This window comes from Amycolatopsis kentuckyensis, from assembly GCF_002155975.1.
In the GTDB taxonomy this organism is placed as follows: Bacteria; Actinomycetota; Actinomycetes; order Mycobacteriales; family Pseudonocardiaceae; genus Amycolatopsis; species Amycolatopsis kentuckyensis.
The window spans coordinates 1-46,709 of record NZ_MUMI01000333.1 but is presented as its reverse complement, the minus strand read 5'-3'; the positions used below and the strand labels follow the sequence as shown (position 1 = coordinate 46,709).

Annotated in this window: 46 protein-coding genes and 1 pseudogene; 20 read left to right on the top strand and 27 right to left on the bottom strand. The window is 71.9% G+C overall.

Going from position 1 to position 46,709, the window contains the following annotated elements:
• Positions 1–1,845 (top strand): tetratricopeptide repeat protein (locus CCN39_RS30005; RefSeq protein ID WP_143264204.1); only part of this gene is annotated, 1,845 nt, incomplete at its 5' end.
• Here CCN39_RS30005 and CCN39_RS30000 read toward each other — a convergent pair.
• Complete coding sequence (locus CCN39_RS30000; RefSeq protein WP_086847638.1) at positions 1,779–2,279, bottom strand: hypothetical protein; 501 nt, start codon at positions 2,277–2,279, stop codon at positions 1,779–1,781. The two genes, CCN39_RS30005 and CCN39_RS30000, sit on opposite strands and share 67 nt — an antisense overlap.
• Before the next feature lie 111 nt (positions 2,280–2,390).
• Between CCN39_RS30000 and CCN39_RS29995 the strand changes: the two genes are divergently transcribed.
• From CCN39_RS29995 to CCN39_RS29975, 6 genes are all read left to right on the top strand, one after another.
• Positions 2,391–2,777 (top strand): hypothetical protein, encoded by a 387-nt coding sequence (locus tag CCN39_RS29995; protein WP_086847636.1) that lies wholly within the window; start codon positions 2,391–2,393, stop codon positions 2,775–2,777.
• Between the two features lie 163 nt (positions 2,778–2,940).
• A complete protein-coding gene (locus CCN39_RS29990) occupies positions 2,941–5,388 on the top strand; it encodes a glycoside hydrolase family 3 N-terminal domain-containing protein (protein ID WP_086847634.1) in 2,448 nt (815 codons plus the stop codon).
• Between the two features lie 227 nt (positions 5,389–5,615).
• The gene (locus CCN39_RS29985; RefSeq protein ID WP_244211064.1) at positions 5,616–8,150 is read left to right on the top strand and encodes an RICIN domain-containing protein; all 2,535 of its coding nucleotides are present in this window, start codon (positions 5,616–5,618) and stop codon (positions 8,148–8,150) included.
• A 136-nt stretch (positions 8,151–8,286) separates the two neighbouring features.
• A complete protein-coding gene (locus tag CCN39_RS51975) occupies positions 8,287–8,571 on the top strand; it encodes an aldehyde dehydrogenase family protein (RefSeq protein ID WP_244211063.1) in 285 nt (94 codons plus the stop codon).
• Positions 8,572–8,598: 27 nt separating this feature from the next.
• Positions 8,599–9,600 carry an aldehyde dehydrogenase family protein gene (locus CCN39_RS29980; protein WP_244211062.1) on the top strand — a complete coding sequence of 334 codons (1,002 nt, stop codon included), beginning with the start codon at positions 8,599–8,601 and terminating at the stop codon, positions 9,598–9,600.
• Positions 9,601–9,631: 31 nt separating this feature from the next.
• Positions 9,632–10,321 carry a type 1 glutamine amidotransferase domain-containing protein gene (locus CCN39_RS29975; RefSeq protein WP_086847630.1) on the top strand — a complete coding sequence of 230 codons (690 nt, stop codon included), beginning with the start codon at positions 9,632–9,634 and terminating at the stop codon, positions 10,319–10,321.
• Here CCN39_RS29975 and CCN39_RS29970 read toward each other — a convergent pair whose 3' ends face one another.
• Genes CCN39_RS29970 through CCN39_RS29955 form a run of 4 tightly spaced genes read right to left on the bottom strand, consistent with a single transcriptional unit; the run spans position 10,322 to position 13,186 of the window.
• Positions 10,322–10,867 (bottom strand): nuclear transport factor 2-like protein, encoded by a 546-nt coding sequence (locus tag CCN39_RS29970; RefSeq protein WP_086847628.1) that lies wholly within the window; start codon positions 10,865–10,867, stop codon positions 10,322–10,324.
• Positions 10,864–11,061 carry a ferredoxin gene (locus tag CCN39_RS29965; RefSeq protein WP_086847626.1) on the bottom strand — a complete coding sequence of 66 codons (198 nt, stop codon included), beginning with the start codon at positions 11,059–11,061 and terminating at the stop codon, positions 10,864–10,866. Before CCN39_RS29965 ends, CCN39_RS29970 begins: the two co-directional genes overlap by 4 nt.
• Entirely contained in the window at positions 11,058–12,407 is a 1,350-nt protein-coding gene (locus CCN39_RS29960) for a cytochrome P450 (RefSeq protein ID WP_086847624.1), read from the bottom strand. The genes CCN39_RS29965 and CCN39_RS29960 overlap by 4 nt, the downstream gene beginning before the upstream one ends.
• Positions 12,407–13,186 (bottom strand): SDR family oxidoreductase, encoded by a 780-nt coding sequence (locus CCN39_RS29955; protein ID WP_086847622.1) that lies wholly within the window; start codon positions 13,184–13,186, stop codon positions 12,407–12,409. Before CCN39_RS29955 ends, CCN39_RS29960 begins: the two co-directional genes overlap by 1 nt.
• Positions 13,187–13,251: 65 nt before the next feature.
• On the opposite strand from CCN39_RS29955, the gene CCN39_RS29950 reads away from it, so the two are divergent.
• Positions 13,252–14,475, top strand: coding sequence for a hypothetical protein (locus CCN39_RS29950; RefSeq protein WP_086847620.1), 1,224 nt, complete (start codon positions 13,252–13,254; stop codon positions 14,473–14,475).
• On the opposite strand, the gene CCN39_RS29945 is transcribed toward CCN39_RS29950, so the two are convergent.
• From CCN39_RS29945 to CCN39_RS29935, 3 genes are read right to left on the bottom strand one after another with little or no spacing between them, the layout of a single operon-like run.
• On the bottom strand, positions 14,456–15,220 hold the full coding sequence (locus CCN39_RS29945; RefSeq protein ID WP_086847618.1) for a DinB family protein: 765 nt from the start codon (positions 15,218–15,220) through the stop codon (positions 14,456–14,458). The genes CCN39_RS29950 and CCN39_RS29945 overlap by 20 nt on opposite strands.
• Before the next feature lie 39 nt (positions 15,221–15,259).
• A complete protein-coding gene (locus tag CCN39_RS29940; protein WP_086847616.1) occupies positions 15,260–15,856 on the bottom strand; it encodes a TetR/AcrR family transcriptional regulator in 597 nt (198 codons plus the stop codon).
• Between the two features lie 51 nt (positions 15,857–15,907).
• Positions 15,908–16,765: an NAD(P)-dependent oxidoreductase gene (locus CCN39_RS29935; RefSeq protein ID WP_086847614.1), complete on the bottom strand. Its 858-nt coding sequence runs from the start codon at positions 16,763–16,765 to the stop codon at positions 15,908–15,910.
• A 110-nt stretch (positions 16,766–16,875) separates the two neighbouring features.
• Between CCN39_RS29935 and CCN39_RS29930 the strand changes: the two genes are divergently transcribed.
• Complete coding sequence (locus CCN39_RS29930; protein WP_244211061.1) at positions 16,876–18,063, top strand: cytochrome P450; 1,188 nt, start codon at positions 16,876–16,878, stop codon at positions 18,061–18,063.
• Here the strand turns inward: CCN39_RS29930 and CCN39_RS29925 are convergent.
• Together CCN39_RS29925 and CCN39_RS29920 are read right to left on the bottom strand one after the other, a co-directional pair.
• Positions 18,010–18,423: a carboxymuconolactone decarboxylase family protein gene (locus CCN39_RS29925; protein WP_086847610.1), complete on the bottom strand. Its 414-nt coding sequence runs from the start codon at positions 18,421–18,423 to the stop codon at positions 18,010–18,012. The genes CCN39_RS29930 and CCN39_RS29925 overlap by 54 nt on opposite strands.
• Before the next feature lie 24 nt (positions 18,424–18,447).
• Positions 18,448–19,920: an aldehyde dehydrogenase gene (locus CCN39_RS29920; RefSeq protein WP_086847608.1), complete on the bottom strand. Its 1,473-nt coding sequence runs from the start codon at positions 19,918–19,920 to the stop codon at positions 18,448–18,450.
• A 549-nt stretch (positions 19,921–20,469) separates the two neighbouring features.
• Here CCN39_RS29920 and CCN39_RS29915 point away from each other — a divergent pair.
• Entirely contained in the window at positions 20,470–21,414 is a 945-nt protein-coding gene (locus CCN39_RS29915) for an MEDS domain-containing protein (protein WP_086847606.1), read from the top strand.
• 41 nt (positions 21,415–21,455) lie between these two features.
• On the opposite strand, the gene CCN39_RS29910 is transcribed toward CCN39_RS29915, so the two are convergent.
• Positions 21,456–21,965: a helix-turn-helix domain-containing protein gene (locus tag CCN39_RS29910; protein WP_244211060.1), complete on the bottom strand. Its 510-nt coding sequence runs from the start codon at positions 21,963–21,965 to the stop codon at positions 21,456–21,458.
• Between the two features lie 262 nt (positions 21,966–22,227).
• Between CCN39_RS29910 and CCN39_RS29905 the strand changes: the two genes are divergently transcribed.
• The 4 genes from CCN39_RS29905 to hypF are packed head-to-tail and all read left to right on the top strand — an operon-like array spanning position 22,228 to position 26,536.
• Positions 22,228–23,247, top strand: coding sequence for an NADH-quinone oxidoreductase subunit B family protein (locus CCN39_RS29905; RefSeq protein ID WP_086847602.1), 1,020 nt, complete (start codon positions 22,228–22,230; stop codon positions 23,245–23,247).
• Positions 23,244–23,741 (top strand): NifU family protein, encoded by a 498-nt coding sequence (locus tag CCN39_RS29900; RefSeq protein ID WP_086847599.1) that lies wholly within the window; start codon positions 23,244–23,246, stop codon positions 23,739–23,741. The genes CCN39_RS29905 and CCN39_RS29900 overlap by 4 nt, the downstream gene beginning before the upstream one ends.
• Positions 23,738–24,352: a DUF5947 family protein gene (locus CCN39_RS29895; protein ID WP_086847597.1), complete on the top strand. Its 615-nt coding sequence runs from the start codon at positions 23,738–23,740 to the stop codon at positions 24,350–24,352. The genes CCN39_RS29900 and CCN39_RS29895 overlap by 4 nt, the downstream gene beginning before the upstream one ends.
• Positions 24,353–24,385: 33 nt before the next feature.
• Positions 24,386–26,536: a carbamoyltransferase HypF gene (gene hypF / locus CCN39_RS29890; RefSeq protein WP_086847595.1), complete on the top strand. Its 2,151-nt coding sequence runs from the start codon at positions 24,386–24,388 to the stop codon at positions 26,534–26,536.
• On the opposite strand, the gene hypB is transcribed toward hypF, so the two are convergent.
• The 15 genes and pseudogenes from hypB to CCN39_RS29815 form a co-directional block, all read right to left on the bottom strand.
• Entirely contained in the window at positions 26,493–27,188 is a 696-nt protein-coding gene (gene hypB / locus CCN39_RS29885; protein WP_086847594.1) for a hydrogenase nickel incorporation protein HypB, read from the bottom strand. The two genes, hypF and hypB, sit on opposite strands and share 44 nt — an antisense overlap.
• Positions 27,181–27,516, bottom strand: coding sequence for a hydrogenase maturation nickel metallochaperone HypA/HybF (locus CCN39_RS29880; RefSeq protein ID WP_086847592.1), 336 nt, complete (start codon positions 27,514–27,516; stop codon positions 27,181–27,183). The genes hypB and CCN39_RS29880 overlap by 8 nt, the downstream gene beginning before the upstream one ends.
• Positions 27,516–28,592 carry a hydrogenase expression/formation protein HypE gene (hypE, locus tag CCN39_RS29875; RefSeq protein ID WP_086847590.1) on the bottom strand — a complete coding sequence of 359 codons (1,077 nt, stop codon included), beginning with the start codon at positions 28,590–28,592 and terminating at the stop codon, positions 27,516–27,518. Before hypE ends, CCN39_RS29880 begins: the two co-directional genes overlap by 1 nt.
• On the bottom strand, positions 28,589–29,716 hold the full coding sequence (gene hypD, locus CCN39_RS29870) for a hydrogenase formation protein HypD (protein WP_086847588.1): 1,128 nt from the start codon (positions 29,714–29,716) through the stop codon (positions 28,589–28,591). Before hypD ends, hypE begins: the two co-directional genes overlap by 4 nt.
• Before the next feature lie 8 nt (positions 29,717–29,724).
• Positions 29,725–29,997, bottom strand: coding sequence for a HypC/HybG/HupF family hydrogenase formation chaperone (locus CCN39_RS29865; RefSeq protein WP_086847586.1), 273 nt, complete (start codon positions 29,995–29,997; stop codon positions 29,725–29,727).
• Positions 29,998–30,000: 3 nt separating this feature from the next.
• A pseudogene (locus CCN39_RS29860) lies at positions 30,001–30,523 on the bottom strand (hydrogenase maturation protease).
• On the bottom strand, positions 30,520–31,662 hold the full coding sequence (locus CCN39_RS29855) for a hypothetical protein (protein ID WP_086847584.1): 1,143 nt from the start codon (positions 31,660–31,662) through the stop codon (positions 30,520–30,522). Before CCN39_RS29855 ends, CCN39_RS29860 begins: the two are co-directional and overlap by 4 nt.
• The gene (locus CCN39_RS29850; protein ID WP_086847582.1) at positions 31,659–32,288 is read right to left on the bottom strand and encodes a DUF6084 family protein; all 630 of its coding nucleotides are present in this window, start codon (positions 32,286–32,288) and stop codon (positions 31,659–31,661) included. Before CCN39_RS29850 ends, CCN39_RS29855 begins: the two co-directional genes overlap by 4 nt.
• A complete protein-coding gene (locus CCN39_RS29845) occupies positions 32,281–32,898 on the bottom strand; it encodes a DUF5947 family protein (protein WP_167455217.1) in 618 nt (205 codons plus the stop codon). The genes CCN39_RS29850 and CCN39_RS29845 overlap by 8 nt, the downstream gene beginning before the upstream one ends.
• Positions 32,895–33,413 (bottom strand): NifU family protein, encoded by a 519-nt coding sequence (locus CCN39_RS29840; protein WP_086847580.1) that lies wholly within the window; start codon positions 33,411–33,413, stop codon positions 32,895–32,897. The genes CCN39_RS29845 and CCN39_RS29840 overlap by 4 nt, the downstream gene beginning before the upstream one ends.
• On the bottom strand, positions 33,413–35,209 hold the full coding sequence (locus tag CCN39_RS29835; protein ID WP_086847579.1) for a nickel-dependent hydrogenase large subunit: 1,797 nt from the start codon (positions 35,207–35,209) through the stop codon (positions 33,413–33,415). Before CCN39_RS29835 ends, CCN39_RS29840 begins: the two co-directional genes overlap by 1 nt.
• 13 nt (positions 35,210–35,222) lie before the next feature.
• The gene (locus tag CCN39_RS29830) at positions 35,223–36,272 is read right to left on the bottom strand and encodes an NADH-quinone oxidoreductase subunit B family protein (protein WP_086847577.1); all 1,050 of its coding nucleotides are present in this window, start codon (positions 36,270–36,272) and stop codon (positions 35,223–35,225) included.
• Entirely contained in the window at positions 36,269–36,958 is a 690-nt protein-coding gene (locus CCN39_RS29825) for a D-sedoheptulose-7-phosphate isomerase (protein ID WP_086847575.1), read from the bottom strand. Before CCN39_RS29825 ends, CCN39_RS29830 begins: the two co-directional genes overlap by 4 nt.
• Before the next feature lie 6 nt (positions 36,959–36,964).
• Complete coding sequence (locus tag CCN39_RS29820) at positions 36,965–37,213, bottom strand: HypC/HybG/HupF family hydrogenase formation chaperone (protein ID WP_244211059.1); 249 nt, start codon at positions 37,211–37,213, stop codon at positions 36,965–36,967.
• Entirely contained in the window at positions 37,210–37,830 is a 621-nt protein-coding gene (locus CCN39_RS29815) for a D-sedoheptulose-7-phosphate isomerase (RefSeq protein ID WP_086847573.1), read from the bottom strand. Before CCN39_RS29815 ends, CCN39_RS29820 begins: the two co-directional genes overlap by 4 nt.
• Positions 37,831–38,001: 171 nt before the next feature.
• On the opposite strand from CCN39_RS29815, the gene CCN39_RS29810 reads away from it, so the two are divergent.
• From CCN39_RS29810 to CCN39_RS29795, 4 genes are all read left to right on the top strand, one after another.
• Positions 38,002–39,237, top strand: a complete 1,236-nt coding sequence (locus tag CCN39_RS29810; RefSeq protein ID WP_086847572.1) for an acetyl-CoA hydrolase/transferase family protein — start codon at positions 38,002–38,004, stop codon at positions 39,235–39,237.
• A 70-nt stretch (positions 39,238–39,307) separates the two neighbouring features.
• Positions 39,308–40,933 carry a PAS domain-containing protein gene (locus tag CCN39_RS29805; protein ID WP_158104561.1) on the top strand — a complete coding sequence of 542 codons (1,626 nt, stop codon included), beginning with the start codon at positions 39,308–39,310 and terminating at the stop codon, positions 40,931–40,933.
• Between the two features lie 173 nt (positions 40,934–41,106).
• Positions 41,107–41,613 (top strand): flavodoxin family protein, encoded by a 507-nt coding sequence (locus CCN39_RS29800; RefSeq protein ID WP_086847568.1) that lies wholly within the window; start codon positions 41,107–41,109, stop codon positions 41,611–41,613.
• Positions 41,610–44,186, top strand: a complete 2,577-nt coding sequence (locus tag CCN39_RS29795) for a cation-translocating P-type ATPase (RefSeq protein WP_244211058.1) — start codon at positions 41,610–41,612, stop codon at positions 44,184–44,186. Before CCN39_RS29800 ends, CCN39_RS29795 begins: the two co-directional genes overlap by 4 nt.
• Positions 44,187–44,385: 199 nt before the next feature.
• Here CCN39_RS29795 and CCN39_RS29790 read toward each other — a convergent pair whose 3' ends face one another.
• Complete coding sequence (locus CCN39_RS29790) at positions 44,386–45,084, bottom strand: site-2 protease family protein (RefSeq protein WP_086847566.1); 699 nt, start codon at positions 45,082–45,084, stop codon at positions 44,386–44,388.
• A 229-nt stretch (positions 45,085–45,313) separates the two neighbouring features.
• Between CCN39_RS29790 and CCN39_RS29785 the strand changes: the two genes are divergently transcribed.
• Both CCN39_RS29785 and CCN39_RS29780 read left to right on the top strand, forming a co-directional pair.
• Positions 45,314–46,087 carry a universal stress protein gene (locus CCN39_RS29785; RefSeq protein WP_086847641.1) on the top strand — a complete coding sequence of 258 codons (774 nt, stop codon included), beginning with the start codon at positions 45,314–45,316 and terminating at the stop codon, positions 46,085–46,087.
• 21 nt (positions 46,088–46,108) lie between these two features.
• Positions 46,109–46,690: a CBS domain-containing protein gene (locus CCN39_RS29780; RefSeq protein WP_086847564.1), complete on the top strand. Its 582-nt coding sequence runs from the start codon at positions 46,109–46,111 to the stop codon at positions 46,688–46,690.
• The last annotated feature ends 19 nt before the right edge of the window (positions 46,691–46,709 follow it).

The window sequence follows — 46,709 nt, the reverse complement described above, 5'->3', positions numbered from 1 at the left end:
CGCCGCGTCGGGCTGGACGTGCTGGCCCCCGGCGAGGCGGTCGAGCTGCTCCGGGGGCTCATCGGCGAGCGGATCGCCGGGCCGGCGGAGCTCGAGGACCTGGCCGCGCACTGCGCCCGGCTTCCCCTCGCCCTGCGCGTCGCGGCCGAGCTCGTCGCCCGCCGCGGCCGGGTCGGGCTCGAGGACCTGGCCGACGAGCGGCACCGGCTGGACCTGCTGGACGCCGGTGCCGACGCCGAAACCGCCGTGCGGGCCGTGTTCTCCTGGTCCGAACGGCACCTGCCGGCCGCGGCGAACCGCCTGTTCTGGTTGCTGGGCCTGCATCCCGGCCAAGACACCGATGGTGCCGCGGTCGCCGCGCTCGCCGGTGTCGGCCCGCGCGAAGGGCGGCTGCTGCTCGGCGTGCTCGAAGGCGCCCACCTCGTGGAGCCTTCGGGTCCGGACCGCTGGACGATGCACGACCTGCTGCGGGCCTTCGCCCGCGAACGAGCACACCGGCTCGCCGGTCCCGACCGGCGAAGCGCGGTGAAGAACCTTTACGAGTTCTACCTTTCCCGCGCACTGGACGCGATGGACGTCCTGTTCCCGGAAACGGTCCGGTGGCGCCGCGACGACGCCGCGCCGGGCCGCCCGGGGACCCTGTCGGCGGTCGCGGCGAAGGCGTGGCTGGACACCGAGCGGCTCACCCTCGTCGCGATCACGCGCACCGCGGACGGCGAGCTCGCCGGGTACGCCGTCAAGCTGGCGCGGGCGATCGACCAGTACCTGAGCGTCGGCTACCACAACGCCGAGGCGTTCTCGGTCCACCAGCGTGCCCTCTGGGCGGCCGAGCGGCTCGGCGACCGCGCCGGGCAGGCGCGCGGGCTGCTGGAGCTCGGGCGGTCGCACGCCCGGTCCGGCGCCTACGGGGACGCCGACGAGCTCTACCGGCGCGCGCTCGGGCTGTTCCGGCAGCTCGGCGACCACGCGGGGGAGGTGCGCGCCCTGATCGCGCTGGGCCACAACGAAGGCCGGGTCCGCCGCTACCACGACGCGCTCGGCAGCTACGGCAAGGCACTCGCGCTCAGCCGGGAGATCGGCGACCGCGGCCAGGAGGCCGTCGGGCTGGCCAGCATCGGCCAGGTGCAGCACAGCCTGGGCCGGCACGAGGACGCGGTGTCGTGCTACCGGCAGGCCGCCGCGATCTACGCCGAAACGGGCCAGCGCGTCGGCCAGGGACGGATCCTCAACGACCTCGGCAACGCCCTGCAGAGCTACGGGCGGCTGCAGGAGGCGTACGACCACCACCAGCGCGCTCTGCTGATCCTGCACGACATCGGCGACCGCGCGGCCGAATCGATCGCGCACACCGACCTCGGCCGGATCCTTTCGCGGTGGGGGCGGCACGAGGAGGCCCTCGAGCACCACCGCCGGGCGCTCGCGGTGTTTTCGGAGATCGGCGACCCGGTGGGCGAAGCGGAGGTGCTCGTCAACCTCGGCAGCGCCTACGAGCGGATGGGCCGCCACCCCGAAGCGGGTGACGTGCACCAGCAGGCCCAGACCCTGGCCGCGAAGCTCGGCGACCGCAGGCTCGAAGGCACCGCGCTCAACGGACAGGGCCGGGTGGCCCGCGCGACCGGCCGGACGGCGGAGGCGCTCGCGTACCACGAGCAGGCCCTGGCCCACGCCCGGACGATCGGAGACCGCGAGCAGGAAGCCCGATCGCTCGACGGACTGGCCGCCGCCCACACCCGCACTTCGCCCGAAGCCCGCCGGCTGTGGACGGCGGCCCTCCGGATCTACGAGGAGCTGTGCATGGAGGAAGCCACCGAGGTCCGGCAACGGTTGCTCGAACCGCCCGAGTAGCGGACGCGGCTCGCGGCGCATTCCGGGCCGCGCGCGACGAGACGTCGCTCGGCTTCGGCACGAACGGCCTCCCGGCTGAACTGTTCGACGTCCCAGAGCGCCGACTCGTTCGTGCCGAGGGGACGGTAGCGCCGCATGATCGTCACGTGCAGTGGCAGGCCGACCCAGCGGCGCAGGGCGGACCGGTCCGTCCACACCGAGAGCGACCCGGCTCGCCGGCGGAGGGGGTCCATCCACAGGAAGAGCCCCACTGCTCCGGGGAGGCCGTACCAGCCCAGGCTCAGCCGCGTGCCCGCGCGGGCGATGCCGGGCAGCGAACGGAGCGAGTGCATCCGGAAGTCGGTCAGGCTCACGACCACCGGCCCCGCGGTGCGGTGCTCGGGTCCGGGCTGCCAGCGGAACCAGATCCGCGTGGCGGGTGCAGGGAGGTTCATGCGGGAAAAGTAGCGAGGTGCCCGGTCGGGGTGGAGAGCCAAAACCGGGTGATCTCCGGTGATCCAATCGCAGGCCCGCTTCGCCTCTTCCCGGCGGGCTAGAATTCGATCGTGGGTCTCCTGCGGCAGCGGCGGCGGCGCGCGCGGCAGAGTGCGCGCCTTTCCGGTGTGGCAGAACAGATCGGCGCCAGGAACGGCGTCGTCCTCAAAGATCGGTTCTCCGGCGGCAAGGGTCTCAACGGTCCGCTCACCTTGGGGATCATCACCCTTCGGGACGGCTCTGCCGCCGACGTCGCGCAAGCGCAGATCGACGCCGCCGTCGCCGCCGGTTACACCGATCCGCCCCGGCCCCCTTGTGCGAGCGGACGTGGGTGCGGGTTCGTCACCACTCCGGGGCTGCCGATGGTGATCATCGTGACCTACGCGGCCGGAGAAGTCGTTCCCCACCACGGGGTGGTGCCGGAGGGGCAGACCGGTGTCGTGGTGAGCCTGACCTGACCGGACGGTCCGAGGGGCGCGGACACGGGACAGCTCTTGCTTCAAGGTGTGTACGAACAGGCCCCCCGGCCGCCGTTCGGCGCTTTACAGCCCGGCGGTAGCTGCCTACCGTTCGCTCGCACCCATGCGCCGATCCGCGCCGAACACGGCTGAAGGAGGTCAGGTGTTCCGCAACCACAGACGCAGTACCCGCGCCACCGTCACGGTGCTCGCGGCCGCGGTCCTGCTCGCGGTACCCGCGTTCACCGCCAGTAGCAGTGCCGCCGTCGACCTGGGCGTCGCGCCCTGGCTGGACACCCATCGCCCGGTGCCGGCGCGGGTGGAGGCGCTGCTTCGCGCGATGACGCTGCCCGAGAAGGTCGGCCAGATGGACCAGCAGCTGGTCAGCACGCTGACCGACGCGAACAGCGCGACCTGCGGGAACAACGGTTTCAACCTGCCCAATCCCGAATGCATGCGAAAGATCCTGGTCGACGCCCACGTCGGCTCGATCCTCGCGGGCGGTACCGAGAACCCGGTCGACACCACCGGCAAGGGCGGCGTGGGCAACACCGGCTACGACTGGGCCACCGAGTACAACACCATCCAGCAGTTCGCGATCAAGAACTCGCGCCTGCACCTCCCGGTGGTCTTCGGCATCGACGCGGTGCACGGCTTCGGCCACCCGTGGCAGGCACCGCTGTTCCCGCACTCCATCGGCATGGGCGCCACCTGGGACCCCGCGCTCGCCCAGGCCGGCGGCAAGGCGACCGCGGACGCCCTGCGCGCCACCGGCTGGACCTGGAACTTCGCGCCGGTGCAGGACATCGCGCGCGACAACCGGTGGGGCCGCACCTACGAGACGTGGGCCGAGCAACCGGTCCTGTCGGCCGCGATGGGCGCCGCGAACATCAAGGGCATGCAGACGCCCGGCAAGCGCGGTGAGCTGAACGTCAGCGCGACGGTCAAGCACTTCGCCGGCTACTCGCAGTCGATCAACGGCCACGACCGGGCCGAGGCGCTGCTCCCGATGAACTACCTCCAGACGACGATCCTGCCGCCGTACGCGGCGGGGATCGACGCGGGCGCCGGGACCGTGATGGTCAACTCCGGTTCGATCAACGGAGTGCCCGCCACCGCGTCGCGCTACCTGCTGACCGACGTCCTGCGCGACCAGATGCACTTCCAGGGTGTCGTGATCAGCGACTACCAGGACGTCACCGCGTTGCAGACCGCCTACCACATCGCGGCGGACCTCCCGGGCGCCATCGCCGCCGCCGTGAACGCGGGCGTCGACATGAGCATGCAGGTCTCCGACGCGGCCGGGTGGCAGGCCGCGATCCTGCAGGCCGTCGACACGGGCAAGATCTCGCGCGCGCGGATCGACCAGGCCGTGCGCCGCATCCTGACGCTGAAGTTCCAGCTCGGCCTGTTCGATCAGCCGTGCGTGGCCGACCCGGCGAAACCGTGCGTCGACGCGAACGCCGCCAACGCTGCCGTCACCGCGGGCCGCGAGCAGACGCTGAAGGCCGCGCGGGAGTCGATCACCCTGCTGCGCAACGAGAACAACGCGCTGCCGTTGCCGGCGGGTTCGAAGGTCGTGGTGACCGGCCCGAGCGCGGACTCGATGACCAACCAGCTCGGCGGCTGGAGCGTGAGCTGGCAGGGCGTGGCGGGTGCCGGGCACGTGTGCTGCATGGGCCCCGAAAACCAGATTCCACCGGGCACCACCGTGCTGGGCGGCATCCGGGCCGCGAACCCGGCCGCGGTCTACGCGCCGGACCAGGCCAGCGCCGTCGCGGCCGCGGCCGACACCAGCGCCTACGTGGCGGTGGTGGGGGAGAAGGCCTATGCGGAAGGGCTGGGCGACAACCCGGCTCCGGCACTCGCGCCCGACCAGCAGGCCCTCATCTCGGCACTGGAGGCGACCGGCAAACCGGTGATCGTCGTGGTCGTCGCGGGCCGTCCGGTCGGGCTGGGCCCGGCGGAGAAGGCGAACGCGGTGCTGATGGCCTACCAGGGCAGCACGGAAACCGGCACCGCCGTCGCGGACGTGTTGTTCGGCAGGACGAACCCCGCGGGCAAGCTGCCGATCAGCTGGCCGTCCGACGCGCCGGCCGTCGGCGCCGACTTCGCCGGCACGGCCCCGTCCCCGCTGGGGGACCAGCCGAAGTTCTTCGACCAGCTGCCCAGCACCGCCTCCGGTCAGGGCAACGCGTACAACCCGCAGTTCCCGTTCGGGTACGGCCTGTCGTACACGACGTTCACCCACACGAACCTGGCGGTGACGCCGAAGGTCGCGCGCGGCGGCACGGCGACCGCGACGTTCACCGTCACCAACACCGGAACCCGTGCCGGCACCGACATCGTCCCGGTCTACGTGGCCCAGCCGGTGAGCCCGGTGGTCGTCCCGCCGCAACGGCTGGTCGGCTTCGCGCGGGTGACGCTCGACCCGGGCCGGTCCCAGGTCGTGCGCGTGTCCTTCCCGGCGGCGGCGCTGGCGGAAAGCGTGGGCGACATCAACGCGTCCGGCCCGCCCGCCGTGGTGCCGGGCAATTATGTGCTGCAGCTGAACAAGAACACTACGACGCCGTACGCGGTGGACGTGTCGGCGCCGTTCGTCATCCAGTAGCCCCGGCCGGTCTTGCGGGGCGGCGCCGGTGCGTCGCCCCGCAATGGGGTGTGGGAAGGGATTCTGTTCAACGGAATTGCCGGGCCGGTGAAATTTTCAATTCCGGTGATCGGTGAAATTTTCTCCGTCGGGTTTCGCGAATTCCGCCGGTGTCCGTGACAATGGCTTCCTTCCCGACGAGAGGCTCGTGTCATGCGACGACACCTCCGGCCGCCTCGACGTCGCAAGTGGACGGTGTCACCGCGGGCACCGGCGCGCTCGATTCGGTCGATCTGGCCGGGACGTGGAGTTTCACACCGGCGGGCCGGGCCACGACGTCGATCACCGTGCCCGGTGGCGGCTGGTACAAGCAGGGCTTCACCGACGTGAACGAGGCGGTCTACGCGCGCAGCCTGACCGTGCCGGACTCGGGCGTGCCGCAGTCGGTGTGGATCGAATTCGGTGCGGTCAACCACCAGGCGACGCTGTCGGTGGACGGGCGGGTGGTCGCCACCCGGACCACCGCGTTCACCCCGTCGAACTTCGACATCACCGCGTTCGCCGCCCCCGGCACCACGCACACGATCAGCGTGGCGGTGAAGGGCCGCGGGGCGTTGCGCACCAGCGCGGGCAAGTACCTGGTGCCGGTGGCCGCGGACTGGTCGGAGGCCGTGCCGCAGGGCATCTTCCGTTCGGCGTTCCTGCGGACGTACCCGGCGGTGTTCGTCAGCGACACCTTCGTCCGCACGTCGGTGGCGGACCAGTCCCTCGCCTACGACGTGTCCGTCACGAACGCCACCTCGGCCGCCCGGTCGGTGACCCTCACCGGGACGCTCGCCGCGGACGGCGGCGGCTCGTTCAGCTATCCGGCCCTGCCGAGCCGGACGATCAGCGTGCCCGCCCACTCGACGGCCAAGACGACCGTCGGCCCGGTCGCCTGGAACCTCGGCCCGGCCTCGTACTGGTGGCCGAACGTGCCCTACCGCCCGGGGTACCGGGCCCAGCTGCACCGGCTGGCGGTGCACGCGGTCACCGACGACGGGCGCACCAGCGACACCGCCTACCGGTTCGGCTTCCGCGAAAGCACGCAGAAGGGTGAGTACTTCGAGCTCAACGGCGTGCGCGTGAACTACCGCGGCGACAACCTCCAGGGCGCCGACTACGACCGGATCGACCACGGCGGGAAGGGCGACGCCTACGACACGCTGCCCGGGTTCCTCCCGCCGTCGCCGGGCAATCCCGGCTGGCCCCGGGCGGTGGACGACTACCAGCGGCTGAACTTCGACGTCGTGCGGATCCACCAGGAACCGGCCAGCCCGTACATGCTGGACGTGGCCGACGAGCTGGGCCTGATGATCATCGACGAGAGCGGGGTCCGCGGCGGTGCGGAGGACTTCGCCGGCGGGCACGACGCCATGGTCGACCACGTCCGGGCGTTGACGCTGCGGGACCGCAACCACCCGGCGGTCGTCCGCTGGAGCCAGGCGAACGAACCCAGCTTCAGCAACGACTCCGAGCAGTTCGAGCAGGATCTCTACGCGGCGGTGAACGGCGCTGACGGCACCCGCCCGATCAGCGTGGACGCCGCGCCCGGCGCCGACTCGCCCGGCCGGTACCCGAACATGAACCACGCCGACTTCGCGGTCTTCGCGCACTACCTCGACGGCACCGGCCAGTACGGCGAGCGGGTGCCGTCCGTGCCCGGCCGGCCCGACGGCGAGGGCGAGTACGTCTGGCCGAAGTGCAACACCAAGCAGGGCTTCGAGTGGTTCGCCACGGCGACGGCCGCCAAACGCGGCAAGGGCGCGAACGACCTGCGGCCCTACACGCTCCTGTCCGCCTGGGCGGGCGTCATCCCGGGCGTGCGGTCCACGGACTTCACGCCCGAGGAGGGCGGCCACCTCCTCTACGGTGCGGACAACCTGGCCGACCCGTGGAGCAACCCGCAGGTCCAGCGGGTCCAGGCCGCGTTCAACCCGGTCGCCGCGCTCGACCTGCCGTACTGGTCGGCGTCCGGTGTCTCGGACGCCAACGGCACCTTCCCGCTGCCGCAGGCGGTGCCGGGCTACGCCGCCAACGCCCCGGTGACCCGCACGGTCACCGTCTTCAACGACGACCTCGCCGGTACCGCCGTCGACTTCGCCTGGAGCGCCCGGCTCGACAGCCCCACCGGCGCGGTGATCGCGTCCGGCGGCGCGACCCTCTCGATTCCGCAGGGGGCACGGGTGACCCAGCCGGTGTCGTTCACCGCCCCCGCCGCGGGCTCACGGGTGTACCTCGTCCTGTCGACCGCAAAGGCCGGCACGACGACGTTCAGCGACGCGGTCGAGTACTTCACGCTGGGCGGCTCGAACACCGGCCCGGCGCCGGGCACCTACCGGATCGTCAACCGCAACAGCGGCAAGCCGCTCGCCATCGCCGGCAACTCCACGGCCGACGGCGCCAAGGCGGTCCAGCAGACCGGAACCGCGACCTGGACCGTCGGCACCGCTCAGGGCGGGGCCTACACCCTGCGCTACACCGCGAGCGGGAAAGCCCTCGACGTCAACGGTTCCGCCACCACCGCCGGCCTGCAGCTGCAGCAGTGGGCCGTCAACGGCGGCACCAACCAGCAGTGGTACCTGCGCGCCACCGGCGACGGGTACTACACGATCATCAGCCACGACAGCGGCCTGGTCGTCGACGTGTACGGCCAGGCCACCACCGACAGCGCGCAGGTCGTCCAGTGGACGGCCAACAACGGACCCAACCAGCAATGGCAGCTGACCTCGGCCGGTGTATAACGTCCTATTCATCGGCGCTCGGTCCAACGCCCGATATGTCCACAAGCGACACGAAAGAGACTGTCCTCGACGGACGGATGACCCGGACGGAGGATGCCACGGCGGTCACCCGGTCCGCGCGGCTAGGCTCGGCGGCATGACTACCAGCGTGTTCGACGCCTCCGCCGTCGTCGGTGATCTCCGGGACTTCTTCGCCGGTGGTGCCACGCGGTCCGTCGGCTGGCGTCGGGCCCAGCTGAGCGGCCTCAAGGCGATGCTCACCGAGCAGGCCGAGCCCTTCCTCGGTGCGCTCTACGCGGACCTGCGCAAGAACGCCACCGAGGCGCGGCGCGCGGAACTCGATCTGGTGATCGGCGAGATCGACCACACGCTGGACCACCTGGACACCTGGCTGTCGCCGGAACGCGCCGAACTGCCGTAACGGCTGCTGCCCGGCGAGGGCCGGGTGGTGCGCGACCCGCTCGGCGTGGTGCTGATCATCGGCCCGTGGAACTACCCGCTGCAGCTGATCCTCGCGCCGCTCGTCGGCGCGCTGGCGGCGGGCAACGTCGCCGTGCTGAAGCCCAGCGAACTGTCCCCGAGCGTGTCCGCGGCGATCGCCGAGCACGTGCCGGCCTACCTCGAAGGGGTGAAGGTCGTCGAGGGCGCCGTCCCGGAGACGACGGCGCTGCTGGAGCAGAAGTTCGACCACATCTTCTACACCGGCAACGGGGTGGTCGGCCGGATCGTGATGACGGCGGCCGCGAAGCACCTCACGCCGGTGACGCTGGAGCTGGGCGGCAAGAGCCCGGCGGTGGTCGAGCCGGGCGCCGACCTGGCGGTCACCGCGCAGCGGCTGGCCTACGGGAAGTTCGCCAACGCCGGGCAGACCTGCGTCGCGCCGGACTATGTGCTCGCCGTCGGTGGGACCGGCCCGGAGCTGGCGAAGCAGCTGGACACGACGATCCGCGCGATGTACGGCGACGACCCGGCCACGAGCCCGGCGTACGGGCGGATCATCAACGAACGCCACTTCGACCGGCTGGCCGGCCTGCTGGCGTCCGGGCACGCGGTGGTCGGCGGGCAGCACGACCGGGCCGACAAGTTCATCGCGCCGACCGTGCTGACCGACGTCGAGCCGGACGCGCCGGTGATGCAGCAGGAGATCTTCGGCCCGATCCTGCCGATCATCGACGTCCCGGACGTCGACGCCGCGATCGCGTTCATCACTGCCCGCGACAAGCCGCTCGCGCTGTACGCGTTCACCCACTCGGAAGCGACGAAAGCGCGCCTGGAGGCGGAAACCTCGTCGGGTGGGCTGGTGTTCGGCGCGGCGATCGTCCAGCTGAGCGCGCCCGCGCTGCCCTTCGGCGGGGTCGGCGAGAGCGGCATGGGCCGCTACCACGGCCACTATTCGATCGACACCTTCAGCCACGTGAAGGCCGTGCTCGACAAGCCGCTGGCACCGTAGTGGCGCGGAAGCCCTACCAGGGAGGAAATGCGTGAAGCGGATTCTGATCGTCGTCACCAGTGCCGGTGAGTACGCGAAGGCGGGCTATCGGACCGGGTTGTGGCTGGGCGAGCTGACTCACTTCTCCGACGCGGCCGAAGAAGCCGGGGCCGAGGTGGTGATCGCCAGCATCGGCGGCGGGCACGTGCCGATCGATCCGGAAAGCCTGGCCCCCAGCGTGCTGGCCGACCTGGGGACGGGCCGGCGTTACGCCGATCGGGAGTTCATGGACAAGCTGGCCGGAACCCCGTCGGTCGCCGAGGTGGACGCCGCCGATTTCGACGCGATCTACCTCACCGGTGGGCACGGGGTGATGTTCGACTTCGCCGAGAGCGAGCGGCTGGCCGAGCTGCTGCGCGAGTTCCACGAATCCGGGAAGATCGTCTCGGCGGTCTGTCACGGCCCGGCCGGCCTGCTGAACGCGAAGCTTTCCGACGGGAGCCACCTGATCGAGGGCAAGGACCTCACCGGGTTCTCCTGGCCGGAAGAGGAGCTCGCGCAGCGGGACGAGGTGGTGCCCTACAGCCTGCAGGACGAGCTGGCGAAGCGGGGCGCGCGGTATTCGGTCGCCGGGAAGCCGTTCGAGACGTACGTGCGTGAAGACGGGAACCTGATCACGGGGCAGAACCCGGGGAGCGCCCGTGCGGTGGCCGACGCGGTGCTCGCCCGGCTGCGCGGCTGATCACCAGAGCTCGACCGGGGATTCCCCGCGGGGGTGGTGGCCCGGCTGCGGCGAGGCTGCCCGGGCCATGCGCTGCTTCATGCCGTCGGACAGGTCGCCTGCCTTGAGCATCTCGAGGAACAGGGCCGCCGCGTTGCCCAGGTCGAAGAAGTCGCGTTGCCAGGACCACTGCCACGCGCCGGCGTAGCGGAACCAGCTGCCGCCGATGCCGGCGACCTCGTAGGGGGAGCCGTCGGGGCGCCGGGTGCCGGCCGTCTGCTTCCAGAAGCCGACGACTTCGCCGGCGCGGTCGTCGACGAGCACCTTCTGGTACGGGTACGTCCAGCCGTCGAGGCCGGCCATCTCGGTGCCCAGGGCGTAGTCGCGGATTTCGTCGCGGCCGGCCGCGACGAACACTTCGTCGGGGCCGTGGTGCCAGCCGTAGGTCGCGTCCACTGTGTACATCGTGGCGAGCGGTCGCCAGTCGCCGGTCTGCTCGCAGCGGGCGTTGGCTTCGAGCCAGCGCCGGACCATTTCGTCCAGTTCGGCACGCGGGAAAGCAGTCATGACGGCTCCTTCAGGGTCAGCGCCCGGGTCGGGCAGCTCCGGACGGCGTTCTCGACCTTGCCGCGCAGCGCGGCGGGCGGCGCCTGGTCGAGGACGACGACCGTGCCCCGCTTGGGTACCTCGAACACCTCGGGTGCCTCCAGCTCGCACATGGCGTGGCCCTGGCACAGGTCGAGGTCGGCTTCGATCCTCACGCCGTGCGCCTGCGGTAGCGGACCCGGCAGGGCTGGGCGAGCTGGACGACCATCTTCGAGTGGTCGTTGCGGTAGGTGTCCGGAGGCTGGGCCGGGGCGAACGTGAAGTCGCGCAGCAGCACCGAGAAGATGGCCTTGAGCTGCATGACGGCGAACGCCGCGCCGACGCAGCGGTGCCGGCCCGCACCGAAGGGGATCCAGGTCCACCGGTTGAGCAGGTCCTCCTGGCGCGGTTCGGCGTACCGGGCCGGACGGAACGCGTCGGGGTCGGGGAAGTCCTCCGGGATGCGGTTGGAGATCGCGGGCGTGGCGCCGACGTAGTCACCGGGCCGGATCGTGTGCCCGCACACGGTGAAGCCGGCGTTCGCCACGCGCAGCAGGAGGATCAGCGGCGGGTGCAGGCGCAGTGCCTCCTTGATCGCCGACTCCAGCCGGGGGATTTCGCGCAGGGCCTGGAAGTCGACCGGTGATCCGCCGGCGTGCAGCCGGTCCAGCTCGTCGAGCACGTCGTCGAGGACGTCCGGGTGGCGCAGCAGCTCGATGAGCGTCCAGGCGGCGGTGCCGGAGCTGGTGTGGTGCCCGGCGAACATCATCGAGATGAACATCCCGGTGATTTCGTCAGCGGAGAACCGCAGGTTCCCCTCGTCGTCCCGGACCGACATCAGGACGTCGAGCAGGTCGCGCTCGTCGCGGGCGGGCGGCGGGCCTTCGGCTCGGCCGGTCATGATGTCCTGCACCAGGCGGACCAGGCCGGCGCGGGCCCGGTCGCGGCGCCGGAAGCTTTCGATGGGGGCGTAGGGGTCGACGTACGCGAGCGCGTCCGTCCCGCGTTCCAGTTCGTGGTAAAGCCGTGCGAACCGGCCGTCGAGCTGGTTGCGGAACTTCGTGCCGATCAGGCAGGCGGAGGAGGTGTAGATGGTCAGTTCGGCGAAGAACTCCAGCAGGTCGATCTCGCCCGCTTCGCCCCAGCCGGCGACCATGCGGTCGATCTCGCGCGAGATGGTGGTGGCGTGGAGCTTCATGTGCTCGCCGCGCAGTGCCTGGTTGTGCAGCATCTCCCGGCGCCGCTCGGGGGAGGCGTCGAACACCACGCCGTCGCCGAAGATCGGCTTCATGAACGGGTACGCCTCGCCCTGGTTCAGCTCGTCGTCGCCGGCGCGGAAGAAGAACTCGTTGGCTTCGGCGCCGGACAGCAGCACCACGCGGCGGCCGGCCAGGTCGAACGCCCCGACGTCGCCGCACTCTTCGCGGACCCGCCGCATCAGCCCGATGGGGTCGGCGCGCAGTTCTTCGAGGTGCCCGTGCTCGGTGTCGCCGCCGGACACCAGCCGTGGGTCGAGCGCCATCACGTCTCCCGCAGCGGGGCCTCGGGTTGCACTTCGACCAGGGTCAGGTGGACGCCGCGGGGTGCGGACACGACGGTCGTCACCGCGTCCGCGATGTCCGCGGCGCGCAGGAAGTACGCGTGGCGTGCGAAACCCCACTGCTTCCACTCCTCGAGCATGGTGAGGGTCGCCTGCTGGTCCCAGCCTTCGGCCAGGCTGGAGACGGTCGGGCCGGGGCGGACGATCGAGGCGCGCACGCCGGTGCCTTCGAGTTCCATGCGCATCGCGTGGGCCATCGCCTCCAGCCCGGCCTTCGCCGGGACGTAGGCACCCATACCGGGACGCGGCGCGGGGACCACGTCCGAACCGATGAACACGACGTCGCCGCGGCGGCGGGCGACCATGTCCGGCACGACGGCCGACACCAGCCGGTGCGCGCCGAGCAGGTTCACGCCGACCTGCTCGGCGAAGGTTTCGCTGTCCTGCTCGTGGATCGGCGAGGGCTCGAGCCCGCCCGCCCCGGATACGAGGATCTCGATCGGCCCGAGCGCTTCGGCCGCCGCGGCCGCGAACTTGCGGACCGATTCGCCGTCGCCGACGTCCAGTTCCAGTGCGACGGCCGCACCGCCCGCGGCGCGGATCCGGTCGGCGACCTCCTCGGACTTCTCGACGCGGCGGGCGCCCAGCGCGACCGGGTGTCCCGCCTCGGCGAGCGCGACCGCCGTGGCGGCGCCGATGCCCGAGGACGCGCCGGTGACGATCGACGGCCGCTTCTCCGGATTAGGGGCGAATCGCGGCATGACGCCGGTCCGTTCCTGTGCTAGACATGTGTCCAGACGGTAGTACGGCCGGGAGGGGATGACAAGTGCCGAGCAGGTACACGACGCTGCGCCGGGGAGAGCTGGCCGTCCTCTTGCCCGAGCTCCTGCTGGCGGGCCAGCTGATCGACCGGTCGGCGATGGCGTGGTGCATCGGTGCGTTCGGCCGGGAGGGGATGACGCGGATCGCGATCGAGGAGTGGATGGCCGCGAGCCCGGTCTACACCCGCCGGATGCAGCGCGCCCTGGGGTTCGAGGGCACCGACGTCGTCACGATCTTCAAGGGGCTGCAGCTGGACATCGGCGCCCCGCCCCAGTTCATGGACTTCCGCTTCACCGTGCACGACCGGTGGCACGGCGAGTTCCGGCTCGACCACTGCGGCGCGCTGACCGACGTCGAGCCCCTCGGGGACGACTACGTGACGGCGATGTGCCACGACATCGAGGACCCGACGTTCGACGCGACGGCGGTCGCCACGAACCCGAAGGCGCGGGTCCGGCCGATCCACCGGCCACCCCGCCGGCCCGCCGGCCGGCGCCCGTGCTGCGCGTGGACGGTCGTCATCGACGACGCCCACCCGGAGGTCACCGAGTCGGCCGGGTGCCGTCGGCTCCGCACGACGCGGGCAGCCACGCTCGAGCTGGACCGGATCGACCCGGCCGACGACGGCGCGGCGGACTACGCGGGCCCGTTGCGCAGTGACCTCGACTTCGCGTCGTTTTCCCGGTCGGCCCTCGTCCGGCTGGCCGACGAAGTCTGCCTGCAGATGCACCTGCTCAACCTCGGCTTCGTCCACGCCGTGCACGACCGCGCCGACTTCGGGCAGGCGCACGCGATCTGCCGCAGGCAGCTGATCGGCATCGCCGGGCTCTCGGCCGGGCGCCTGCACCGGGCTCTCGGACTGCCCGGCGGCGTCGAGGGCGCGCTGCGGCTGCTGGAGCTGCACCCGCTGCTCAACCCGGCGGCCTACGTGCGGGCGACGGTCGGGGACACCCTGGCCGTGACGGCTTCGCCCGCGCACGACGACGGCGCGTGGATCTCGCTGTGCGGACCGCACGAGACCGGGCCGCTGCGCGCGATCGTGCGTGCGGTGGATCCTCGCCTGGACGTCGAGGTCGAGGGCACCCCGCTGGAGTGGGCCGCGCGGCTGGTGTGGCGCGACGAGCCGGCGAAGGAGTTCGACGAGGTCGCCGTGACGAGGATCAGCACCGGGGCGTCGTTCGAGTTCCGGCCCCGCCGGTCGATCCCGATCACCCCGGTGCGGCGGTAGCCTCGAGCACCGCGAGGTCACGCACCGCGTAACGGTGGTGCTCGGCTTCTTCCTTCAGCACGACCTTGAGGCACCGGCGCACGACGTACTCCTGGTCGGGATAGGGATCGGCCGGCTTGCGACCACACACCCGATCGAGTTCGGCCGCGGTGAGCCTGTCGACGACCCGCCGCATCGCGGCCATGCGGGCGAGCCGCGGCGCGAGCACTTCGTCGAGCGCCGGGGTGGCTTCGAGGGCGAGGCCGAGCTTCGCCGCCTCTTCCGGCGTGGTGCCCCCGGCGGGGAAGCCCAACGGGTGGTAGGGCGATTCCTCTTCGAGCACGGCGTTGCCGAGCCAGGCATCGGAGGCGAACAGGAGATGCCGTTGGGTCTCGACGAACGACCACTCGCCGTCGACCTGCTCGTGGAGCTGGACCTCCGGCAACAGCCTCGCCCGGTCGAGCGTCGCGGCCCACATCTTCTCGATGGCGTCCCAAGCGGCCCGGTAGTCCGCGGGGGAGTCCGCATTCCGCGCCAGCGCCCTCGCGGGGTGCCGGCGATCGAGTTCGGCCTCGACGTAGGCGGTCACGTCGACGTCGTTGACGACGAGGCGCTCGAAGTCCCCACCGAGGGAGACGTCGCTGCCGTAGCAGTCGACGATCTTCAGGCCGGTCACCTCGCAGTCGCGGATCTCGAGGCCGGCGAGGTCGCACAGGTGGATGCGGGCACCGCGGAAGTGATCGCTCTGGCGGTATTCGGAAACCATCGAAGCAGTCTGGCCGAGTCGTCGTGCCCGCGCCACGTCCTAACCGCTGCGGCGTTTCGGGTCCTTCGTGCGGGGCCGGGTGTCGGCGAGCAGGAGTTCCGTCATCTTGCCGAGGCGGCGGGGGAGGTCCTCGAACGTCATGTAGCCCGTGCCCGCCAGCACCAGCGCTCCGACGAACGCCATCGACAGTGTTTCGCGGGCCGCCGCGGACATCGGGCCGATCGCGTCGCCGACGCGGCGCAGGAGCTCGCTGCCGATCTGGTCGCGCAGCCTGCGGACCTCCGGGTCGTCGGTGAGCAGGGCCGTGGTGCACGCGCGGCTGAGTTCGGGCTCCTTGGTGAACAGCTCGGTGATGCTCCGCACCGCGTCCGCGAGCGACGCCGCGGGGGACCGGCGCGGCCGGTCCGGGGGCGCCGGGAGATCCTGGATCTGCTGCCAGAGGATCGCGCAGACCAGGTGCTCCTTGGACGAGAAGTACGTGTAGGCCGTCGCCGGGGAGACGTCGGCGCGCTTGGCCACCGACCGGACCGTGACGTCGCCGTACGGGACGGCGCGGACTTCCTCCAGCGAGGCCGCGATCAGCCGCTGGACCGTGTCGGCCCGGCGCCCGTCGACGATGCGGCGTACGGGCTCCATCACGCTGTCCTGCTTTCGATCATCCGGCCATGATAACCGTCCGGACAGGCGTCAAGCGGGACCGCCGGGTGCGACACCCAGCCCGTCGGCAAGTCGTTCCAGCGCCAGCCGGGCGAGCGGGGTGTCCACCTCGAGCTCGGCTCCGAGCTCGAGCGCCAGGGCGAGGTCCTTGTGGCCCAGCTCCCGCACGTGCGAGAAGATCGGGTACCAGCCCTCGTCCCGGGCGATCGGCGCGGTGGTGCCGCGCACCATGATCGCGCCCGGGCCGCCGGTGACGGCGTCGGAGTGCCGCACCACCTTGCCCAGCTCGATCAGGTCGAGCCCGGCCGCCTCGGCGAGGCGCTGGGCCTCCGCCGCCGCGGCGAAGGACACGAAGTGCAGCAGGTTGCGCGCCAGTTTCGCGCGGGTCCCGGCGCCGGGCGGGCCCGCGTGCATCGTGTGGCCCGCCCAGTGCGCGAACACGTCGCGGCAGCGCTCGAACGCCGTTTCGCCGGCACCGACCATGACCGCGAGGGTGCCCTTCGCCGCGCCGGGCGCGCCGCCGGAGACCGGCGCGTCCACGATGTCGATGCCGCGCGGCCCGTACGTCTCGGCGAGCCGGGTGGCCGTGGCGGCGGCGATGGTGGAGTGGATGGCCACGACCGTGCCGGGCGGGGCGGTCTCCGCGAGTCCCGCCGGTCCCGAAAGGACCGCCTCGACCTGCGCGTCGTCGCGCACCATCAGCGAGATCACCCCGGCGGACGCGGCGACCTCGCGGGGGCTGTCCGCCGTCCGGGCGCCTGCCTCGCGGAACGGCTCGAGGGCTTCGGGGCGTACGTCGTGGACGATCAGGCCACCGGGCCAGTCCAGCAGCCGCCGGGCCATCGGCGCGCCCATCCGGCCGAGTCCGACGAATCCCACGGGCTTCATCGCGGCTCCCTCGCCTCGGATGGACAGCTGTCCGGACTGTAGTTCACCCGGGAGGGGCGGTCAACGACCGCGGTTGCTCCGGAATCCTCGGAAGAGTACTGTCTGGACACGTGTCCAGTGCCTTCAATCCGTACGACTACGGCTTCCACGAGGACCCGTACCCCACCTACGCCTGGCTGCGCGCGCACGCGCCGCTCTACCGCAACGAGGAGCTGGATTTCTGGGCGCTGTCCCGGTATTCCGACGTCGTCGCGGGCTTCCGCGACAACACCAGGCTCTCCAGCGCGAACGGGGTCTCGCTGGATCCCCTGGCGTACGGGCCGCACGCGCACCGCGTGATGTCCTTCCTGGCCATGGACGAACCGCGGCACCTGCGGATGCGTTCCCTGGTGTCGCGGGGTTTCACGGCTCGCCGCGTGCAGCAGCTGGAAGAGCGGGTCCGGGAGCTGACCCGGCAACACCTCGACGCGGTGCTGGACGCGGAGGAGTTCGACTTCGTCGGCGCGTTCGCGGCCAAGCTGCCGATGGACGTGATCTCCGAGCTGCTCGGGGTGCCCCCGGCCGATCGGGATCGGCTGCGCGCACTGGCCGACGCCGTCATGCACCGCGCGGAAGGCGTGCTGGACGTACCCCCTTCGGCCGTCGAGGCGTCCCTGGAACTGGCGAAGTACTACGCGGAGATGGTCGCCCTGCGGCGGGACCGGCCCGGGGACGACCTCGTTTCGGCGTTGCTGGAGGCGGAGATCGACGGGGAGCGGCTCACCTCCGAGGACGTCATCGGCTTCCTGTTCCTGATGGTCGTCGCGGGCAACGAGACCACCACCAAGCTGCTCGGGAACGCGCTGTACTGGGCGTGGCGCACCCCCGGCGAGCTCGGCCGGGTGCTCGGCGATCCGTCCCTGGTGCCGTCGTGGATCGAGGAGACCCTCCGGTACGACACGTCGAGCCAGATCATCGTCCGCACGGCGGCCGGCGACCTGGACTACCCCGGCGGCACGGTGCCCGCCGGCGCCCGCGTGCTGCTGCTGATCGGCTCGGCCAACCGGGACGAGGACGCCTTCGCCGACGGGGACACCTTCCGCATCGGCCGCGCGCCTGAACACCGCATCGCCAGTTTCGGCGCGGGCGCGCACTTCTGCCTCGGCGCCTCGCTCGCGCGCCTGGAAGCGCGGGTCGCGCTCACGGAGATCGTCACCCGGATCGCGGGCTGCGAAGTGGACGAGGCCGCCGCCGAGCGCGTGCACTCAACGAACGTCCGGGGCTTCGCCACGCTGCCCGTCCGGGTGACCGCCCGCTGAGCCGGCCGCCTTCCCGTGCTTCGCGACGACTTTGTCGACCGTCGTGGACAGCTTGGTACCCAGCGGCCAGCCGACGTAGTGGGTGAGGAACACCACCACCTCGCGCAGCTGCGCGGCGTCGAGTTCCTCGTTCTGCAGCGCGGCCTTGACCTGGATCGCGGCGATGTCCTCGAGACCCAGCGCGGCGATCACGCCCAGCAGGAGCAGCCGCCGGTCCCGCAGGGAGAGCCCCGGCCGCGTCCAGATCTCGGCGAAGAGGTGGTCCACCGTCACCGCGAAGAACTCGCCGGGCAGGTCGGGCATGTCCCAGCCGTAGACCTCGCGCATCATCTCGAGTCCGCGCTTGCGCTTGTCGTTCATCGCATGACCTGCATGGCTGCTCCTCTACGCCGGCTCGGCGACGACCTTGGTTTCCAGGTATTCCTCGAAACCGGCCACGCCCATCTCGCGGCCGATCCCGGACTGCCGGTACCCGCCGAAGGGCACGTCCGCCGAGTACCAGACCGCACCGTTGACGCTGAGCGTGCCGGTGCGGATCCGGGCGGCCACGGACCGCGCCCGGTCGAGGTCGGCCCCGTGGACGGCGCCGGAGAGGCCGTACGGCGAGTCGTTGGCGATCCGGACCGCGTCGTCGTCCCCGTCGTGCGCCAGGACGACCAGCACCGGGCCGAAGATCTCCTCGCGCGCCACGCGGGCCTCGTTGGTGACGCCGGCGACGAGGGTCGGTTCGACGTAGAACCCCGTCCGCTGCGGGCGGCCGCCACCGCAGACGATCTTGCCGCCCTCGTCCGCCACGGTCGCGAGGTAGCCCTCCACGCGATCGCGCTGGCGGGCCGAGATCAGCGGCCCGCAGATCGTCCGGTGGTCGGCCGGATCGCCGCAGCGGATCCGGCTCATCGCCGCGGCCGCCGCCTCCACCGCTTCGTCGTAGCGGGCACGCGGGACCAGGAGGCGGGTGGTGAGCGCGCAGCCCTGGCCGGCGTGCGTGCACACCATGAAGGCGGCCATCGCGCACGCGGCCGCGAGATCGGCGTCGTCCAGCACGACACACGCGGACTTCCCGCCCAGTTCCAGGAAAACCTTCTTCAGGGTTCCGGCGGCCGCGGCCATCACCCACCGCCCGGTCGCGGTCGAACCGGTGAACGAGACGAGGTCGACCCGGGCGTCTTCGACGAGCCGGGCGCCGACGCCGTGGTCGGCGGAGGTCACGACGTTCACCACGCCGGGCGGGATGTCGGTCTCCCCGGCGATGAGCGCACCGACCGCGGCGGCGCACCACGGGGTTTCGGGCGCGGGCTTGAGCACCACGGTGCAGCCCGCGGCGAGCGCGGGTCCCAGCTTGGCGAAGGTGATCTGGTGCGGGAAGTTCCACGGCGTGATCGCGGCGACGACCCCGGCGGCCTCGGCGAAGAGCGTCCGCCGGCTGGGCACCCCCATGGGCGCGGCGACGCCCAGGTCCCGGTGCCAGGCGTACCCGTCGGCCAGGTCGGCGAACCAGGTGAGGTGCTCGATCGGGACGTCGAGCTGCGGGCCGTGGGTGAGCGCGACCGGGACGCCCGCTTCGGCCACGGTCAGCTCGCGCAGCTCGTCGCGGTGCGCCCGCAAGGCCTCGGCGAGCTGACGGAGGCACCGCGTCCGCCGGGCGGTGTCCCGGGACCAGCCCGTCTCGTCGAAGGCGCGTCGCGCGGCCCCGACGGCCTCGGCGAGATCGGTGCCGTCGGCGTTCGCCGCGCTCCCGAGCACCTCCTCGGTCGCCGGGTTCACGGTGGCGAACTCCCCGCCGCGGCCGGGCCGCAGGACGCCGTCGATGAGCAGCTTCGCGGGCTGGTTCCGCCATCGGGCGACCGGGCTGGACATGTGTCCAGACGATAGTTTGCAGTGGTGTCCAGCGCAAGCGAGCGCCGGCCGGGGGAAGGTGGCCCGCGGGTCGAGGCGTGCGGCGATCGCCCGGCAAATTCGCGCGGCCGTCCGCTTCGAGCGATTGGTCCGGACAATTCCCATACCCCGTTCGAAATGAAAAAGAATTGTTTTCGAACAGGTGCGCGGCCGATCGTTCCCGGCCGCTCCCGGCGCGGTTCGGACAGTACTGTCCGGCGCGCCGGCGGAGGGGACACATCTGGCTCGAATTCCCTGCGTGACAGGGGTTTGGGCTGGCTGTGACCAAGGACTGCGGGAGACATTGCGATGCCGGTTGTGTCCGCCGCGAGGCGTGGCGGTGTCAAATGCTCCGAACGGGTGTAATAGATTCGCCGCGTGATAGCTGAATCGAGCTGTTGCGGGTACGCTCCCACCGGTCTGCATGCGTTCCCGGAGGAACGCGATCGAATGGACAATCGGCGAAGAAAATCCTCAGGAGGCTCGGTGTGCACGAACACCCCGGCGGCTGCCGCGGCACGGGAAAGAGCGGTGGAGCCAGGTTTCCGGCACCAGGGCTGCCTCTACGGCAGCGACGGCGAGTTCCTCGCGATGGCCGTTCCGTTCGCCGAGGACGGGTTGCGCCGGGGTGAGCCGGTGCTGGTCACCACCACGGCGGCCAACCTCGGGCTGCTGCACGCGGTGATGGGCGCGGACGCCGACCGGATCGCCTTCGCGGAGTCGGACTACTTCGGCCGGCGGCCGTCGCAGCTGGCCGACGCGCTGCACCGCTACTGGGGCCGTCACCGGTCCACCGCGCCGACCGGCACGGTCCGCATCCTCGCCGAGCCGGCCCGGGCCGGTGGCTCCGGCGACGAAGCCGCCTGGCAGCGGGCCGAGGACGAGTTCAACGTGGCGCTGACCGGTACCCGGATCTGGATGATCTGCCCCTACGACACCAGGACCACCGGTCCCGGCGTGGTCGAGGTGGCGCGCCGCACGCATCCCGAGTACGTCGTGAACGGCGAAGTCCGGGCGTCCGCGCAGTTCAGGCCCCCCGAAGAGGCGGACGGATCCGCGGCGGCGACGCCGTCGCACACCGCCGAGGACCTCTTCCGCTTCGAGGGCGACCTGGTCGCCGTGCGGCGCCACGTGCTGGAGCGGGCGAGCTCGCTGCTGCGGTCCGAGGACACCGCGACGCTGTTCGGCATCGCCGTCGGCGAGGCCGTGGCCTACCTGCTCGAGCACGGCATCGACCGGGCGGCCGTCTGGGTGCGGCCGGCGGCGGGCCGGGTCGTGTGCACGCTGCACAGCGAACGGCCGGTCGACGGCCCGGCGTTCTACGGCCCCCGGGCGGCCACCCGCCCCGGCACCACGCTGTGGATGACCGACCAGATCTGCGAGTGGCTCGACGTCAGCTCCGACACGGCCGGCTGCACCATCGAGCTGGCCATGCGGGAACGGCCCGCCGGCGCGGCGCACCCCACCCGGAACTAGGACGCCGCACCGCCCCCACCCGGCCGGGACACATCTGTCCGTCAGTGCAGCCGCACGTCGCCGAAGCGGTCTTCGATGCGGCGCAGATCGCGCAGCCGGGGCTCGGTCTGCCCGCCGAGCCAGCGGTGCATCGTCTTCGGGGACACCCCCAGCTCCTCGGCCGCGGTCTCCTTCGTGATCCCGCGGCTGCGCAGCGCTTCGGCCAGCCACTCGGCGAAGCTGGCGGCGGGCGCGTCCGGCCCGGCCGGCGGCGCCGGGGCCGGCTCCGCGGCGCGGGACGGGAGCACGTCGAACTCGACGCGCTGGGGGTACTTGCGGCAGGAGACCTCGAGCACGCCGGACGGGCCGGCCGCGGTCAGCAGGGCCCGGAGGATCGTGTTGCCCACCTCGCGTTCCTCGGCTTCGGCGAGCGGCGCACCGGCGAGGCACCCCTGGACGAATTCCCGGATTCCCGGAACGGCGGACGGGCGGGCGGGAAAGATCTTCGTGACGATTTCGACCGGGACGACCTCGATCGAATTGCCGGCTGACCGGCCCGCCGATTCCACCACGATCAATGTCCCTTCCGCCGGATGTCCAGTGTAGTCGTCCACGCGATTTCCGGCTGCCGCCGAACGCGCGGGGGCCGGCGGCCGGTATTGTCCGCCGCCCGGCAGCAGCTGTGTCCGGAACGCCGACACGTCAGTCTTGCCGCTGCTGCCGGACGGGTCTACGGTAGGCGTCCTTCGGGCCGGTCATCCGGGGGACCGCCCGTCTCGGAGGAGGAACTGCCGACTTCGCGTGCGGCCCGCGGCCGCAGGGAAGGTGCCATCGATGGTCAGGGCCCCGCAGGCCGGCAATGGCCCGGCGGACGACTCCGAGAACAATCCACCGACTGTCCATATTTTATGGATGAATGGTGGGCTGAGCTGCGACGGCGAATCGGTCGCGCTGACCGCGGCCACCCAGCCCAGTATCGAAGAGATCGTTCTCGGCGGTCTCCCCGGGCTGCCCGAGGTCGCCATGCACTGGCCGTTCCTCGATTTCCACAGCGGGCCCGACGGGGGAGCCGACAGCTTCATCGAATGGTGGCACCGCGCGGACCGCGGCGAGCTCGAGCCGTTCATCCTGATCGTCGAGGGTTCGATCGCCGACGAGACGAACAAGGCCGAGGGCTACTGGAGCGGGTTCGGCACGGACCCCGCGACCGGGCAGCCCGTGACGGCGAGCGAGTGGCTCGACCGGCTGGCCCCCAAGGCGATGGCGATCCTGGCCGTCGGCACCTGCGCGAGCTACGGCGGCGTGCACGCCATGGCCGGTAACCCCACCGGCGCCATGGGCGTGCCCGAGTACCTCGGCCGCGACTGGCGGTCGTGGGCCGGGCTGCCCATCGTGTGCGTGCCGGGTTGCCCGGTCCAGCCGGACAACCTCTCGGAAACCATCCTGCACCTGCTGTTCCAGGTGGCCGGGCGGGCCCCGGAGATCGACGTCGACGAGGCGTTGCGCCCGAAGTGGCTGTTCTCCAACACCGTCCACGAAGGGTGCGACCGGGCCGGGTACTACGAGCAGGACGAGTTCGCCGACCAGCACGGTTCGCCCCAGTGCCTGGTCAAGCTGGGGTGCTGGGGCCAGGTGGTCAAGTGCAACGTGCCCAAGCGGGGCTGGATCAACGGTGTCGGCGGCTGCCCGAACGTCGGGGGCATCTGCATCGGCTGCACGATGCCGGGCTTCCCGGACAAGTTCATGCCGTTCATGGAGGACCCGGCCGGCGCCGGCGGCCCGACGGCGACGAGCAGCGTGTCCGGGTCCGCGATCCGGATCCTGCGGGAGATCCGGACGGCGGCGGACCGGTGAGCGCGCCCGGCAGTCCCGCCGAACGGCTCGGGACACTTCTGGGCGCCCTGCTCACCGGCCCGAACCGGCGGCCTGCCGAAGAGATCGTCCGGCAGCTGACGGACCTGTACGGCGAAGGCCTGGCCCGGATCGTCGGCACGCTGCGCGAGCACGACCCGGAGTCGGTCGGGGCGATCGCCGCCGACGACGTCGTCGCGGGCCTGTTGGCGCTTCACGACCTGCACCCGCTCGACACGCAGGCGCGGGTCCGCCGGGCCCTGGACCGGATCCGCCCGCAGGTGGGCACGGTCGGGTACCTGGGCACCGACGACGGCGTGGTCCGGCTGAGCCTCGGCGCGAGCCGGGGCTGCTCGTCCGCGGCACGGGCGACGGTCGAAACCGCGGTCCGGGACGCCGCTCCGGAGCTCACCGGCGTCGAGATCGTCGCCGCCCCGGTGCTGTACCGGATCGGCATGGGACCGCCCGGCGCCGCATCGGAAGGGAGAGCGTCATGAGTGTCGACACCGGGTCCACGCATCCTGCGTTCGCCCGGGACCGGCGTTCCGCGCGGCCGGAGCGGTGCGACCTCTGCGCGACGCCGGTGGCGGCGCGGCACTGCCACGTGGTCGACACCGGCCGCCGCACCCTGCTGTGCGCGTGCCGCGCGTGCTTCCTGCTCAGCACCGGGCGCCCGACCGGAGACACGCCGTACCGCGCGGTTCCGGACCGCTACCTGTGGGACCCCGGGCGCCCGATCGCCCGCCTCGACTGGGGCGCGCTCGGGATCCCGGTGCGCTTCGCGTTCTTCGTCCACTGCGGCACCCGGGTGACGGCGTTCCGGCCCGGACCGGCCGGCGCGGCCGAGGCGCCCCTTCCGCCGGGCCTCTGGGCGGAGCTCGCCGCGGCGCACCCGCTGCTGGCGACGGCCGAGCCGGACGTCGAGGCGATCGTGTTCCGCGGGCGTGGGTGGGGCACGGACTGCTTCCTCGTGCCCGTCGACGTGTGCTACCGGCTGGCCGGCGCGGTCCGCCGGTACTGGACCGGCGGCGACGGCGGTCCCGAGCTGCACGAACGCGTCGGCGAGCTGTTCGCGGAGATCGAGCAGCGGGCACTGCCCCTGCGGTAGCGGCCCGGGGCGGCGCGGGCGCAGACTGGGCGGGTGCGGGTCGCGGTCCGGGTCGTCGGAGTGGTTCAGGGCGTGGGGTTCCGGCCCTTCGTCCACCAGCTGGCGGCGCGGCTCGGGCTCAGCGGGTTCGTCGGGAACGACGTGCACGGTGTCTTCGCCGAGGTCGAAGGGCCGCCCTCGGGGGTGGACAGCTTCGTCGGCGCGCTCGATGCCGAAGCGCCGCCCCTGGCCGTGGTCGACGACGTGCGGGTGCGGGAGATTCCCGCCGCCGGTGGGGCCGGGTTCCGGATCGTCGGGAGTCCGCGGGGTGGCGGCGCCGACACGTTGGTCTCCGCCGATTCCGCCACCTGCGACGACTGCCTTCGCGAGCTCTCCGATCCCGCGGACCGGCGGTTCCGGTACCCCTTCGTGAACTGCACGAACTGCGGCCCGCGGTTCACCATCGTCCGGGGCGTGCCCTACGACCGGCCGCTCACCACCATGGCCGCCTTCGCGATGTGCGCCGAGTGCAAGCAGGAGTACGAGGACCCGGCCGACCGGCGGTTCCACGCCCAGCCCGTCTGCTGTCCGGCCTGCGGGCCCACCCTGCGGTTCGAACCCGGTGGCGGGGATCCGATCCCGGCGGCCGTCGATGCCCTGCGCGCGGGCGCGATCGTGGCCGTGAAAGGGCTGGGTGGCTACCACCTCGCTGCCGGGGCGAGGCACGAGGAAGCCGCGCGACGGCTCCGGGAGCGCAAGCACCGCGAGGACAAGCCGTTCGCCGTCATGGTGGCCGACCTGGCGCAGGCCCGGAAACTGGCCGAAGTGGACCCGGCGGCCGAAGAAGCGCTCACGAGCCGGCGACGGCCCATCGTGCTGCTGCCGAAGAAGGCCGACCTCGCGGCCGCCGTCGCGCCCGGGAACCGGCGGATCGGGCTGATGCTGCCCTACACCCCGGTGCACCACCTGCTGCTGGCGCAGGCCGGCCCGATCGTGCTGACCAGCGCCAACGTGTCCGACGAGCCCATCGTGTACCGCGACGAAGACCTCGGCCGCCTCGAAGGCATCGCCGACGCCGTCCTCGGCCACGACCGGCCGGTCCACACCAGGACCGACGACTCCGTGGTGCGGATCGTCCGAGGGCGGGAGCAGCTCCAACGGCGATCACGCGGCTACGCGCCCGAGCCGGTCCGCCTCGAAACGAAGAAGCACCTGCTCGGCTGCGGCGCCGAACTCAAGAACACGTTCTGCCTCGCCAAGGGCCGCCACGCCTTCGTCTCGCACCACATCGGCGACCTCGAGAACTACGAGACCTTCCGGGCTTTCACCGAAGGCATCGAGCACTTCAAGCACCTCTTCGCCGTCGCCCCGGTGCTCGTCGCGCACGACCTGCACCCCGAGTACCTGTCCACGAAATACGCCCTCGACCAGGACGTCGAGCTGCTGGGCGTCCAGCACCACCACGCCCACATCGCCGCGTGCCTGGCCGACAACGGACAGGACGGCCCGGTCCTCGGCGTGGCCTTCGACGGCACCGGCTTCGGCCCCGACGGCACCATCTGGGGCGGCGAGTTCCTCCTCGCCGACCTCACGAGCTACCGGCGGCTGAGCCACCTCCGGCCGGTCGCCATGCCCGGCGGTGTGATGGCCATCCGGCAGCCGTGGCGGATGGCCGCGTCCTACCTGGACGAACTCGGGCGGCCGGCGCAGGAAGACATCGTGAAGCTCAAGCGCAGCGGCCTCAACTCACCCCTGACGTCCAGCGCCGGACGGCTCTTCGACGCCGCCGCCGCGCTGCTCGGCGTCCGGGACACCATCAGCTACGAAGGCCAGGCCGCCATCGAGCTGGAACAGCTGGCGGACCCGGCCGAGAAGACCGCCTACCGGGCGCGCATCGACGACGTCGTCCACGGCGAGGACCTCATCGCCGCGCTCGTGGACGACCCCGGCACCCCGGCGAAGAGAGCCGCCCGGTTCCACAACGGGGTCGCCGACGCGATCGCGGCGACCTGCGACCGCTTCCGGGACCACAGCACCACGGTCGCGCTGTCGGGCGGGGTCTTCCAGAACGTCCTGCTGCTCGACCGGACCGTCGAAGCCCTCGAAGAGGCCGGTTTCGCAGTGCTCACCCACCGGAACGTGCCCGCCAACGACGGCGGGATCAGCTTCGGTCAGGTCGCCGTAGCCAGCCGTACCACTCGGTGAGGCCGTCGCCGCGGGTCGCGCTGACCTGCAGCAGCGCGGCCGACGGGTTGACCCGGCGGACGTCCCGCTCGAACTCGGCGACGTCGAAGTCGACGTAGGGCAGCAGGTCGACCTTGTTCAGCAGCACGAGGTCCGTCGCGGCGAACATGTGCGGGTACTTCAGCGGCTTCCCGGGTCCCTCGGTCACCGACAGGACCACGACCCGCGCCGCCTCGCCGAGGTCGAACAACGCCGGGCAGACCAGGTTGCCGACGTTCTCGATGAACAGCGTCGAGCCGTGCGCGGGCGAGAGCGAATGCAGCGCCCGGTGCAGCATCGCCGCGTCGAGGTGGCAGCCGGCGCCGGTGTTGATCTGCACCACCGGCGCGCCGGTGGCCTTGATCCGCTCGGCGTCCAGCAGCGTCTCCTGGTCGCCCTCGATCACCGCGCAGGGCCCCTCCAGGTCCCGGATGGTCCGCTCCAGCAGCGTCGTCTTGCCGGCGCCGGGCGAGCTCATCAGGTTGATCGCGAAGACACCCCCCTCGCGCAGGTGCGCGCGGTTGTGCGACGCGAGCTCGTCGTTCTTCGCCAGGATGTCCTGCTCCATGACCACCGTGTGGGCGTGGTCGGTGATCCGGACGTCCGAATCGGAGCAGCCGCAGGTGTCACACATGGCCGACCTCCACCGAAGTGATGCGCAGTTCCCGCCCCGCGAGCACCGCCACGTCGGCGCTGCCGCAGGGGCACAGCAGGATGAAGTCGTCGAGGGCGAACTCCTCGCCGCAGTCGCGGCAGCGGGCCCGGCCCGCCGGCTCGGCGATGTCCAGCCGGGCGCCTTCGAGGGAGGTCCCCGTGCACAGCACGTCGAAGCAGAAGCGGACGCTGTCCGGCACCACCCCGGACAGGCGCCCGATCTCCAGCCGCACGGTCTTCACCGCCGCGTCGCCGAGGCGGGTGACGATCGCGTCGACGACCGACTGCGTGATCGCCATTTCGTGCACTAGCAGATCCTCGGCAACGGGTCCCCGACCAGCAGGTCCACGATCCGGGTGCCGCCGAACGCGGTGTTCAGCAGCACGAGCCCGGGCGGGTCGTCGGCGATCCGCCCGATCACCGCGGCGTCCGCGCCGAGCGGGTGCGCGCGCAACGCCGCCAGCGCGTCCGAAGCCTGGGTGCCGTCGACGACGACCACGATCCGGCCTTCGCAGGCGACGTACAGCGGGTCGATGCCCAGCAGCTCCGAGGCGCCGCGGACCTCCTCCCGGACCGGGACGGCCTTCTCGTCGACGACCACGGCGACCTCCGCGGCCTTCGCGATCTCGTTGAGGATCGTCGCGACACCACCGCGGGTCGCGTCGCGCATCGCGCGCACGCCGGGCACCGCGGCCAGCAGCCCGGCCACCAGGTCGTGCACCGGCGCGGTGTCGGACTCGAGGTCGGCGTCGATGTCGAGTTCGCCGCGGGCCAGCATGATCGTGATGCCGTGGTCGCCGATCGGCCCGGAGACGAGGACGGCGTCTCCGGGCTTCACGGTGGCCACGCCGAGCCCGGTCCGCGTGAGCACCCCGACCCCGGCGGTGTTGAGGTAGACGCCATCGGCCTTGCCGCGCTGGACGACCTTGGTGTCACCGGTGACGATCTGCACCCCGGCGGCGAGAGCGGCCGCCTTCATCGAGTCGACGATCTTCAGCAGGTCCTCGACGGGAAAGCCCTCTTCGAGGATGAACCCGGCGGTCAGGTACAGCGGCCGCGCCCCGGACACGGCGAGGTCGTTGACCGTGCCGTTGACCGCCAGGTCGCCGATGTTCCCGCCGGGGAAGAACAGCGGCGAGACGACGTACGAGTCCGTCGTCAGGGCCAGGCGGGCGTCGCCGATGGTCAGCGACGCCGCGTCTTCCAGGGGCTCGAGCAGCGGGTTGCGGAACGCGTCGAGGAACACGGCCTCGATGAGCGTGTGCGTCGACTTGCCACCCGCGCCGTGGGACAGCGTGATGCGCTCTTCCCGCACCTTCGCGCGTCGCCGCCGCGCTCGTTCGATGCGGTCGAGGACCTGCTGCTCGCGCCCGGTGGTGGTCATGCTCGGCTCGCCTCCCGGACGCGCTGCCGGCTGAACCGGCCGAAGTTGTAGTACGCCGCGCAGGCGCCTTCGGGCGAGACCATGCACGTCCCGATCGGTGTCTCCGGGGTGCACGCGGTGCCGAACACCTTGCACTCCCACGGTTTCAGCACGCCCTTGAGCACCTCGCCGCACTGGCACGCCTTCGGGTCGGCGACGCGCAGGCCGGGGATCTCGAAGATCCGCTCGGCGTCGAACTTCGCGTACTTCTCGCGGATCGCCATCGCCGAGTGCGTGATGAACCCGAGGCCGCGCCACTCGAAGTACGGCCGCAGCTCCATCACCTCGTTGATCACCTTCAGCGCCACGAGGTTGCCGTTCCACGGCACGACCCGCGAGTACTGGTTCTCGACTTCTGCCCGCTTCTCGGACAGCTGGACCATCAACAGGTAGATCGACTGCAGGATGTCGAGGGGCTCGAACCCGGCGACGACGACGGGCTTGCCGTAGTCGCGGGCGATGAACTCGTACGGACGGCAGCCGATCACCGTGGAGACGTGCCCCGGCCCGATGAAGCCGTCGAGCCGCAGGTCGGGGGAGTCGAGGATGGCCTTGATCGCCGGGATGATGGTGACGTGGTTGCCGAACACCGAGAAGTTGTCGATGCCCTCGGTGGCCGCGCGCAGCAGCGTCATCGCGGTGGACGGCGTGGTCGTCTCGAACCCGATGGCCATGAACACCACCCGCAGATCCGGGTTCTGCCGCGCGATCTTCAGCGAGTCCAGCGGCGAATACACCATGCGGATGTTGGTGCCCTCGGCGTTGGAGTCGAAGAAGTTCCCGCCGGAGCCGGGCACGCGCATCATGTCGCCGAAGGACGTCATGAGCACCCCGGGCTGCCGGGCGATGTGGATGGCGTCGTCGATGCGGCCCATCGGGATCACGCACACCGGGCAGCCCGGCCCGTGCACCAGCGTGATGTTCTCGGGCAGGTAGTCCTCGAGGCCGTGCTTGTAGATGGTGTGCGTGTGCCCGCCGCAGACCTCCATGAACTTGTAGTGGCGGCCCGGCTCGCACAGCGACGTGATCTTCGCGGACAGCGCCCGCGCCTTCTCCGCGTCGCGGAACTCGTCGACGAAACGCATGAAGACTCCTACTCGATCCGGGATTCCAGAAGGGCGGCCATCTCGTCCTCGTACGCCTTGCCGATGCTCTCGAGGAACTCCAGCGCGGCCGCCGCCTCCGCTTCGTCTATTTTGGACAGCGCGAACCCGACGTGGATGAGGATCCACTCGCCGGGCTTCGGCGGGTCGTCGTCGAGCAGGCCGATGTTGATGGTGCGTTTGACGCCGCTGACGGACACCTTCGCGAGGTCCGGGCGGTCCTCGCTGATTTCGATGATCTCGCCCGGGATGCCGAGGCACATGGCTCAGACCTCCGTGGTTTGCAGCCGGGGGCTCGTGCCCCAGGCCAGTTCGGTGACGGCGCGGACCGCGGCGGGCACGGCCGCCGCCACCTCGGGTGACAGCCCGATTCCTTCGTCGAGGCAGGCCGGTTCGCAGCCGACGAGCAGGACGCGCCCGGCGTCGCCACCGAGCAGCTTGAGCAGCCGGAACACCGCGTCCGGCTGCATGCCGTGCGCGTCGATCGACGCCGACGCCGCCAGGTCTTCGGNNCCTGCTCGACGCCGACGCCGCCAGGTCTTCGGTGTCGGCCTCGATGAGCGAGAGCGTGCCGGGCGGGCGGCCGTGCGGCGTCGCGTCGAGCAGGATCGTCGTGTCGTAGCCGCCCATCAGGTCGTAGGCGAGGTGCATGCCGGCGATGCCGTAGTCGGCGATCTGCACCCACTCCGGCAGGTCGATCCCCTCGAGCTCCTTGATGACCTCGACGCCGAAGCCGTCGTCGCTCAGGAAGATGTTGCCGATGCCGGCGACCAGGACTCGTGGCCTCATTCCGCGACCTCCAGGGGCTCGATCTCGTCGGGGGAGAAGTAGCGGTACCGGCCGTGCGTGTGCTGCAGGTCGGCACCGGGGTCGTCGTCGAGGGTGACCGCGAGGTAGGCGACGCCGTCCACATCGGACAGCACGACCCGCACGGTGGCGGTCTTGCCGACCAGGAACATGTCCTGGGCGTCGGTCCCGCGCAGGGTGGGCCGCAGCCGGACCCGCGACCCTTCGGCGACGCGCACCCCGGCGACGGTCACCGAAGGCTTGCCCGGCCGCACGGACCGGACCGCACCGTGCAGCCGCCTCAGCAGTTCCGGCGGCATCGAGTCGACGCGGTCGACGAGGGCCGCCGCGCGCGGGTCGGTGGCCCGGGCCTCGCGCTTCTCCTCGTCGGTCAGGGTCATCGTGCGCAGGGTGAGGATCTCGTCGATCTCCGTGCCGTCGAAGAGCTCGCCCGGGCTTTCCGGCGCGATCGCCGGGTCGTCGTAGAGGATGATCGGCGACGCGAGCACCACCGGGCTGCGCGAGGTGTCGCCGATCAGCACCGGCCACAGCCGCTCCTGCCGGCAGGCTTCGACCGCCGGTTTCGCCCACTCCGGCGGGTCGAGCATCGACAGGAAGTGCCCGGTGTCGACGCTGAGCACCAGGTGGGCGGCGAGCAGCGAGTGCCGCAGCGCGTGCTCGCGGATCCCGTCCGAGGGCCACGACGTCGTGTTGTGCACTTCGACGCGCAGCCGGGCGCCGCCGAACGGCCCGTCGAGCGGGTCGACCCGGGCCGTGAGGACCCCGGTCAGCGCCTGGGCCCGCTGCACCCGGAACGGTCTCTCGACCGGGAGGTCGGAAAGCGGCAGCGCGAAGTCGAGCTCGTGCTCGTCGGCTTCGTCCCACGTCGTGCCGAGCCGGGTCCTGGCCTGCAGGAACCGCACCTTGACGTGCAGGATCGCGTCGTCCGCCGGTTCGGCGAGACACTCGACGCGGGCGGAGGAGTGCTCGCCGATCTCGGCCGACGCGTACGACGGCGGCACCAGCACACCCCACTGCCAGCGCACCCGGTTCTTCGGCGCCGACGCCCGGTACGGGTAGAGGAGGTAGCCCTCGTACAGCACGGCGTCGCCGACCGCGCGGGCCTGGTCCATGACGTTCACGGCCCACCGGCCAGCAACCGCTCGATCGCCGCTTCCCAGGTCGGGATCGCGTGTTCCGCCTTGTACTTGAGCAGCGCGTCGAGCGTTTCGTGCGGCAGCTTGATCCACCCGGCGTTCGGGAAGTAGCGGGACATCAGCTCGTCCCAGACGGCCACCGGCATCCGGCATTCGGCCTGCGTGTGCCACGGCACCTGCTCGACCCAGAACCCCGGCCCGCCCTTGCCGAACACCGTCCCGCTGAACAGCAGCACCATCGGCACGACACCGTCGGACAGCGCGTGGAAGTACTTGCCGGCCGCGACTTCGAGGTCGTAGGTGCACAGCACCTCGGCGTCCACTTCGGTGGCGCCGGTGAACCCCGGCACGGTCACCGAAACCGTGGTGAACTGGAACGGCTTCAGCGTCTCGCCCCACCGCGACCGGTCGCCGAAGAGGTGGGTGAGCAGTTCCGACTCGTCGTCGGCGTACCGGCGGCGCTGCGGTTCGATGCGGATCTGGACGCGCAGCACCATCGCGTGCACGGGCTGCCCGGTCAGCTCGGAGATCCGCAGCTTGAACGCCAGCGTCGGCGACGCGGCGTACTTCAGCGGCCGGACGTCGATGCAGTCGAAGGTCAGCTCAGCCATCGGTCACGACCTCGCTGCGCTCCCGCAGGCGCGCGAAGAACCCGTCGATGGCCTCGTGCGCCTCGGTGCCGCCGTCGAAGCCGCGCCACGTCGTCCGGACCAGCCCGACCAGCTCGTAGCAGACGTCGATCGGCACCAGGAAGCACTCGAAGCCCAGGTCGAGCTGGTTCAGCAGCAGGGCTTCGACGTCGTCGGCGATGTCCGCGAACGCCGGCGTGCCGGCCAGCAGCTCGTCCCACGTGCCGAGCGGCAGCAGCGACTCGGTCGCCCCCGCCGGGCTCGGGTAGAACGCGACGGGGCGTTCCTGCACCGAGTTGCGGAACAGGAACGCCGTCTTCACCGGGATCCCGGCCGTCTCCCACAGCGCGGGACCCGGCCCGAACCGCGGGGCGTGCTTGAACCGCTGCGGCACCGCCCGGTGCCGCTTCCCGCCCGCCCCGCGGTGGGTGAACAGCAGGTAGCAGCCCCGGCAGGTGCACAGGATCGTCCGGGACTCGAGGTCGATGACGTGCCCGTGCCCGGCACCGATCGGTTCCGCGCACATCTCGCACTTCTCGCCCGGCGCGGTGCGCCGGACCGGAGCGCGGAACCTGCGCAGGCCGCCCGTCACGGGACCTCCACCGGGCACGGCACCAGCGGCAGCAGCGGCCGGCCGCCGGGCCCGGTCTCTTCCGGCACGACCCCTTCGACGACGACGTCGGAGATCTCCGGCGCGACCTCCCGGACCATCCGCTCGATCGCGTACTTCGCGGTGACCGTCGAGGACGGGCAGCCGTCGCAGGTGCCCTGCAGCCGCAGCCGCAGGACGCCGTCGTCGATCCCGACGAACTCGACGTCGCCGGCGTGCGAACCGAGGTACGGCCGGACCTTGTCCAGTGCCTCGGTGACGCGCTCGTGCGTGGACCTCGGGTGCAGGTCGTGCAGCACGAGCAGGCCGCGGACGAGCTCGTCTTCGGCGAGGTGGTCGAGCATGGGCCGGCCGGCGATCTCCACGATCCGGGCCAGGCCGGCGCCGTAGAACTCGATCAGCGTGTGGACGAGGTCCTCGGCGAGCTCGGCGTCGGCACCGTCGAACTCGCCCAGCAGCTGCTCGATGCGCTCGCCGACCCGCTCGACGTCGGACATCAGCCGAGCTCCCCGCCGAACGCGTGCGGGGTGTGCAGCCGCTCGACCACCTTGCCCTTGCCGGTGTACATGTGGACGCCGCAGGGCAGGCACGGGTCGAAGCTGCGGACCGCGCGCATGATGTCGATGCCCTTGAAGTTCTCCTGGGTGTTCTCCTCGAAGATCGGCGTGTTCTGCACGGCGTCCTCGTACGGCCCCGGCGTGCCGAAGCTGTCGCGCACGCTGCCGTTCCACGGCGTCGGCGGGTACGGGTGGTAGTTCGCGATCTTGCCGCCCTTGATCACCATGTGGTGCGACAGGACGCCGCGGACGGCTTCGGTGAAGCCGCAGCTGACGCCTTCGTCCGGGACCTTGAACGGCTCCCACGTCTTGGTGTTGCCCTTGCGGACCTCACCGAGGGCCTGCTCGCCGAAGTGCAGTGCCATCGCGGCCGAGTACGCCTGGAAGTACGTCCGGGCGCGGTTGCGCTCGAGCGCGTTGCTCCACTGCGGGATCTTCCACTCGAAGGCGACCTCGGGTTTGGTCGCCGTGCGCGGCAGCGTGATCGTGACGCTGTGCCCGGTCGACTTGACGTACGGCGTGTCGACGAGCCCGGCGAGCGCCGTGACCCACAGGCGCGCGATCGGGCCGCCCCCGGTGTCGAGGGCCAGGTGGTCCGTGCCGTCGAACCAGCGCGGCGACATCGTCCACGAGTACTTGCCGTCGAAGTCGCGCTTGGCCGGGCGCGGGATGGTGTGCTGGTTCCACGGGTGGCGCTGGTCGACCGGGTTGCCCAGCGGGTCCTGGGTGACGAACATCGGCTGGTCCGCCCAGTCCTCGTAGAACGAGCTGCCGAGCAGGATCCGGATGCCGAGGTTGATGTCGAGCAGGCTGGTGGTGACGAGCTTGCCGTCGACGACCACGCCCGGTGTCACGAACATCTTCCGGCCCCAGGACTCCATGTTCTCGTAGCTGAAGTCGCAGTACTCCGGGTTGTTCAGGCTGCCCCAGCAGCCGAGCAGGACGCGGCGCCGCCCGACCTCTTCGTAGCCGGGGAGGGCTTCGTAGAAGAAGTCGAACAGGTCGTCGTGCATCGGCAGGCAGCGCTTCATGAACTCGACGTAGCGCATCAGCCGGGTCAGGTAGTCGGTGAACAGCTGCACGGTGGCGACCGTGCCGACCCCGCCCGGGTACAACGTGGACGGATGGACGTGCCGGCCCTCCATCAGGCAGAACATCTCGCGCGTGCTGCGGCTGACCTGCAGGGCCTCGCGGTAGAACTCGCCCTCCAGGGGGTTGAGCGAGCGCATGATGTCGCCGATGGTCTTGTACCCGTGGTCGCCCGCGTGCGGGGCTTCGGTGCGGTTGGCCAGCTCCAGGACGCCGGGGTTGGTCTCGGCGACCATCTTCTCGCAGTAGTCGACCCCGACCAGGTTCTCCTGGAAGATGTTGTGGTCGAACATGTACTCGGCGGCCTCGCCGAGGTTGAGGATCCACTCGCCGAGGTGCGGCGGCCGGACGCCGTAGGCCATGTTCTGGGCGTACACCGAGCACGTCGCGTGGTTGTCGCCGCAGATCCCGCAGATCCGGCTGGTGATGAAGTGCGCGTCGCGCGGGTCCTTGCCCTTCATGAAGATGCTGTAGCCGCGGAACACCGACGACGTGCTGTGGCACTCGACGACCCTCTTGGCCGCCCAGTCGATCTTCGTGTAGATCCCGAGGCTGCCGACGATCCGGGTGATCGGGTCCCAGGCCATTTCGACGAGATCGGTCCTGCCCTTGGTGCTGATGCCCTTGTCGGTCTGCGTCTCCGTCATGTCCCGATCCCTCTCAGCGCCAGGAGGACTGGTAGCCGGTCTTGAGCTTCTTGCCCGTGTGCCGCCACTTCGGCTCCTTGTCGAGCTTGCGTTCGGTGATCTTCCGCAGCCGGCGGATCACCGACCCGTAGGCGCCGCTGGCGAACGACGACACCTGCGCGCCCGGCGGCTCGTCCATGAACGGCATGAACTTGTCCGGGAAGCCCGGCATGGTGCAGCCGATGCAGATGCCGCCGACGTTCGGGCAGCCGCCGACGCCGTTGATCCAGCCGCGCTTGGGCACGTTGCACTTGACGACCGGGCCCCAGCAGCCCAGCTTGACCAGGCACTTGGGGGAGTCGTAGGCGTCGGCGAACTGGCCCTGCTCGTAGTAGCCGCCGCGGTCGCAGCCCTCGTGCACGGTCGCGCCGAAGAGCCACTGCGGCCGCAGGTGGTCGTCGAGCGGGATCATCGGCGCCTGCCCGGCGGCCTGGTAGAGCAGGTAGGTGATGGTCTCGGACAGGTTGTCCGGGTGGGTCGGGCAGCCGGGCACGCAGACGATCGGGATGCCGGCACCGGACTTCCAGTCCCAGCCCAGGTAGTCGGGCACGCCCATGGCGCCGGTCGGGTTGCCCTCCATCGCGTGGATGCCGCCGTAGGTGGCGCAGGTGCCGACGGCCAGCACGGCGAGGGCCTTCGGGGTCAGGCGGTCCAGCCACTCGCTGGTCGTCATCGGCTGGCCGGTCTCGGGGTTGTTCCCGAACCCGCACCAGTAACCCTCTTCCTTGATCGCCTCGTTCGGGATCGAGCCCTCGACGACCAGCACGAACGGTTCCAGCTCGCCGCGGTCGGCCTTGTGGAACCACTCGATGAACGTGTCGGCCCCCTTGTCGGGGCCGCACTCGAAGTCGATCAGCGGCCAGTGGACCGCGATCTTGGGCAGGCCCGGCAGCGCGCCCATGACGATTTCCTCGATGCTCGGCTGGGTGGCGGCCGTCAGCGCGACGGAGTCGCCGTCGCAGGACAGACCGGCGTTGATCCAGAGGATGTGGATGGGCTGTTCTTCGGTCTCGGTCTGTGTCACGGCTGCTCAACCCCGAGTTCGTCGAGTGCGCCGAGGGTCAGCTCCCACAGCGCGTGGTAGAGGGTCGTCTGGGCTTCCTGGATGCGGTGCACGGACGGGGACGGGACGACGAAGAGGTGGTCGATGCTGTCCAGCTCGGCCATCTTCCCGCCGTCGTAGCCGGCGATGCCGACGGTCACCAGGCCGCGCCGGGCGGCTTCGTCGAAGGCGCGCACCAGGTTCGCGGAGTTCCCGCTGGTGGACAGGCCCACCGCGATGTCGCCCGGCCGCCCGAACGCGCCGATCTGCCGGGCGAACACGACGTCGAACCCGATGTCGTTGGAGAGGGCGGTCACCACGGCGATGTCGTTGGTCAACCCGAATGCGGGCAACGGCCGGGCGTCGCCGGCCGGGCTCAGGAACAGGCTGGCCAGGTCCTGCGCGTCGGTCGAGCTGCCCCCGTTGCCGAAGGCGAGCAGCCGGCCGCCGCCGGCGAACGCGCGCGCGACGTCCTGCGCGCAGGCGGACAGGCGCTCCCCGTCGGCCGCGAGCACTTCGGCCCGCAGGGCGACGATCTCGTGCACTTTGTCTACAGTGGACTTCCGGACCTGGTCGAGAACGGCGTCGACGTCGCTGGAACCCGCGTAGAGGAACGGGTACAGCGCTTCGAGACCGTCCGCGCCCGCGGGGGACTGCTCCCGCGTCATCGCGCGTCAACTCCTCGGTGGGGGATTCTCCAAGCGGGCGATGGCTTCCCCGGCGTGCACCAGGATTCGGTCGCCGACGCCGGCCGAGACCAGCGCCACGCTCACCTCTTCCCGGCCCGAGCCGGTATCCACGACGGCGAACCCGAGGTCCAGGAGTTCGACCACGGTCACTTCGACCGCGGTGTCGGAGCAGGTGATGCACACCCCGTCATGGCAGACGGGGCCGGCGTCTCTGTCGGCGTCACTGGCGCTCACGACGCCACCTCCGGGGTCAGCGCGCCCGGGTGTTCGAAGAAGACGTGCACCAGCTCCCACAGCACGTGGTAGGTGGTCACGTGCACCTCCTTGACGATCCGCGGGTCGGCCGAGCGGGCGATGAAGACGTGGCCCAGCCCAGTAGTCGCGGCGATCGCGCCACCGTTACCACCGGTCAGCGCAACGGTGAGCATCCCCAGGTCGCGGGCTGTTTCGAGCGCGCGGCGGACGTTGGCGCACTCGCCGTCGGCGGAGATGCCCAAGGCGATGTCGGCCGGTTCGCCGAGAATCCGGAGCTGGTGGGCGAAGACGTCTTCGAGGCCGACGCGGTTGGCGATGCCGGTGACGGTCGCGACGTCGGCGGTCAGCGAAATCGCCGGCAGCGCGCGCTTGCCGACGATCACCGGGTGGACGAACTCCACCGCCACGTGCTGGGCGTCGGTGCTGGGACCGCCGTTGCCGAACACCACGAGCTTGCCGCCGCGCTGGAAGCGGCGGGCCATGTCGTGACACGCCTCGGCGACCGTCCTGGCGTCGTCGGCCAGGGCGAGCACCGGCGCCGTCCGGCGTTCGAAGAGGGCGTCGACGGAGTCCGGGTGGTTCGGTGACCACGGCATCGCGGTACTTCCTCGGGGCTGCTGCTCGGTGTGTGAGCCCACCTCAGGCTAGATCTGTGAGGTGGATCACACAAGGGAGTCCGGTGATCCTTCGGTCACCACCGGATCCCGGTGGTGGCAAGATCGTTCCGTCCCCACGGAGGAACACCGGTGCCGGCACGGAGGAACTCGATGCGCGTTCTGTCGGAGGCACAGCTGGGTGCGGTGCTCGCCGCGCTGCCCACGCCGCAGCCCCGGGTCGTGGTCAGCGGGAACTTCGCGACGCCGGCGCGGGCTCTGGCGGTGCTGGACGCGGCGCTCGCCGAGTACCGCCTGTTCGCGCTCAACGCGCAGGACGGCATGCCGGACCGGGCGGGCGTCCTGCTCGAGACCCCGTTCGTCGGCCCCGGCATGCGGGGCCGGGCCGGGCTGCGGTACTTCCCGTCCCGGTTGTCGCTCGTCCCGCAGCTGCTCAAGCAGGCGCTGCCGCCGGACGTCGTGCTGGTGCACACCTCGGTGCCGGTGGACGGGGTGGTGTCGCTGGGCACCGAGGTCAACATCCTGCCCGCCGCGATCGAAGCCGTCCGGGCCCGTGGCGGCCTGGTGATCGCCCAGCTCAACCCGCACATGCCGGTCGTATACGGCGACGGTGCGCTGCCGGTCGGCGAGATCGACTACGCGCTGGAAGCCGAGGAACCGCTCCGGTCGCCGGCGCCGCGGGTCCTGGGCGACACCGCGCGCGCCATCGGTGACCGGGTGGCCGGCCTGGTCGCCGACGGGGCCACGCTGCAGCTGGGCATCGGCGGGATCCCGGACGCGACGCTGGCCGCGCTGGCCGGCCGCCGCGGGCTGGCCGTGTGGTCGGAGATGTTCAGCGACGGCGTGCTCGCGCTCGACCGCGCCGGTGCGCTCGACCCGGCCGAGCCGGTGACGGCGTCGTTCGTGTTCGGCAGCCCCGACCTGTACAAGTGGATCGACCGCAACCCGCGGGTCCGGCTGCTGCGGACGGAAAAGACGAACGACCCGGCCGTCATCGCCCGCCAGCGTGCCCTGGTTTCGGTGAACAGCGCCCTGGAGATCGACCTGTTCGCCCAGGCCAACGCCAGCCGTGTGCGCGGGACGATCTACTCGGGCTTCGGCGGGCAGACCGACTTCGTGGTCGGCGCGCTGCACTCGCCGGGTGGCCGGGCGATCATCGCGCTGCCGTCCTGGCACCCCAAGGCGGACGTGTCGACGGTGGTGCCGCGGCTGACCGGCCCGGTCACCTCGTTCCAGCACAGCTTCCTGGCCAGCGAGCACGGCGTGGCGGAGATCTGGGGCCACGACGCGGACGAGCAGGCGCAGCAGATCGTCGACCGGGTCGCGCACCCGGACGCCCGCGAGGAACTGCGGGCGCGCGGACGCGCCCTCGGGTTCACCCTTCGGTGAATCCCGGCGCACTCCGACGGTGGTACGGGACCGCGCTGCGTGGTGCTACACATGCAGACGGTCAAGCCCGGTGGAGGAACGCAGCGTGGTGGAGCGGGGAGTGGACTTCGGCGCGGTCTTCCTGGCGGGCCCGTCGCCGACGGCCGTGCTGTCGCCGTCGCTGGTCTTCCTCGCGGTGAACGACGCCTACCTGGAGGTCTCCGGCCGCGGCCGCGAGGAGCTGGTCGGGCAGGACGTGTTCACCGCTTTCCCCGACAACCCGGACGACCCTCGCGGGGCCCGGACCCTGCGTGGCTCGCTGGAGCGCGTCCTGGCGACGGGACAGCGGCACGTCATGCCGCTGCAGCGCTACGACGTGGCGGTGGCCGGGCAGCCCGGGGTGGTCGAGCAGCGCTTCTGGAGCACCGTCAACGCTCCCGTACCGGACGAAGACGGTTCGGTGCGGTGGATCCTGCACCGCGTCGAGGAGGTGACGCGGTTCCTGGGGCAGCTGCCGCCGGACGACGCCGGGGTGGGGGAGCGGCAGGCGATGCAGGCCGAGGTCTTCGCCCGCAGCCAGGAACTGCACCAGGCCAACGAGCAGCTGGCCGCGGCCGCCGACATCACCGCCGCGGTGCTGGCCGACGCGCCGGCCGCGGAGGTGCTCGAGCTGATCGCGACCCGGGCGCGCGGCATCGCCGGGGTCGACCAGACCCTGGTGCTGGTGCCCGACGACAGCCGCGAACACCTCGTCGTCGCCGCGTCGGCGGGGCCGCAGGCCGACGCCTACCGCTCCCTGCGGCTCCCGCTGGCCGGCGCGGCCGGACCGGGCCCGGCGCCGGTCAGCGTGCGGGTCTTCCGGACCGGCCGGTCGGTGATCAGCGAGGACGCGGCGCCGGCGGCGCGCACCGCCGGGCTCGGGCCGGAGGTGGCCGTCGGCGCCGCGCTGGCGGTGCCGCTGGGGCCACCGGACGCCGTGCGCGGGGTGCTGGCCGTGGTCAACACCCCGGGCCACTCGATCACGCCGACCGGCGTCGTCCGGTCGCTGGAGCTGTTCGCCGCGCAGGCCGCGATCGTCCTCGAGCTGGCCGAGCGGCGCCGGGACGCGGTGCTCGTGTCGGTGCTGGACGACCGGGAACGCATCGCCCGCGAGCTCAACACCGCGGTCGCCGGCCGGCTCTCCACGATCGCCACCGGGCTGACCGCCACGCTCAAGATCATCCCGCGCGAAGACGCGGTGCGCCGGGTCCGGGACGCCGCCCGGGCGGTCGACCAGGTCATCCAGCAGCTGAACTCGGCGGTGTTCGCGATCGACGCCGACCCCCCGCGCGAGCGGGCGCTGCACCGCCGCATCCAGGACCTCGTCGACGCGGCGGCCGAAACCCTGGACGTCGCGATGACTTCACGCCTCGACAGCCGGCTCGACACGGCGCTGCGCGGGCCGGTCCGGGACCGGCTGATGGCCGTCCTGGACGCGGCGCTGTCGGGGGTCGCGCGCCGGTCCGGGGCCCGCCACGTGACGGTGACGGTCGAACTGCGGCCCGAGCCCGGCCCGGGCTGCCTCTTCGTCCAGGTCGAAGACGACGGGGTCCCGGCACCGCCGGAGAGTGGCGGGGAGCCGGCCGGGCTCACGCTCGCCGCCCGTCCGGACGGTGGTACGGCCGCCACCTGGCAGGTCCCCCTCGCCGACGACGTGGCGGTCCGGTCCGCCCGCTGACTGTCCTTTGTGGATAACTGGTCCGGCCCGCGAGGCCGCAGAGCCGATGGTCCCCTGCGCGGGTGACCGAGGGCCCCGGTGCCGGTGGCGTTCGCCCGCGGTGGCGGCCGGCTCTTCGCGATTGGCTGGGCACCCCCGGCCGGTCCCGGCTCGGCCACCGAAAGGAAGCGGACATGCGGATCCTCGTCGTCTTCGAGTCGATGTTCGGCGCCACCGAAGAAGTGGCCGAGGCGATCGGCAAGGGGCTGGCCGGGTCCGGCCCGGTGGAGGTGCGCAACGTCGACGAAGCGCCCCGGGACCTGGCTGGTGCCGGCCTGCTGGTCGTCGGCGGCCCCACCCACGTGCACGGGATGAGCCGCGGGGCGACGCGGAAGTCCGCCGCGGAGCAGGTGGACTACCCGACGCGGTCGCGGACGGGGGTGCGGGAGTGGCTGGACTCCCTCGACGCGGTGCCGGAAGGGCTCGCCGTCGCGGCCTTCGACACCCGGATCGAGAAGCCGCGCGTGTTCACCGGGGCCGCGTCGCTCCGGATGGCCAAGCGGCTGCGCCGGCGCGGGTGCCGGCTCGTCGTGCCGGCCGAGAGCTTCTTCGTCGGGACGGAGCCGATCGACGTCGGCCTCGAGCCCGGAGAAGCGGAACGGGCCGAGGCGTGGGGCGCGGCGCTCGGGGCGGCGTTGTGAATGCCGGGACGGCGACCGGCACGGCGGAGTTCCACGCGCTGCCTGTGGCCGTGGCCGCCGGTCGGCTCGGTGTCGATCCCGCCCGGGGGCTGAGCAGCGAAGAGGCCGAAGCGCGGTTGGCCCGCTTCGGCGCCAACGTCGTGCGCGTACCCACCGGGCCGGGGCCGATCCGGCGGCTGCTCGCCCAGTTCCACGACCCGCTCATCTACGTCCTGCTGCTGGCGGGCGTGGTGACGTGGATCTTCGGCGGGCACGTCGACGCGGGCGTGATCGCCGGGGTCGTGCTGCTGAACGCCGTCGTCGGGTTCGCACAGGAATCCCGGGCCCAGCGGGCCCTGGAGGCACTGTCCCGGATGGTCCCGGTCGAGGCGACGGCCCTCCGCGACGGGATTCCGCAGCACGTGCCCGCAGCCCGGCTCGTGCCGGGGGACGTCGTGGAGCTCGCCGCGGGCGATCGCGTACCGGCCGACGTCCGGCTGGTCGAGGTGCACCTGGCCGAGGTCGACGAGTCCGCGCTGACCGGCGAGTCGGTGCCCGTGGTGAAGTCCGCCGAGCCGGTTCCGGCGTCGGCCCCGGTCGCCGACCGCGCCGGCTGCGCGTACTCGGGGACCCTGGTGACGCGGGGGCAGGCCCGCGGCCTGGTCACCGCGACCGGCGGGGCCACGCAGCTGGGCGGCATCCAGCACCTGGTCGCCACCGCCGAGGTCGTCGCCACCCCGCTGACCCGCAAGCTGGCCCGGTTCTCGCGGCAGCTGAGCATGGTGATCGTGGTCGTCGCGGCCGCGGCCTTCGTGCTCGGCGTCCTGCGGGGGTCGCCGGCGCCGGAGATGTTCACCGCGGTGGTCGCCCTCGCGGTCGGCGCGATCCCCGAGGGGCTGCCGGCCGCGGTCGCGATCGTGCTGGCCATCGGCGTCGTACGGATGTCGCGGCGCGGCGCGATCGTCCGGCACCTGCCCGCCGTGGAAACCCTCGGCGGCACCACGGTGATCTGCACGGACAAGACCGGCACGCTCACCCGGAACCGGATGACGGTGACCACCCTCGCGGCGGCGGGCGAGCCGGTCCCGGTGGCCCGAGCCGGGGAAACGCTGCGGGAGTGCCTGGTCGCCGGCGTCCTGTGCAACGACGCGCAGCTCGGCGAAGGTGATCCGACGGAGATCGCGCTGCTGGGTTCGGCGCTCGCGGCGGGCTTGGACCCGGACGCGATCCGGGCCGCCGCACCGCGCACGGACACCGTGCCGTTCGAATCCGAAACCCGGACGATGACGACGGTCCACGGCGGTGTCGCCTACCTCAAGGGGGCCGTCGAAGAGGTCGCGGCCCGCTGCGAGGACGAGCTGGTGCCCGGCGGGGACGTGCGTCCGCTCGACCGGGACGCGCTGGACCGGGTGCACGAAGCGCTGACCGCACAAGGGCTGCGGGTGCTGGCGTTCGCGCGGGTCACGCCGGGGACCACGCCGGTCCTGCTGGGCCTGCAGGCGATGCACGACCCGCCGCGGCCGGAGGCGGTCACCGCGGTCGCGGCCTGCCGGAGCGCGGGCATCGAGGTCAAGATGATCACCGGCGACCACGCCGGGACGGCCCGCGCGATCGCCGGCGAGGTGGGTCTGGCTTCCGGCCGGGTCCTCACCGGCGCCGAGCTGGCCGCGCTGCCCGATGCGGACTTCGACGACGCCGTGGTGGCCACCCAGGTGTTCGCGCGGGTGTCGCCGGGGCAGAAACTCCAGCTCGTGCAGGCGTTGCAGCGGCGCGGGCAGGTGGTCGCGATGACCGGCGACGGGGTGAACGACGCACCGGCGCTGCGCCGCGCGGACATCGGCGTCGCGATGGGCGCGGGCGGCACCGACGCCGCCCGCCAGGCCGCGGACATGGTCCTGACCGACGACGACTTCGCTTCGATCGAGGCGGCCGTGCGGGTGGGCCGCGGCGTGTTCGACAACCTGCGCAAGTTCATCGCCTGGACGCTGCCGGCCAACATCGGCGAGGGCATGGTGGTGCTGGTGGCGATCCTGCTCGGCGCGACGCTGCCGATCGTGCCGGTGCAGATCCTCTGGATCAACATGACGACGGCGGTGTTCCTGGGCCTGACGATGGCGTTCGAGCCGACCGAGCACGGCATCATGCGACGTCCGCCGCGACCGCCGGAACGGCCGTTGTTCACCGGTTCCTTGCTGCGGCGGGTGGTGCTCGTGTCGTTCTTGCTGGTGGTGGCGGCGTTCGGTGCCTACCGCCTGCAGCTCGGTCTGGGCGCTTCGCTCGCGGAAGCGCGGACAACGGCGATCAACGTGTTCGTCGGCGTCCAGGCGGCTTACCTGCTCGGCTGCCGCTCGCTCGATCGGCCGGTGGTGCGTGCTTGGCCGGGCCACAGCCGGATGTTCTTGCTGGGGCTCGGGCTGACGGCCGGGTTGCAGCTGCTGCTGACGTACGTGCCGGTCATGAACTCGTGGTTCCACACCGCGCCGGTGGGGTTCTCGTCGTGGCTGTGGGTGGTGGGCGCCGGGACGGTGGCGTTCGCGGTGGTGGAGGCGGACAAGCTGCTCTGGCGGCGGTTCAGTCGGGTCGGCGGTAGTTGATCCGGGGCCGGTGCGCGGGATTGTGGTGTCGCGGGATTGGTGCTGCCGCTGCTTTGCTGCTGCCGCAGTACTTGCCGCTGCCGCGGTGGAAATGATTGTCCTCGCCGGACCGGCAGGCTCTGGGATGACCGCCCAGCTCGGTTGTCACGCTGTCGTGCTGGGTGCTTCGGCGCTCGGCGCTGCGTGAGGTGGTTCCGGCTCACTCCGTCGTCTGCTCGGCCCGGGCGCACAAGGCGAGGAACCAGCCGAAGCCGGCCAGCCACAACCCGGTGAAAGTGCCGGACCAGAGCGATTGCAGCAGGCCTGCGGACGCCAGCACCACACCGAGAACTGCGCCGGAGCGTGCCGTGGCGGCTCGGGCTCGCCGGCGGTCGCCGGTGAGCTGCCAGACGATTGCCTGCAGGACGCGGCCGCCGGCCGGCGGGGCTCCGGGCAGCAGGGCGAATGACGCCAGGGCGAGGTTCGTCCAGCCGAGCCAGGTCAGCGTGGGTGCCACGATCCCGGACGACAGCAGACCGGCGACCAGGAACCCGGCACCGGCCGTGAGGCTCGCGACCGGGCCCGCGATCGCGACGGCCATCGCGGTGCGCGGCGTCGCGGGCTCCTCGGCCGGCTCGGTGCTGCCGCCGAGGAGCCACAAGGTGATGCCGTCGACGACGAGACCGTGGTCCCGGGCCGCGAGGGCGTGGCTGAGCTCGTGCACCAGCAGGGACGCCAGGAGCACCACCGCGCCGGTCGTGCCGGTCGCCCAGTAGACGGCCGGGGACAGGCCCGGCAACGCGGCCGGCAGCAGCGACTGCGCCAGCAGCCCGGCGAGCGGGGCCATGATCAGGAGCACGGACCAGTGCGCGCCGACGCGGATACCGGCCGGGCGCCCGAGCGGGAAGGTGGCGTTCATCCCCTCGACGGTCCGCCCCGCCGCCGTCCGCGGCGAGGGCCGCACCGCCCCGGAGCGAGGGACCAAAGACCCCTGCGCCGGCGACGTCCGACCGCAGCGCGGACGACCGTCGCCCCGGAGCGTCGGCGAAGACCGGCGGAATTGGTCCCCCGCGAAAGGGACTTCGTGCCCTGACCGGCCGGTACCCGCCCCGCCCATGCTGAACCTCCCGGACCCGCAGGAGGAACAGATGACCGCAAACCCGCCGGTGCTCGCCGGGGTGGACCTTTCGGCGCCGTCGTTGGCCGCCGTGCGCTGGGCGGCCAGGGAAGCGGAGCGGCGCGACACCACCCTGCGGCTGCTGCACGCCTGCGTCTTCGAAGACACGCCGTCGCCGGAGGAACTCCTGCTGGAGCACGTTCACCGGTGGTTGCGCCGTGCCGCCGAGGTGGCCCGCGAGGAAGCGGCCGCCGTGCGGGTCGAGACCGCGGTCCGGCTCGGGCTCGCCGTCGACTTGCTGCTCGAGGAGGCAGCGGACGCGGCTCTGGTCGTCCTGGGTTCGCACGGACTCGGTGGGCTGCGGGGCGCGCTGATCGGTTCGGTCGCGCTGCGCGTGGCCGCCGAGGCGCCGTGTCCCGTCGTCGTGGTGCCCGGGCACCAGCCGCCCCGGACGGGCCCCGTGGTCGCCGGGATCGACCGGTCCGGGTCGAGCGAGCACGCGCTGCGGTTCGCCTTCGAGGAGGCCGCGGCGACGGGGGCGCCGGTGCTGGTCGTGCACGCCGGGGACGACGACGGGCTGGAGACCCGCGTCTCCGGCTGGCGCCGCGAGTACCCCGGCCTCGAAGTCCGCACCCGGGCCGTGCCGGAGCGGGTCCCGGCGCGCGCCCTGCGGCACGCCGCCCCGGACGCCCGGCTGATCGTCGTCGGCACGCGGGGCCGCGGCCCGGTCGCCGGCGGGATCCTCGGCTCGACCGGCAACGCCCTGCTCGCGCACGCGGACTGCCCGGTCGCGGTCGTGCACTGAACGTCCAGGAAAGGAGCCGTCGTGAAGGCACGCGACATCATGACGAGGCCGGTGGTCCGGGTCGGGCCCGCGACGCCGGTCCGGGAAGCGATCGTGCTGCTCACCGAGCACCGCGTCGCGGCGCTGCCGGTGGTCGGCGAGGACGAGGCGGTGCTCGGCGTGTTCACCGAAGCCGACGCGCTCCGCGGCGGCCTCACCGGTGCGCCGCCCGACGTGCTGGTGGCCACGATGATGACCACCCCGGCGGAGACGGTGCGGCTGGACACGGACATCACCGAGATCGCCCGCCGCATGCTGGGCGACCGGCGCCGCAGCATTCCGGTGGTCGACGACGAGGGCGTCCTCGCCGGCATCGTCAGCCGCCGCGACATGCTCAGCCCCCTGGTGCGCCAGGACGACTCGATCGCCTCGCACCTCACCGCCCTGCTCACGGACTACAGCGGCCACCGCGACCGGTGGGCGGTCTCGGTCACCGGCGGGATGGTGACCGTCCGCGGCACCTTCACCGACGAGGCCGAGCGCCGGGTGGTCACGGCCCTGGCGAAGACGGTCTACGGCGTCGTCGGCGTGGAGCTGTGGGAAGAGGCGTCGGTGCGGACGTGAAGGTCCGGGCCGGCCGGCC

Coding starts and splice junctions, on each gene's coding strand:
- CCN39_RS29905 (WP_086847602.1), top strand. CDS start 22,228: ATGGTCAGGGCCCCGCAGGCCGGCAATGGCCCGGCGGACGACTCCGAG.
- CCN39_RS29960 (WP_086847624.1), bottom strand. CDS start 12,407: ATGGCGCTCGACCCACGGCTGGTGTCCGGCGGCGACACCGAGCACGGG.
- CCN39_RS29920 (WP_086847608.1), bottom strand. CDS start 19,920: ATGTCCAGCCCGGTCGCCCGATGGCGGAACCAGCCCGCGAAGCTGCTC.
- CCN39_RS29865 (WP_086847586.1), bottom strand. CDS start 29,997: ATGTGCCTCGGCATCCCGGGCGAGATCATCGAAATCAGCGAGGACCGC.
- CCN39_RS29840 (WP_086847580.1), bottom strand. CDS start 33,413: ATGTCCGACGTCGAGCGGGTCGGCGAGCGCATCGAGCAGCTGCTGGGC.
- CCN39_RS51975 (WP_244211063.1), top strand. CDS start 8,287: ATGACTACCAGCGTGTTCGACGCCTCCGCCGTCGTCGGTGATCTCCGG.
- CCN39_RS29850 (WP_086847582.1), bottom strand. CDS start 32,288: ATGGCTGAGCTGACCTTCGACTGCATCGACGTCCGGCCGCTGAAGTAC.
- CCN39_RS29825 (WP_086847575.1), bottom strand. CDS start 36,958: ATGACGCGGGAGCAGTCCCCCGCGGGCGCGGACGGTCTCGAAGCGCTG.
- CCN39_RS29925 (WP_086847610.1), bottom strand. CDS start 18,423: ATGAACGACAAGCGCAAGCGCGGACTCGAGATGATGCGCGAGGTCTAC.
- CCN39_RS29940 (WP_086847616.1), bottom strand. CDS start 15,856: ATGGAGCCCGTACGCCGCATCGTCGACGGGCGCCGGGCCGACACGGTC.
- CCN39_RS29815 (WP_086847573.1), bottom strand. CDS start 37,830: ATGCCGTGGTCACCGAACCACCCGGACTCCGTCGACGCCCTCTTCGAA.
- CCN39_RS29945 (WP_086847618.1), bottom strand. CDS start 15,220: ATGGTTTCCGAATACCGCCAGAGCGATCACTTCCGCGGTGCCCGCATC.
- CCN39_RS29785 (WP_086847641.1), top strand. CDS start 45,314: ATGACCGCAAACCCGCCGGTGCTCGCCGGGGTGGACCTTTCGGCGCCG.
- hypD (WP_086847588.1), bottom strand. CDS start 29,716: ATGCGTTTCGTCGACGAGTTCCGCGACGCGGAGAAGGCGCGGGCGCTG.
- CCN39_RS29810 (WP_086847572.1), top strand. CDS start 38,002: ATGCGCGTTCTGTCGGAGGCACAGCTGGGTGCGGTGCTCGCCGCGCTG.
- CCN39_RS29835 (WP_086847579.1), bottom strand. CDS start 35,209: ATGACGGAGACGCAGACCGACAAGGGCATCAGCACCAAGGGCAGGACC.
- hypB (WP_086847594.1), bottom strand. CDS start 27,188: ATGTGTGACACCTGCGGCTGCTCCGATTCGGACGTCCGGATCACCGAC.
- CCN39_RS29970 (WP_086847628.1), bottom strand. CDS start 10,867: ATGACTGCTTTCCCGCGTGCCGAACTGGACGAAATGGTCCGGCGCTGG.
- hypE (WP_086847590.1), bottom strand. CDS start 28,592: ATGACCACCACCGGGCGCGAGCAGCAGGTCCTCGACCGCATCGAACGA.
- CCN39_RS29800 (WP_086847568.1), top strand. CDS start 41,107: ATGCGGATCCTCGTCGTCTTCGAGTCGATGTTCGGCGCCACCGAAGAA.
- CCN39_RS29935 (WP_086847614.1), bottom strand. CDS start 16,765: ATGAAGCCCGTGGGATTCGTCGGACTCGGCCGGATGGGCGCGCCGATG.
- CCN39_RS29895 (WP_086847597.1), top strand. CDS start 23,738: ATGAGTGTCGACACCGGGTCCACGCATCCTGCGTTCGCCCGGGACCGG.
- CCN39_RS29955 (WP_086847622.1), bottom strand. CDS start 13,186: ATGCCGCGATTCGCCCCTAATCCGGAGAAGCGGCCGTCGATCGTCACC.
- CCN39_RS29790 (WP_086847566.1), bottom strand. CDS start 45,084: ATGAACGCCACCTTCCCGCTCGGGCGCCCGGCCGGTATCCGCGTCGGC.
- CCN39_RS30000 (WP_086847638.1), bottom strand. CDS start 2,279: ATGAACCTCCCTGCACCCGCCACGCGGATCTGGTTCCGCTGGCAGCCC.